This window comes from Fundidesulfovibrio agrisoli (assembly GCF_022808715.1).
Taxonomy (GTDB): domain Bacteria; phylum Desulfobacterota; class Desulfovibrionia; order Desulfovibrionales; family Desulfovibrionaceae; genus Fundidesulfovibrio; species Fundidesulfovibrio agrisoli.
Genome location: NZ_JAKZKX010000023.1, coordinates 1 through 56,001, shown reverse-complemented (window position 1 = coordinate 56,001; position 56,001 = coordinate 1). Strand labels below are relative to the sequence as shown.

Genomic DNA, 56,001 nt, shown 5'->3' with positions numbered 1-56,001 from the left:
GAGGCGTTCGTAGGTTTGGGCGATGTGCTGCCAGCGCGCCGGGTTCATGTGCCCCACTTCCACGAGCTCGGGCTGAATGAGGTCGCGCATGGCCGCCGCCTCATACAACAATTCATCGCGGGTGCGCTGAGTGGGGTAATTTTTCAGGATCACGTCCACCATCTCCTCGGGGTGGTCCATGGCGTAGCGCCACCCTTCGGAAACCGCGCGCAGGAAGGCCTCCACCCTGCGTGGGTGCTGGGCGATCTCCTCCTCGGAGGTGGTCAGGCAGTCGCCGTAGAAGTCCACGGCGTACTGGTTGGGGACGATGATCCCCGGCGTCACCCCCCGCCGCTCCATGGTGTAGGGCTCGTTGGTGATGTAGGCGCTCATGGCGTCCACCGTGCCGTTGATGAGCGGGTCTATGCTCCAGGTGTGGGGCACGGTGATGTAATCCTTGGCGTAGACGCCCTCGTTGGCGAGCATGGCCCTGCATTCGGGGTCCGTGGGATCGGTGAACATGATGCGCTTGCCCGCGAGGGACTGCGGGGTGGTCAAGCCGCTGTCGCGCCGGGTGAGCAGGATGTTCGGCGAGTGCTGGAAGATCGCGGCCAGGGCCACCACCTTCACGCCTTTCTGGCGCAGCAGCAGGATGGCGGTGGAGTCCACCGCGTAGTCGGCCTGGCCGGTGAACAGCCGCTCGGAGGGCGTGAGGCCGGGGACGCCTTCGACAAGCTGGACGTTCAGGCCCTCCTTGGCGAAGAAGCCTTTCGTCACGGCAGCATAGTAGCCCGCGAACTGGAACTGGTGCTTCCATTTGAGCTGGAGGCGCACATCGGTGAGCAGGCCCGGTGGTGAATTGGACGGTTCGGCGGCTAGGAGAGGGCTGGCCTGGAGCGGGAGGCTTGCGAACAGGACCGCGATAACCATCACGGCCCGGAGGATCAGGGCGGACAGGCCCGCGCCGGGCGATGCCCCCCAGCGGGCCAGGCTCGAACGCCGGGTGCGGGCAGGAATCGCGCCCGGGAACCCGGAGTGAGAATCGGAGGACGAAGCTGCGATGTCCATGCAGCCTAGTCGCAGTACCCGACTGTCGTTGTCAAGAACCGCTCCCCAGGCACGGGGGGAGCCGGTCAGGGGCGGATGGCGTAGCGGCCGTTCGACGCTTCCGCAGACTGCAGCGGGAAGCGGAGCGTGAACCGGGTGCCCCGCTTCGCTTCCACTCCGAACTCGCCGCGCAATTGCCCCGCGAGCAGCTTGACGATCTGAAGCCCCAGGGTTCCCGCCGCGAAAGGATCGAAGTCCTCGGGCAGCCCGACGCCGTCATCCTCGAACACAAGGGACAGGCTGCCGTCGCGCAGGGACACGTCCACGCGGACCACCCCCTTGTCACGGCCGTTGAAGGCGTGCTTCAGGGAATTGGTGGCCAGCTCGTTGACCAGCAGGCCGAACGGGATGGCCTGATCGATGTTCAGGCCCACGCCGGAGGCAGAAATCTCCACCCGTATGTCCCGGTTTCGGCTGAAGGAAGACACCAGGCGGGGCAACAGATCCCTGAGGTAGCCCTCCACCTCTATCCTGGAAAACGTATGCGTGCGGTAGAGCTGCTCGTGGATCAGGGCCATGGATGCCACCCGGCCCCGGCTTTCCGCCAGCACCTGCAAGGCGGCCTCGTCCTCCAGGTTCATCTCCTGGAGGCTCAACAGGCTGGAGACGATCTGGAGGTTGTTCTTCACCCTGTGGTGTATTTCGCGCAGCAGCAGCTCCTTGTCGCGCAGGGAGGCCTCGGTGGCCTCCTCGGCCATGAGCCGATCCAGCTCCCCGCTGGCGCGGACTGCGACCAGATGCAGGATGGACTCCGCCAGACTGATGTCTTCCAGGGGGCGTTGCCCGATAACCGCGATAAGCCCCGTCGCCTGCCCCGAAGCGTTGCGCAGCGTGATGCCGGCGTAGCTCTCGGCCTTTATTTCGCGGAGCACGGGATCGCCGGGGAACAGCTCGCACACGTTCTGCGGGAAGCAGCATACGTCCCGGTCCACCACTTCCGCGCAGGGGGTGTCCTTGAGGGCGTAGGTGATGTTGTCCTCGAAGACGCCCTGGTGGTAGACCGCCAGGGTGCGCGCATGCTGGGCGTCGCCGTGCAGCCTGTCGATGCAGACGAACTCCATCTCCAGGGTCTCGGAGAGGAACTCCGCCAAGGTTTCGAAAAATCCGCGCCCGCCGCCAGGCTCCGAACTGGTGGCCAGGAAGGTCAGGGCCTGCTCCATGACGCGGCGTTCGGTTATGTCGCGGAAGATGCCCATCAGGCAGGTCACCCCGCCAAGCTCCAGCTTGCTCACCCGGATTTTCACCAGGCGCACGCGGCCGCTGGCGGCGACAACACGGGTCTCAAGCGCCTCCTCCGGGTTCTGGACGTGCCTGACGAAGCCCCTGCTGAAGCCGCCCTGGACTTCGCTCTCGGGATGCAGGCTCCGCTGGTGGGAGCCGACGAGCTGCTCCCGAGGCCTGCCGAAGTAGGCCTCGGCGGCCTTGTTGCAGTCCACGATGATGCCGGAATGGGCTTCGGCCACAAGAACCGGGTCGGACATTTCGCTGAAAAGCGCCCTGTAGCGCTCCTCGTTCTGGCGCAGGGCTTCGTGCGTGTGGATCAGCTCAGCACTGCGGCTGTCCACCAGATGTTCGAGGTTCTGGCACAGGAAGTCGTTGTGCAGGATCATGCCCAGCAGGGATGCCGATGAATCCAGGCCGGCAAGCAGGCCGCCGAAGCGGTCCGGAGCCTCCACGCCGAACAGGAAGAGCGCGCCCATGCGCTCGCCCGCATAACACAAGGGGACGACCACCATGTTCGAGGCGCGCATCTCCCGCAGAAACACCGCCTCCTCGCCGCGCGCGTGCAGGATGTCGATGGCCGTGGACTGAAGGTAGTCATGCGAAAGCACGGCCAGCCCTTCCATGTCCTGATGCGTGGCGATCCATCCCGCCTGGAGCGGGATCGCGGCCGCGAGCCTGTGATGGTTCAGCCCGGAGTGTTCAAGGCATTCGATCAACAGGACGGCTTTCGCGCCGGTCAAATCCTGAATCGCCCGGGCGAGCTGGCCGCCGCACTCCCCGGGTCTGCCTGCCAGGGCCATGCCCTTGCCCACGACACTCAAAAAACGGTCCGAAAATGTCGCACTGCTCATAGAGATTCCATATACTGACGCCGCACGGGACGTAGCTGGATTGCGGCGGGCGGGGCTGGCCAACCGCGAGTGCTGAAAAGACCTCTCACCCATTATTACATCAAATCGTAACAATAAGCAATTGCCGGTCAGCATATATTGGTAATCAACCGATGGCGCCGCGTGATTGAAAGGAACCCGGAGCGGCATCGCGCGCGAATGGATTGCCCCGGCGGCGCCACGATAGTGTCGCGGAGAAGACCCCGCCCTGGACGAGGCGCGCCCTGCGGCCAGACGAGGCGGGCCCGGCGGGCGAGTGAGGCCGGGCCTTTTCTGGCGGGGTGAGATTGCCAGAACCATACTTCGCTTGTATGGATTGGCATGCCCGTCAACAACACCGAGCCCTTGTCCGTGTACGCCGCGGGGCCGGGCTACGCGCCCTGCCTGGCGGCCATGATCCTGGATTCCAGCCGCGCCCATCGGCTGCGCGGCTTCATCGAGCACATCCTGGACCTGCCCAAGCCCAAGGCGCTGCGCCTGCTGGCCCGGCTGGCGGCCCACCCGGCCCAGCTCTGCGGGCGCATCGGCAACGCTTACGTGGCCCTGGTGGACGGGGTGTGCTCCGGCATGGTCACGGTGCGCCCGGCCGGGCGCCTGGAGGAGTTCCCCTTCTCGCCCGAGGCCCTGGCCGAGGCCGGTGCCGCCGAACGCCTGGGCGGCGCATGGCTGGAGGGCGCGCTCAAACGCCAGCGGGCCTTCACCGGAGCGCTGGCCGGGGCGCGCGGCCCAGCCCCTGCGGGAACATGGTCCGTGGAATATCTGGCTGTACGCTACGAGAACCGCAGCGCGGGCGTAGCCAGGGCGCTGCTGGGCCGCGTGGCGGCCGAGGTGCGGGATGCGGGCGGAAACGCCCTGGAACTCTACTGCGAGGCCGGAAATCTGCGGGCCGAGGCCATGTGCTCGGCCCTGGGCTTCGAGCCGGCAGGCCCTCCCGGAAATCAGGAGGCCTGGAGCCTAAGACTGATGCGCAAGGCGCTCTGAGGGCTCAGCCCTCGCCGCCTGCTTCCTGTGCGTCGTCCTGTGCGGGTTTGCGGCGTTTGCGCTCCTTGTGGGCGTCACCGAAGGCGCGGCACTCCCAGGGGAAGATTTCGCGGGCCTTCTCCACGGCGATCCCCTCCACCGCATCGTACCATTGGCGGAATTTGTCCACCAGCAGCCTGCCCGCCGGGGTGAGGTTGTGCCCGCCCTTCTTGCTGCCCGCCTGCTCGATGAGCATCACGCCCAGCACCTTCTCCGAGGCGCGTATCTTGCCCCAGGCCGCCCGGTAGGACATGCCCAGCTCCTCGGCGGCCTTCTTGAGGGAGCCGTTGCGCTCCACGGCCTCCAGGAGCATGCCCCGGCCCGTGCCGAAGAACATGCCCTCCTCGGTCTCCAGCCAGAGGCGCAGGCGCACCACGGGCGGCTTGACGCCACCGAGGCTCATGCGCCGCTCCGGCGGCGGCCGGGACCGGACCGCGCTGCTGAAAAATCCCTGCTCATTGTGTTGATCCTAACATACATCCGCCCCGAAAAACAGATGGGCTCGAAGGGGAAATCCGGGCCGCGCGGCAGCCTGGACGCCGGCGGCCGCTTGACACCCGCCCCGCCCCGGGCAATGGGTCTTCAATGAGCGGTTCGCCGCGCCGGTGCGCGCGGCTCCCCGGTTTCCCTCACCTACACGGCAAAGGCAGGTTCCGATGCCCTCTACCCACGGCGCACCATTCGGCAGACGCCGGTTCATCGCGGCGGGGCTCGCGGCCATCTGCGGCTGTTGCCTGCCCCTGGCGGGCTGGGCTTCCCCGCCTGCCTATTGCCAGGCCAACCGGCAGCGTATGCTTGCCGAGTTCGCCGGGGTATGCGGCGAGGTGGGCCAACTCCTCGCGCCCAGCACGGACAGGTCCGGCGCCGTGGCCCGCGACGCCATGGAGGCCTTCGCGCCCATGATCGAGGCCATGCCCGAGATAGGCGGCGAGGCCAACCGCAACCAGCCCTACATCGTATACGCGGGCTGGCTCGCGGCCATATCCAAGGCCATGAAGGCCCAGGGCCTGACGGCTGCGGACGCCGGACGCCTGTATTACGACATCTGCCTGGAGAGCCTGCGCTCCATGCCCCCGTCAGCCCTCGCCGCCGCCGGGGAGGCCTTTTTCAGCCCGGAAGGCTACGCCGCCACGGCGGCCTGGGCGGAGTGGACCCACCTGCGCACCTACCCGGGGGACTGGGTCGCGACCGTGTGGCTGGGGGACGGCCGGGATTTCGACATCGGCCTGAACTACAGCGAGTGCGGCGCGCTCAAGTTCTTCCGCTCCCAAGGGGAAGAGGACGTCGCGCCCTACTTCTGCATCAACGACTTCCCCCGCTCCAGCCTCCAGGGCACGGGGCTTGCGCGCGAGAACACCCTGGCCCAGGGCGGCGCGGTCTGCGACTTCAGGTACAAGAAGGGACGCCCTGTGGCCCAAAGCTGGGAAACGGAGGCCCCAAAGCTCAAGGATCGCTTGAAGTCGGCCGGGTAGGCCGCCGGCCCTCGGCGACGGCCCTTCCCCCCCCCCAGACCCGAAGGCGGGGGCCGCTGCCTCCGCCGCCGCACAGCCCCGGTGGCGCGGCTGACCGCGTCCGCTTCCCGCCGCTCCATCATGGAGCGGCTACCGCCCTCATGGCCTTCCGTCCAGCCTGCCGGATGCCTTTGCCAAACTCCCTCTATCCCAAGGGTGGGGTTTCCCCCATTGCCCAGGGCCGATATGCCGTGACAAAATGATTCGTCGCGCCGGATCTCACGGGATGCGGGGCGCTATTTTTTTCGGGACGAGGCATCTGGCGGACAAGTCCGCATCCCTGCGTATCCAACACGTTTCCAGGTGTGAGTCATGATCGTCAAGTGTCCAATATCCAAGCTGAAACCTGGCATGTATATCGCCAACCCGGGCCTCTCGGGCCAGAGCAACCCCCACGTCTACCTCTGTGAAGGCCTCCTTGCCGACGAGGCGAGCCTCGAAAAATTAGCACAGCCCTATTGCGACGCGTACATAGACACCGAGCAAGGGTCGTATTTCGAGGAGCACCCTGAAGAGAAGGCCGACTTCGAGTCCCTATTCAACTCCATCGTCTTTTCCGGCGGCCGGGACGACAACGGCGAGCAAAGCCTGGACGACATCCTGGAAAACCTCAGGGCTGCGGACGCCAATTACACGGAGATGCTGGAGCAATACAAGGCCATCGCCAAGAGGATGCACGGTGCGCAGACTGTGGACGTGGCGGCCTGCGAGAAGCTGACGGAGTCGCTGGTGGTCTCGGAGGAGAAGATGCTCCTGGCCCTGCTGCTCGTATCGCGCATGCGCACCTCGGACCCCTACGCCTACACCCACAGCCTGAACGTCTCCATGCTCGGGGTGATGGCCGCCAGGGCCATGGGGTACGGCCAGGACACCCAACTGGTCTTCGGCATGTCGGGCATCTTCCATGACATAGGCAAGACCCTCATACCGGACAGGATACTCAAGAAATCCGGCAGGCTGACCACGGCGGAGTTTGAGGAGATCAAACGCCACCCCGTGTACGCCAGGAGACTGCTCTCCCAGCACCGGGACATGCCGGAGGATGTGGTGCACGTGGCCCATGAACATCACGAGCACCACGACGGCTCGGGCTACCCGCGAGGCATCAAGGGTGTCGAGATCAACCGGGTGGCCGCAGCCATCAGCGTGCTGGACACCTATGACGCGCTGCGCTCGGACCGTTACTACAAGGAGGCCGTCAGCTCGCACAAGGCCATCTGCGTGGTGTACAGCCTGCGCGGCAAGTCCTTCGACCCGCACCTGACGGACAAATTCATCAAGACGGTGGGCATATATCCCGTGGGCACCATCGTGGCGCTGGAATCCGGGATGAAGGGCATCGTCACCAGGCAGAACGGCGACAACCTGCTTCGCCCCCACATCAGGGTGATCCTTGACGGGAACAACCGCTATTGCGAACGGCGCGACGTCAACCTGCTCGACGAGGACACCAAGGGCCCCTACGCCATCAGGGACACGCTCACCAACAAGGAATGCCGGATACACGTCTCATCGCTCATGTGCTGATCGAGCGGACCGCGCCCGCGCCGAGGCCTTACCTGGCCGCTATGGCCGAGTCGAAGAACTTGCCCACCCCGTACTCCCGCCTGCGGAAGAACTTCTCCGGGTTGGGGCCGATGATCTGCATTTCCGGGTGGGTGCGCTGCATGTCCAGGGCGATGTGCATCTCCTTGGTGCAGCCGGTGGAGAAGGTTGCGTCCTTCCCGGCCCAGACCGGCGGCACGGGGCGGCCCATGAGCACGAAGGCCTGCTCGATGTCCTCGTAGGTCTGGAAGCGCCACACGTTTATCAGCCCTGAACGCTGCACCTTCTCCCACATGAACATGAGGTCGTCGGCGTCGAGGCCTTCCTCGAAGTGCTCGGCGGGGTTGATGACGTAAGTGCCCGCCAGGCGCGAGCGCAGGTGTTTGACGAAGGCGGTGAGGATGGCGATGGCCGTCTCGGTCTCGTGGGGCACGGAGCCCACGATGGCCGAATAGAACATGATGGTCTTGCCCGCGGCCCTCTCCGAGCGCATCCTGCTGATGATGGCCTCGGCCTTGGCCGTGATCTCCGGCTCGGTGAACACCCGCAGCGTGGCGGGCTTCATCTTGGCCTGCACCTTGAGCGCTCCCTGGTCGTCCTGGTGCACGCAGAGCACGTCGCGCGTGAACTCGGTGCGCGTGAGCATGAGCCGCCTGTGGTTCAGCACGCCCTTGGCGATCACCAGGTCGCACTCCTTCCATGCGCGGGCGAAGGTCACGCTGACCTTGTAGAGGTTGAGGCGCTCGCGGCTGCCGTCGGATATCACCAGGAGGGAGTTCTCCTTGATGGCCTGCAGCAGCGCGTTCTTGGTCATCTGGTTGCCGCTCCAGAACCGGGCCTCGGCGAGGCTCTGACTGAGCACCGGGTCCTCCTCGGCGTCCCAGACCGTGGGGGCGTCGAAGTAGAACCCCTCCTTGAGGGCCAGGATCACCCTGTGCCCCATGCTGATGAGCACCTTGACCACCCTGATGTCGAACATCAGCCCGCCCGCGTTCTCGGGCATGTAGAGGATCTTCATGGACTTCGGGCGGTTTGGGTTCAGCACGCGGCGAAGGTCGTCGAAGGAGCCCGCCGCCAGCATGTGCTTCTCCACCTCCTCGATGCCGGGCTCGAACTGGTCCTTCTCCCAGATGTCGGTCCACACCGAGAGCGCCAGCAGGCGCGAGATCTCCAGCATGTCCAGCTCGAAGCGCAGATCCTGGATGGAGCCGCAGCTGGCCACGAAGCCCGGGCAGGCGTTGAGCGCCGTCTGCATGGAGAGGGTGTCCATGAACTGGCGGGCGCGGCGGTTGAGGGTGCGCCTGCGCTCGCGGTAGGGGTCGTCCTGGCCGGACTGGGCCAGGAAGATGGTGGTCAGGCGCTTGAGCAGGCGCGAGGGGATCATCACCGGGGCGTTCACGGCCTGGCGGTACTTGTGGTCGCACAGCGCCAGGATCATCATCTTGTCGTACTGGTTGGAGCAGTGGGTCTCGATGAGGTCCATCACCTGCCGCCAGACCTTGGCGTAGGCCTCCAGCAGCGCGGGCTCCTGGGTTTTCTCCAACAAGGAGCGCAGCATCTCGTCCGAGCAGGGCACGTAGTTCTCGTCCGGCCCCAGGTGCACCATGAAGCGGATCTGCTCCGGAGAGGCGTTGCGCGTGGGGTCGATGCTGTACTCGATGTGGTTCTCGCTCATGAAGTGGATGAGCCAGGCGTCGAGCAGGGGGTCCTTGCCGTAGCGCAGGTCTGCGGGGGAACTGGTGGTGGGCAGATTGACCGGGCTCATGGCGTGCCTACCTTTCCCGGATGAATCCCTTGTCCAGGAGTTTGCGGAAATAAGAGTGGCGGCCCACGGCGGCCAGGCGCAGGGGCTTGGGGGCGCGGCGCACGCGCACCCAGTCGCCGGGCAGCAGGGGGAAGGCGGTCTGGCCGTCGCAGGTGAGCACTGCGTCGGCCGAGGCCTCCTCCACGTTGATGTCGAGGTACCTGTCGGTGGGCAGCACGATGGGCCTCAGATCGCACAGGAAGGGGCAGATGGGCGTGAGCGTCAGGGTGTGCAGGTCCGGGTGGACCAGCGGGCCGCCCGCGCTCATGGAGTAGGCCGTGGCCCCCGTGGGCGTGGAAACGACCATGCCGTCGGCCCGGAAGGTGCCCAGGCGCTCACCGCCGTAGCTGATGGTCACGCGGATCAGGCGGGCCATGGCCCCCCGGGCCACAACCACGTCGTTCACGGCCCCGCACTGGAACACCCGCCGGTTCTCGCGGGCCACCTCGCAGGAGAGCATCATCACCTTGTTGACGCCGAAGCCCTTGGAGACCACCTGGGCCAGGGGCTCTTCCCAGCCCTCGGCGCACAGTTGGGAGAGAAAGCCCAGCCGCCCCAGGTTGATGCCAAGCAGGGGCACCGCCTCGGACATGAGCTTGCGCGCCACGCTTATCATGGTGCCGTCGCCGCCGAGCACCACGGCCAGTTCGGGCACGCCCCCGCCCCCGGTCAGGGAGGCGGCGTCGGCGCAGCCGTCCACGTCGGTCTTGTTCAGGACGATGCGCGGGGAGGCCCCCAGGTCGGAAATGATATCCGCCACCTCGTGCGCGAGGCTCATCACGGATGGCTCGCCGGACTTGGCGACCACGAGGACATTGTGTACTGCTGGCTGCATGCCAGCGTTACTAGAGGAAAGCGCAGCCCGCTTCAAGCCGTATCGCGCCTTCCGGCCCATTCAGGACGCATTCGGCCCCAATTGCCCCGAGGGGAATTTTTTTTGCCCGAGGCCCTAAAGTATTCTGGGGCAATGGACGATAACTGCTGTGACGAGTGAGGAGAAAGAAATGTCCGCCAACCCCGCCCTGGTCAGGAACATGCTGCGCACATACGGGCGGCAGGCCACCACGGCGAGGCGGCTGGCGCGCTACAAGCGAACGCTGCGCGCCGCCGGGGCCGAGGACCAGGTGGCCATCTCCCGCGAGGCCAGAAGGCGCGAACTGGTGCACAAGGTCGCCGCGGAGATTGTTGAGAGCCTCATCGTCACCGGCTCGGAAAACCCCGTGGTGGAAGACATCAAGAGGGAATTGGAAAGAACCTTCAAGACCGCGTTCATATTCGCCTATCCCCCCGAGGATCAAGATTTGCAAATCTTCAAGGTCCTGGGCGAAAACAACGCGGTGGAAGCGACCGGAAACGAGCGCGTGAGGATTCTCGAGGCCCTGTGGCACATCGCGCTGGAGAAGGTCGACGAAACGATGATTTAGTCGGAGTAGCTCGTGCGGTCCGGGAGACCGCTGGCTTAGACGTTCCGCAGGCGGGCCGCCTTGGGAGACGGTCCCTGTCCAATCAGGAGACTGCGTGAACGCCTTGGCGGATCAGGACCGCCGGGGAGGGGATAATGGACATCAAGAAAATACTTGGAGGAGTAAGCCCGTACAGTCGAACCCAGGTGGACAAGGGTGACAGCACCTCCGCCTCTTCGAGGTTGGAGCGCGCGAAAGCCCGGGTCAGGAGTACTTCCGCCGAAGGAGACAAGGTATCCGTATCCTCGGATGCGCTGCTGGTGGCCGAGGCCGCCAAAGCCGCCGAGGAGTCGCCTGATGTGCGGGTGGATCGCGTGGAGGCCCTGCGCCAGCAGGTGCAGACAGGCACCTACACCCCCGATTCCCGCAAGATCGCCGAGAAGCTCGTGCAGAGCGATCTGGAGTTTTTGCGGAGTTGACGGGCCCGGCCCGTCGTTATTTGAATCAGCGCGTCCGTGGACCGTGTGAAGCGCGGTCCACGGGCGCTTTGTCGCGCCCTCGGAATGCGCGGGATGAAGGCCACCCTGCGGGCCGCCCCGCCGTTCCATGAAAAAACATCCACCAATCCCCCCTGCCTGCTGACACGCCCCCCCCGAGGTGATAGCTTATCGGCCCACTCCATGCCCCGGGCGGCTGTGCGTGCTGTTATCCCTCTGTCTCAAAAGGAGGTTGCATCATGACCAGAACAGTTCCCACTCTCCTGGAAAAGTGCGCCTTGCCCCCTGACGTGTCCGAGACGCTCGAAGGCGTCGTGATGATGACCGCCCTGCGGGTCAAGGAGATCCGCGAAAGGCAGCGCAAGGAGGGGCATTTCGACTGCTTCGGGCGGGCCGCCTCCGGATACTGCGACCAGCACCAGTGCATCTACCACGCGGAATGCACGAGCATCTCACTGGCCATGCCCGAACTGGCGGCCACCTGACGGCCCTCGCGCAAGGCTTGGCCGCGCCTGAACCACTGAGATCAAGGAGGAAGGCGATGTTCAAACCCATTCCGGGCCTGCCCCCCGACGTGCTGGCGATCGAAGCCATAGGCAAGGTCACCCACCAGGACTATCAGGAAGCGCTGATCCCGGCTGCGGAGGCGTTGATGGCCAAGGGGCCCATCCGGGTGCTCTTCGTCGCCGGGCCGGACTTCACGGGCTATGACCTCGAAGCGCTGTGGGACGACGCCGCATTCGGCTCCAAGCACTGGCGCGACTTCTCCCGCATGGCCATAGTGGCGGACGTGGGCTGGATGCGCGCCGCCGTGAGCATGTTCAAGCCTTTCTTCCGGGGCGAGGTCGGGCTGTTCAGGGTCTCGGAACTGGACGAAGCCAAGGGGTGGATCGTCGCGAGGGAGTGACCCAGGCGGCAAGGGGACTCCCCCCGCCCGGGTTGGACGCCGGGCCGGACGGCAGCAAGCGCCCGGCCTGCCGGTTCGCAAAAAGCCGCCGCCTCACAAGCGGATGCATCGGGACTTGGGGCACTGCCGGACAGAGCGGTCGGGGGATGACTCGGGAGATGATGGACTGGCGGACGCGCCGGCGAGGGCGTGCGCCCGCGCGAGCCCCGCGGAAGGGTTCGCGGCAGAATGGGAAGGCTGGGGCTGCTAGGGCGCGGTGTCTTCTTCGCCCTGTTCAGCTGCGCCCTGCTCCGCCGCCGGCGGAGCGTGCTCACTGGGGCAGTAGCGGCTGGGGTATTTGGCGTCGGTCTGGGGCACCTGAAGGCCCACGCGGCTCTGCATGTTCACGATGACCGGGCCGGTGAGGTTGAGCGTGGTGTCTTGCGGACGGCCCTGGGGGATGGTCACCGTGACCAGCACCATGACCTGGCGGATGTTCTCGATGCGCAGGATCTTGCGTTCGGCCTCGCCCACCACCACGTCGTATTCGCTGATGAAGCCGTAAGGGTCGGCCACGAGCAGGCCGAGCCTCGGGTCGTTCATGCTCTGGAGGATGAGGAAGGGGGAATCCTCGCGCACCTGCACCAGGGTGAACTCCCTCTCCTGCTCGAAGCCGATGAGGCCGCGGGGGAAATGGATCACCCTGTCCTGCGGGATGGTGAGCACCCCGATGCGGCTTTGGATCACCCGTTCTTGTTTTTTTGCCATAACGCCGCCGCCGCAAGAACGTCCTGTTGATCTGCTTCCAGAGCCATGCGGTTCTGCTCCAACACGCGCAGGTATACTTCTTCCCTGTATACCGGCATTTCCTGGGGCACTTCAAGGCCGATCTTGATCTGCTTGCCTTGCACCCCAAGTACGGTGATCTTGATTTTGTCGCCCAGGTGGATGGACTCCCCCGGCCGACGCGTCAGTATGAGCATTCCCGCCTCTTATACGCGACCATTCCCGCGCACCCTAGTGCGCCGCATCCGCCTTGTCAACGAATCATTCCAGCCCTTTGCCGTCACAGATAATTCATCAGGCTCAGGTTCATGATCATGGAGGTCGACTTCAGGACGGACTGATACGCGAGCTGCTGCTGCGCAAGCTTGGTCATCAGCGCGGAGATGTCCACATCCTCGATGTTGGAGAGCTGCTCGCTCTGGTTGTACTGCAGGTTGTCGAGCACGCTGGTGGCCACGGTGAGGCGGTTTTCGCGTCCGCCCACGTCGGCGGCGTAGTTCAGGATGTTCTGCTTGGAGGATCGAAGATCCGCCAGGCACTGCTGCACGCCCGACTGGTTGTTGGTCTCCAGGAAGGCGACCAGCTTGCCCGCCGTCTCGAAGAGGTTGGAGGCTCCCGACGACCCGGCCACCACCACGGGCGCGTAGTGGTTCGAGGAGGGGTCCTTGTAGAGGCCGCCGAAGATGTTCTTGCCGATGCCGTTGACCGCCACGGACTCCGTGGGGGAGATGTCCACGTAGATCTTGGCCTGGCGGGGGTGCACCACGAACATGTTGCCAGCCAGCAGCGTGTTGCCCGCGTTGGAGTGCAGGGTGAGCACGCCGCCGGGAAGGTTCAGGCTGGCGCTGCTGGCGAATGTGTCCGGCGTGGAGGTGTTGGACTGCACCCAGCTGGCCCCGCCGTCCAGGCTGTAGGAATAGTGCACGTCGCCCGCCAGGGTGCCGGCCTGGTCGATGCGCACGATCACGTTGCCCGTGAAGCTGCCGGAGGCCGTCCCGGTGATCTTGGTGCCCATGCCCTGCAGGGGGTCCACGCCGACGTAGTCCTCGTCGTCGCCCTTGTAGCGCGCCGAGGGCCTGATCCACATCCAGGTGCCCTTGGAGTCGTTGGTGTCCGTGGCGCTGGTGGCCACCACGGTGGTGCCCCGGTCTATGTCCATGGAGACGCCGCCCAGGTCCATGTGCAGCTTGCTGGAGGCCGGGCCGGGGTCGGTCACGGCGCCCTGCACCCAGGTCTTGCCGCCGTCGGTGGTGTAGCGGTAGCGGCTGCCCGCTGCCAGGGCGCCGCCGTCCAGGTATTGGACCAGCACGGTGCTCTGGCTGGAGCCGTTGATGGTGAAGCCGCCGTTGGAGACCACGCCCGCCTGGTTCACGGAGAGGGAGAGGGTCTCCTCGAAGGCCTCGGCGTTGGTCTTGTGCCCGGCGAAAATGGACTTGCCGTCGAACTGGGTGTTGGCCAGGCCCACAAGCTGCTCGAAGAGCTGGCGCGCCTCCGAGGCGATCTGCTGCCGGTTGTCCGCGCTGAGGGTGCCTGTGGAGCCCTGCTCGGCCAGCTCGGAGAGCCTGGTGAGCACGGTGCTTACCTGGCTCATGGTGCCGTCGGCCAGGGTCAGCCAGCCTTTGGCCGCGTTGATGTTGGTCTGGTACTGGTCGATGGCCGAGAGGCTGTTGCGGTAGCCCAGAATCCTGGTCATGCCCACGGGGTCGTCCGAGGGGCGGTTGACCTTCTTCTGGCTGGAGGCCTGGAGGTTGGACTCCATGAGCTGCCCCAGCGAGGAGTTCATGTAGGTCAGGCTGGCGGAGTAGATCTGCTGTTGAGCGACGCGCAGGGCCATGGCGTCCCCCCTTCTATTGCTTGAGGCCCAGCACGGTCTGCCACATCTGGTCGGCGGTGGAGATCATCTTCGCCGCTGCCTGATAGGAATGCTGGAACTTCACAAGGTTAGACATCTCTTCGTCGAGGTTCACGCCCGAGACGGCCAGTTGGCGGTTGTTGAGCTCCGTGGCCAGCGAGTTCTCAAAGTCGTAGTTGAACTTTGCCTTCTCGGTGTCCACGCCCACCACGCCTACCAGGCTGTTGTAGTAGTCCCCCAGGCTCTGGCTGGTGGGGGCGTCGAAGCTGGTGCGGATGGTCACGTTCTTGTTGGCCAGCTCCGCCAGGGCCTTGGCGGTGGTGTTGTCGCCGGGGTTGGACTCGCTGGCCCCGTTGATGTGCCCGGCGTTGACGAAGTTCGTGTTGGAGCCCACCAGCGGGTTGAGCGTCATGGTGTGGATGTCGGAGCCGTCGAAGAACGTGTTGACGCCCAGGGCTGCGTACAGCCCGGTGGAGTCGGTGCCGAAGCCGAAGGAGTACCCCGGCTTGGAGTCGATCTGCAGCTTGTTGTTGCTCACGCTGGCCGTGAGGAAGCTGCCGAAGGTGTTGTTGATGGCGTTCACCACGTCGTTCAGCGAATGCTTGGTGGGGTCGAAAAGCTGCGTGCCCGGCTGGGCGGGGTCGAAATCCAGGAAGCCGTTGGACACGCAGGCCCCGGTGGCCGAGTTGTACACGTAGAGCGTGGAGGCCCCGGCCGAGAGCTTGGAGCCGTAGGCCAGGCCCGAGGCGTCGGAGCCCAGGGCCAGGTTGGCGTTGCGGACCTGGTAGGTGCCCGTGGTGTCGTTGAACATGGTCAGGCCGGAGCCCTGGCTGTGGATCCTGTTTGTCTCCCAGATGAGGGAGTTGGCCAGTGATTCCAGGCGTTCCTTGTAGCGGCCGATGTTGTAGTCGCGCAGCTCGAACTCGCCCGCCAGGGAACCGCCGGTCAGGCGGCTCGTGTTGTCCTGCCCGTTGAAATAGGTCTGGGGCGTGATGTTCACCGGCGTGGAGGCCGACTGGTACCAGTACAGCGCGGTCTTGGGCACCACGGTGAAGGTGTCGCCCGCCTGGAGGGTGCCCGTGGGGGTCACGCCCGCGTTGGACTGGGCCCCGAAATAGATGGAGAGGTTGCCCACGCCCACGCTCTGGGCCTGGGGCCTGGCCGAGAAGGTCTTGATGGCCCCGGAGTCGCTGCGCAGCCAGGTCACGCCGCCGTCGAGCGACACCTGGAACTGGGCGGCCGGGTTGCCGTTGGAGACCACGCCGCCCTGCACCACCCGGATGGTGTACTCGAAGGAATCCGACCCGGAAAAGCCCACGGTGCCGTTGAAGTCGGAGCCGGGCAGGAGGTTGCGGGTGACCTTGCCGTTCTCGAGCTTGAGGTCGAAGGCGCTGCCGCCGTCCACCAGGGTGTGGCCCGCGCCGGTGAGCACCGTGAAGTTGCCGCCGCCGTTGTCGATGGTCTTGATGTCCATCAACTGGGCCAGGGCGCGCACCTTGATGGCCCGCTGGTCGTAGAGGCCGTTGGCGTTGTTGTTGCCGGGGTCGTCGTGCACGGCGATCTGCTGGTTGATGGCCGCGATGTCCTTGACGAGGTTGTTGGCGGCGGTGACGTCGTCGGCGATGCTGGCCTCGGTCTGCCGCTGCAGGTCGTCGAGGTCCGCCGCGGACTGGCGCAGGATGGACATCAGGTTCTGCGCGTCGGACAGGATGTTCTGCCGCTGGGGATAGTTGGACGGGTCCAGGCTGAGGTTCTGCCAGTCCTGGAAGAAGGAGGCCAGGCTCTTGGAGATGCCGTCGTTGGAGGATTCGTTGAAGGTCGTCTCCACGGACTGCATGTTCTGGTACAGCACGTTGTAGCGCTGGCTGGACGAGGAGCGCAGGTTGTAGGCCTGTTCGATGTACTGGTCGAACATCCTGACGATCTCGGACGCCTTGACGCCGGTGCCCATCTGGCCCGGCGAGGAGTCGATGTACATGTCGTCCTTGTAGACGACGCGCTGCCGGGAATAGCCGACCGTGTTGACGTTGGCTATGTTCTGGCCCGTCACCTCGATGCCTATCTGCGAGGCGTTCAGGGCCTTCATGCCCGTGTTGAGCAGCGAGGTGATGCCGGCCATTACAGGGCTCCCCTCAGCATGGCGGGCGCGGGCTTGGTGCTCTGGAAGGCCCCGCGCGGGCCGTAGCCGGGCTTATTGGCCGTGAAGGACTTCTTGAAGAGGTCCACGTAGCCGGTGGACTGGTCGAAGAGGGCCAGAGCCAGGCTGTAGCTCTTTTCGGCCTGCTTGGCGCTGGCCTGCTCCAGGGCGTCGATCCTGTCCAGGAGCTCCTGCACGCGGGGCCAGTCCTCCCCGAGGGAGCCCGCCACGTGGCGCAGGCGCTGGGCCTGCGGGTCGATGGCCTGGACCATGCGCTTTATCTCCAGGCGCTCGGCCATGAGCTGGCGCATGAGCTCCTGGATGGAGAACTCCACCGCGCCCACGGACTGGGGCCTGAACTCCTTGAGGTGGGCAAACTCTTCCTGCTGGAGCGTGCCGAGCACTCTCAGGGCCTGATGCTGCCGGGTAAGATTTTCCAGTATGCGCCGGTTCATGGTCGTCTCCGGTTAGAGGTCCGGGATGGGCACCCTTTGCGGCTCGGCCTGGGCGAGCGTTGCTCCGCCTGGGCTGCCGGGGTTCACCGCCACGCCGTCGCGCCTGATCTCGAAGTGCACGTGCGGCCCGGTGGCCCTTCCCGTCTGCCCGACCTGTGCAATAACCTGACCAGCCTTCACGCTCTGCCCTTCCACCACGCCGTTGGCCTTGTTGTGGCCGTAGATGCTCACGGTGCCGTCGGCGTGGCGCAGCTCCACCATGTTGCCGTAGCCCCCCCTGCCCCCGGCGAAGGACACTACGCCGTCGGCGCAGGCGCGCACCGGCGAGCCCTCGGGCGCGGCGATGTCCACGCCGCTGTGCCAGGCGCGCTGGCCCGTGAAGGGGTCGCGCCGCCAGCCGAAGCCGGAGGTCAGCTCCCCCTGCACCGGGGTGGTGAAGCCCGGGGCCAGGGCCAGGGCCTTGTCCGCGCCCTGGAGGTACTGCGCGCCGGGCAGGCCCAGGTGCTGGGAGGGAGTGCCGTCGAGGGTTCCGGGGGCTTGCGCGGCCTGGGCCCTGGCGCGGGCCTCGGCCTCGGCCGTGGCCTGGGCGGCCGCCTGCATGGGGTCCACGGTTTCCCGGGTTTCCCGTGCGAAAGATTTGTCGGCCCTGGGCGCGGGCGCCGCCGGGGCCTGGGCCTGCTCCTCGCCGCCGGAGGCTTGGTCGGGCCGGCCCATGCCGATTTTGTTGGAAAGGGGTGTGGCGGCGTGCTGGCCCATCCGCTTGCCGGCCTTCTTCTCCGCCGAAGGGGCCGAGAGCCTTTCCGTGCCCGACACGTGCAGACCCGGACGGTTCTGGGCGCCGTCCTTGGGGTCGGCGGTCTGGCCCTTGGCGGCGAGCTGCTGGCGCATGAAGTCGGCCAGGCCCATGCCGCCCTGCTTGGCCAGGGTCTTGGAGAGCTCCTCGTCGAACATGGCGACGTACTGGTCCTCGTGCTTGCCGTGGAGCAGGCCGTCCTTGGGGATGGAGTTGCGCATCTCCTTGAGCATCTGGCCGATGAACACCGCCTCGAAGCCCTCGCAGGCCTCGTTCAGCTTGGCGTCCTTGGCGGGCCCCGGGGTCACTCGCTTGCGCAGGGCGTCCATGGCCGTCTTCTTCTGGACGTCCAGGAGCTGCTCCGGCTTGAGCGACGTTTCCGGGGCCACGGCCATGCTAGATCACCTCGAGGTCCGCGTGCAGGGCGCCCGCCGACTTGAGCGTCTTGAGGATGCTTATCAGGTCGCGCGGGGTGGCGCGCAGCACGTTGAGGCCTTCCACCAGCTCCTGGAGGGTCGCGCCTTCGACCATGCGCAGCTTGCGGTTCTCCTCCTTGGTGTTGATGCTGGTCTCGGGGGTGGCCACGGTCTGCGCGCCGATGGGCGCGAAGGGCAGCGGCTGCGACACCTCGGCCGATTCCTGGATGAGTATCTGCAGGTTGCCGTGGGTCACGGCGGAGCGGGTCAGCTTGACGTTGAGGCCCACCACCACGGTGCCGGTCTTCTCGTCCACCACCACGCGGGCCTTGTTGTCCGGGGTGACCTCCAGGTTCTCGATGGTGGCCATCAGGGGAACGAGGTTGCCCTTGTACTGCTCGGGGATGTCGAGCTTGATGGTGGAGGCGTCGGTGGCGCGCGCGAAGCTGCCGCCGATGCTCTGGTTGATCTTCTTGGCGATGGCCATGGACGTGGAGAAGTCCGAGTAGCCCAGGTTGATGGTCAGGTCGTGCTGCTGGTTGAAATCGAAGGGGATGGCGCGCTCCACGTTGAGCCCGCCGGGGATGGAGGCCACGGTGGTCACGTTCTTGGTGGCCGTGGCCGCCGCGCCCGCGGCCTGGAAGCCGCCCACGGCCAGCGGCCCCTGGGCCAGGCCGTAGAGTTCGCCGTCCACGCCCTTCATGGGCGTCATGAGCAGCACGCCGCCCAGCAGGCTGGAGGAGTCGCCCAGCGACGAAACGGTGACGTCCAGCTTGGTGCCGGGCCGGGCAGTGGCGGGCATCTGGCAGGTGACCATGACCGCGGCCACGTTGGCCGGGCGCAGGGTCCGCTTGTCCACGCGCACGCCCATCTTGTCGAGCATGTTCCAGATGGACTGGATGGTGAAGTCCGACCCGCGCTTGTCGCCCGTGCCGGAAAGGCCCACCACAAGGCCGTAGCCCACGAGCTGGTTGGTGCGCACGCCCGAGAAGGACGCCACGTCCTTGATCCTGGCCGCGCGCCCCTCCCCAGAGAACAGCGCGGCCAGGACAAGGCCCGTCAAGAGCAGTGTGGTCATGCGATGCCTGAACATGTCGATACCTCTGTGACCGTTGTGCGGTCCGCTGACGTTCGCCCCCTCCCCCGAGGTTGCTGAAGCGTCGGCTTCAAAATCGCGTTCACGCGTTCTGCCGGCTCGCCGGGGAAAGCATTCCCCGGCCGCGCGCGGCTAGAACGGCCAGATGTTGTCCAGAATCCTCGAGAGCCAGCCGGGCTTCTGACGGTCCGCCAGCACGCCGGTGCCGAACATGTCGATCTGCGCCTCGGCCAGGGCCGTGGAGGGCACGGCGTTGTCCGGGCCCACGTCCATGGGCCGCAGGAGCCCGCGCACCACCATGATCTGGGTGTCGTCGTTGACGCGCACCTGGCGCGCGCCCTCCACCTGCATCACGCCGCCGGGCAGTATGTTCACGATGCGGCAGCCGATGGTGTAGGTCACGGTGGATTCGCGGCTTGTCTCGCCGTCGGAGTCGAACTGGTCGTTGCGGCTGGTGTTGACCATGGGGGTCGAACCGTTGACGCCCTTCATGCCTGCCAACGCGCCCAGGTCCACCCCGGTGGCGGAGCGCAGGGCCTTGGACCCGGGGAAGGGGTCCATGGTGGCGCTCTGGAAATAGTTGTTCACGCCGATGTCCATGGTGTTCTTGCCGTTGGACTTCGTCTTGGACTTGTTCTTGGCGTTGGACTTCTCCGTGACGTTGACCATCACCACGTCGCCGATGCGCCTGGCCCGGTTGTCCTCGTAGAGGTAGCTGGGCTGGGCGGCCTGCGAGTAGAGCGAGCCGGGGTTGTTCGCCGGGGAAGGCGCCTGCATAACCGGCGGGGTCAGCGAGCTCATGGGGCTCGGCTGCTTTTGCGCCGGAGGGGCGCAGGCCGCGCTCAGGGCCGCAAGGGCGCACACCGCCGCGCTCATGAATTTGTTGTTGGTCCGCATTGCCTTCTCCTCCCTGCTTGGCCTGTCAGGCCTATCTGGCCACCACGGTCTTGGAGTCCTGGACCCAGGCCGCCAGCTCCCTTCCGCTTTGCACGTTCCGTACCGTTATCTGGCAGCCCTTGGCCCCCTCGGTGACGGCGGTCACGGGCATGGCCAGGTGGATGCTCCTGCCGTTCCAGAGGCAGGTCACCTGCTCGCCCTTGAGGATGGCGGGCATGGGCTCGAGGTTGTCCATGGTCAGGGGAACGCCCTGGTTGAGCGAGGTCTTGGCGCGCATGGGCGTGGGGTTCTTGGCGTCCCAGGGCAGGCCCTTGATGTAGGCCAGGTTGCGCCGCTCGTAGGTAACCATTTCCCCGGCCACCACGCCGTCGCGCATGTTGAGCGGCCTGGCCGCCACCGGAATCACCTTCCAGAGGTTCACGAAGGCGCTGGCCGCGATCTGCCGGATGGGCTTGCCCTGCATGTCGGAGACGGTGAGCCGCAGGTTGACCCGTCCGGGCGTCATCTGGCCCACGGACTCCACGGAGAGCTTCTCGGTGTCGGGGTCGATGAAGAGCTGGCCGGGCAGGGAGATCTCCTTGACTTCCAGCTCGCCTTCCACGCCGGTCATGTTCTCCGTCAAATAGTCGACGATCATCTTGGTGACGTCGTTTCCGGCCACCGGCACTCCGCCGCCCTTCTTCAGCACCACCTGCTCGGGCACGATGAAGTTGCCCGCGGAGCGCGGGAAGAGCACGTCCAGGTCCTCCAGGATGCGTTTGCGAGTGAGCGTCAACTGGCCCTCGCGGCCCGGGAATGGCCACAGGGGCGTGGAGGACAGGATGCGCCAGGTGTCGGGGTCGATCTGGCCCACGGGCTCGGCGATGTCGCCCAGCATCACCCGCTCCCCGCCGATGGCGGCGGCCGGGGCGATGCGCACCTTCCAGGCCATGGGGTCCGCCCCGAAGACGGTGGCGGCGGCCAGCAGCGCCAGGACGGCGGCCATCACGGCCAGCGCGCGGGCGCGGTGCCTTTGCCGATCGGTGCGAGTGGTGTTCATGGCCTATCCCCCGGGCTAGCGTTTGATGTTCACGGCGGTCTGGAGCATGGAGTCCGCCGTGGTGATGGTCTTGGAGTTGGCCTCGTAGGCCCTCTGGCCCACGATGAGCCCCACCATTTCGTCCACCATCTGCACGTTGGAGCCTTCGATGAAGCCCTGCACCAGGGTGCCGGCGTTCTGGTCGCCGGGGGTGAGCTCCTGGGCGGCGCCCGAGGCCTCGGAGGTCTTGTAGACGTTGGAGCCCTGGGCCGTGAGGCCCGCCGGGTTGATGAACGTGTAGAGGGGGATGGTGCTCGACGTCAGCACGTTGCCCGCGGAGTCCGTGGCGCTCAGCACGCCGCGCTCGGTGATGACGATGTTCGTCGTCTGCTGCGGGATGGTGATGGTGGGCTGCAGGGTGTAGCCGTTGGCGTTGACGATGGTGCCGTCCTGGTTGAGCTTGAAGGAGCCCGAGCGGGTGTACACGTCGTTGCCAGCGGGGTCCTGCAGGCGGAAGAAGCCCTGGCCCGAGATGGCGATGTCCAGCGAGTTCCCGGTGTTCTGGAAGTCGCCCTGCTGGAAGAACTTGTGCACCGTGGTGGGGCGCACGCCCATGCCCACCTGCATGCCCGTGGGGATGCGGGAGCCGCCCTCGTTCTGGGTGCCCGCCACGTTGAGGGTCTGGTACATCAGATCCTCGAATTCGGCGCGGCTCTTCTTGAAGCCGATGGTGTTCACGTTGGCCAGGTTGTTGGCCATGGTGTCTATCTGGGTCTGCATGGCCACCATGCCGGTGGTGGCCGTATAGAGAGAGCGCATCATACGCCTGATCCCCCTTACCTGGTTTCGCCGACCTTGTTGGTGGCGTTCTGGTCCATGTCCTGCGTGCTGCTGATGATCTTGGCGTAGGCCTCGAAGGAGCGCTGGGCCTCGATCATGGCCACCATTTCGCCGACCACGTTGACGTTGGGCTTCTCGATGTAGCCCTGGTTGATGCCGGTCTTGCCCGTATCGATGGCCTGGGTGACGGGCTGGGAGTTGTTGGGGCCCGCGAACATGCTCTGGCCGTACTTCTTGAGCTGCTTGGGGTCGGCCACGTCCACGACGTCGATGGCCCCCACGATGTCGCCGTCCACCGAGACCTGGCCGTCGCGGGTGATGGTCACGGTCTTGCCTTCGCCCAGGGTCACCGGGCCGGACTGGCCCAGCACCGGGTAGCCCTGGTTGGTCACCAGCATGCCCTGGTTGTTGCGGTAGAACTGGCCGTTGCGGGTGAGGAACTGGCCTTCGGGGGTCTGCACCCGGAAGAAGCCCGGGCCGGTGATGGCCAGGTCGAGGGGGTTGCCGGTGGCCTCCAGCCCGCCCTGGGTCATGTCCAGGGTCTGCTCGGCCAGCCTGGGCTTGGCCACCAGGATGGGCCTGGGCAGGAGGTTCTTCTCCTGCAGGTCGTTGCGGGCGTCCGGGCTGAAGTCGGAGGCCATGCGCTGGAACACGTCCTGGAACGAGACCTTGTCGGCCTTGTACCCGGCTGTGTTCGCGTTCGCCAAATTGTTGGCGATCAGGTTGAGGCGCGTTTCGTTGCTCAAGGCCCCGAACAGCGCGCTGATTGTGCTTTGTTGCATGGCGGCGGTCCTCCTCGGGCGATTGGACAGCATGAAGCGTGCCATTCGCTCAGGGCGAAGCCCGCCACCGGGCATGAAAGGCCCGATTGTGCGTTGCTGGCGGGGAGCTAACCGGCTATTCTCCGGCCCAGGCATCCCTCCGGCGCATCCTCAACCTTCAGGCGGTCCCCCACGTGATCCAATCGTTTCTCGCCAAGAACAGGCAGTTCATCGTCACCTGCATGCTCCTGGGCGTGCTCGTGGGCGGGGGCCACCTCCCCCCCAGGTGGGACAGCCTCCTCTTCTACTGCATCGTCTTCTCGGTGGCGCTCATCGGCTTCGCCCGCAACGTCTTCCTCAACGGGCTGCTGGCGGTGAGCTCCTGCTTCTTCCTGCTGGCCTGGTTCAGGGCCTTCCACGACGTGCAGTACGACATCCTGTTCTGCGCCTCGGGCCTGATGTGCCTGCTCTACGGCATCTCCACCACGGTGCGCTTCGTGCTGACCTCCAAGGAGGTGGCCCGGCCCGAGATATTCGCCCTGGTGAACTGCTACCTGGCACTGGGCTATTTCTGGGCCCTGCTCTACACGCTGGTGGAGGGCATCACCCCCGGCTCCTACAACATCCCGCTCCAGTACGAGCGGCTCATGGACGCCATGATCTATTTCAGCTTCGCCACCATGACCACCGTGGGCTACGGCGACATGTCGCCCCACACCATGCTGGCCCAGCGCCTGGCTGTGACCCAGGCCATCATGGGGCAGTTCTACTTCGCCCTGGTGGTGGCCTACCTGCTCAACCGCCTGTTCCAGGAAAAGCGGGACGTGACCGAGTGATTCCGCGCGCTATCCGCCTGAACCTGCCCGATTTTGCTTGACAGACCGCCCCTAACGCATAATATGTCGTCTTTGCGAGCGGGTGTAGCTCAGTTGGTAGAGTACAAGCTTCCCAAGCTTGGTGTCGCGAGTTCGAATCTCGTCGCCCGCTCCAAATAAATCCTCATGACGCTTGGGCCGGAAGGCCCCCGCGATTACAGGGGTGGGCCATTCGGTTCGGTCCACTTTTTTTTTGCTATGAACACAGACAACACCAAAGTGCTCTCCAGAATTAAGGAATTGGCCGATCCCTTCGTGGAAAGCCTGGGCCTTTCCCTCTGGGGCATGGAGTTCGCCGGGGGCGAAGGCCGCCCCACCCTGCGCCTGTTCATCGACGGGCCGGACGGCGTCGACGTGGAGCACTGCGCCTCCGTGAGCCGCCAGCTGGGCGCGGCCCTCGAAGTGGAAGACCTCATCCCCGGGGCCTACCACCTCGAGGTCTCGTCCCCGGGGCTCGGCAGGCGCTTTTTCGAACTTTCCCAGCTGCCGCCCTACATCGGGCAGGAGCTGGACATCACCCTGGCCGCCCCCCACGGGGGCCGCAAACGCTACAAGGGGACCTTCGACTCCCTTGACGGCGACGTCCTCCACATGACGTGCGAGGGCGCGCCCGTCTCCTTCCCCTGGAGCGCGGTCACCAAAGCCAAGCTGGTCTACACGTTCGAGACCCCCGAAGAAAGCAAGGCCAGGGCAAAAAAGACTTCCAAGGCAGACAAAGCCGCCGAGCGCCGCTAGGCGCCGGGGCACCGGAGGACCGTACATGGGCATGGAGCTTCGCAAGGCCATCGACCAGATCAGCAAGGACCGCGGCATCGACCGCGATCTGCTCATCGACACTCTCGAGGAAGCCGTACGTTCCTCGGTCGCCCGCAAGTTCGGCGACCACATGGATATCGAGGTCAGCTACAACGACGAGGCCGGCGAGATCGAGGTGTTCCAGTTCAAGATCGTCGTCGACGAGGTGGAAGACCCCCTCTCCGAGATCGACCTGGAGGCCGCGCGCGAGGTGGACCCCAACGTCCAGATGGACGACGAGCTGGGCTTCAAGCTCAAAGTGGAAGACCTGGGGCGCATCGCGGCCCAGTCCGCCAAGCAGGTCATCATCCAGCGCATGCGCGACGCCGAGCAGGAAATCATCTACGAGGAATACAAGGACCGCAAGGGCGAGATCGTCTCCGGCATCGTGCAGCGGCGCGACCGCGGCGGCTGGATCATCAACCTCGGCCGCACCGAGGCCATGCTCCCCAAGGAGGAGCAGATCCCGCGCGAGCGCTACAAGCGCGGCGACCGGGTCCAGGCCTTCATCATCGAAGTTCTGCCCAGCGGACGCGGACCCCAGATCATCATTTCCCGCACCCACCCGGACTACATGGCCGCGCTGTTCAAGCGCGAGGTGCCCGAAGTCTCCGACGGCACGGTGCGCATCCTGGGCGTGGCGCGCGACCCCGGCTCCCGGGCCAAGGTGGCCGTCTCCTCCAAGGACCGCGACGTGGATCCGGTGGGCGCTTGCGTCGGCGTGCGCGGCTCGCGCATCCAGAACATCGTGCAGGAGCTGCACGGCGAGCGTATCGACATCGTGGTCTGGCACCCCGAAATCGCCACCTACGCGGCCAACGCCCTCTCTCCGGCGCGCATCACCCGCATCATGGTGGACGAGGACGAGAAGACCCTCGAGGTGGTGGTGCCCGACGACCAGCTCACCCTGGCCATCGGCCGCAAGGGCCAGAACGTCAAGCTGGCCGCCAAGCTGCTGGGCTGGAAGATCGACATCTTCACCGACTCCCGCTACGCGGAGCTCAACGTGGCGCGCAAGGGCATGGAGCAGCTTGCCAGCGTGGCCGAGATGAGCATGGAGAATTTCCTCTCCGCGGGCTTCGACACCGTGGCCATGCTGGCCGAAGCCGCCGACGAGGAGCTGGATCGTATCGAGGGGATGACCCCCACCAAGCGCGACCACCTGCGCGCCGCCATCAGGCTCCTGCTGCCCGCGCAGCCCAAGCCTGAAGAGGCGGAGGACGGCGGCCCCGAGGGCGAAGAGATGCCCCGGGAAACGGCGGAATCTGCCGGGAATGACGAACAGAACGACTGATGCCATACGGGGGCCCGTGCGCACGTGCATCGTGTGCCGTGGGCGCTTCCCGAAGAAAGAGCTCACCCGCCACGTGTGGCGAGGTGATTGGACGCCCGACGAGGCGTATATCCAGCCCGGAAGGGGCTACTACTGTTGCGCCGGGGAAGCCTGCAAGGCGAAATTCCCCAAGCGCGCCGCCGCCGTGAGAAAAGGCAAGGGGGAAGGCAAACGTGACGAAGCTTAGGGTCCGCGACCTCGCCAAGGAGCTGAGGGTCAGCAACAAGGACATCTATCAAGCCCTGAGGGAGCTCGACATCCGGGCGGCCAGCGACATGGCCACCCTGGAGGACGACCAGGTCGCCCTTGTGCGCTCCAAGATCAAGCATGGCCTCGCCAAGTCGGAGGTGGTCCAGAGCCAGTCCCAGCCGGGAGTGGTCGTTCGCCGCCGCCGCGCCAGCGCGCACGGCAGCGAGGAAGCCCACGCCGAAGCCCCCGCCGCCAAGACCGCAGCCGCGCCCGAACCGCAAGCCGAAGCGCCCGCCCAGGCGGCTCCCGCCGCCGAGGCCCCGGCCGCCGAGACCGTGGAGGAAGCCGCCCCCAGGCAGCCCCGCGAGCCCCGGCCCCGCCGCCGCCTGAGCGAGACCCCCCCGGCCAGGATCATCTCCCAGCCCGAGGCCGAGCCCGAGCCGGAAGAAATGCCCGTGGTGCACGAGCACGAATTCGCCAAGCCCGAGGCGCCCGCAGCCCACGAGCCCGTGGCCCAGGCGCCTGCGGCTCCGGCCGAGCCCGAAGCCGCCCCTGTGGCCGCCGCTCCCGAAGCCGAGGCCCCCAAGGCCGAGGAGCCCGTGGCCCAGGAACCCTCCGGCGAGGAGCCTGTGGCTGCCGCGCCTGAAGCCGAGGCCCCCAAGGCCGAGGAGGGCCAGGCCCCCGATCAGGAAAAGAAGGTCAAGAAGCCCAAGCGCGAAGTGCCCATCGGCCCGCAGGTGCGCATCATTTCCATGCCCGAGCCCCGCGCTCCCGAACCGCAGCGGCCCTCTGGCCCCGGCGGCTACCAGCAGCAGCGCCCCGGCGGCCCCGGCGGCTATCAGCCCCGTCCCGGCGGTCCCGGCGGCCCTGGCGGCCCCGGCCGTCCTGCCGGTCCCGGCGGCCCTGGCCGTCCCGGTGGTCCCGGCGGCCCCGGCCGTCCCGGTGGCCCTGGCGGCCCCGGCGGTCCCCGCCCGCCCTTCGGCGCGCGCCCCGGCATGCCCGGCGCCGACGCCAAGCCCGCTCCCCCGACCGATGCCGAAGGTCGTGACTCCAAGCGCCGCAAGGACAAGCGCGTGGTCGAGTTCGGCACCGGCGGCGGTGAGGACGGACGCGGCGGACGCGGCGGCAAGAAGCGCATGGGCGACATTCAAGACCGCACCGGACGCGGCGGCAAGAATCCCAAGAAGAAGAAGGGCGTCGATCAGATCGCGCAGATCATGGCCGCCCAGGCCCAGGCCCAGCCGCAGAAGGCCGTCAAGCGCAAGATCCGCATGGAGGAGGCCATCCGCGTCTCCGAGATGGCGCGCCAGATGAACCTCAAGGCGCAGGACCTCATGAAGGTGCTGCTCTCCATGGGCATGATGGCCACCATCAACCAGTCGCTGGACTTCGAGACCGCCGTGCTGGTGGCCGCCGAGTTCGCCTACGAGGTGGAAAAGGTCGGCTTCGACGAGGAGCAGTTCCTGGTGACCGAGGGCGCCGACGCCCCCGAGACCCTCAAGGCCAGGCCCCCCGTCGTGACCATCATGGGCCACGTCGACCACGGCAAGACCTCGCTGCTGGACGCCATCCGCTCCACCAACGTGGTCATGGGCGAGGCCGGCGGCATCACGCAGCACATCGGCGCCTACCACGTGAGCACCCCCAAGGGCGACGTGGTCTTCCTGGACACCCCCGGCCACGAAGCCTTCACCGCCATGCGCGCCCGCGGCGCCAAGGTGACGGACATCGTTGTCCTGGTCGTGGCCGCGGACGACGGCGTCATGGACCAGACCCGCGAGGCCATTAACCACTCCAAGGCCGCAGGCGTGCCCATCGTGGTGGCCGTGAACAAGATCGACAAGCCCGGCGCCGAACCCGACCGCGTCAAGCGCGAGCTGGCCGAGTTCAACCTGGTTCCCGAGGAATGGGGCGGCGACACCATCTTCGCCTACGTCTCGGCCAAGCAGCGCACCGGCCTGGACGAACTGCTGGAGATGATCCTCTTGCAGGCCGAAGTGCTGGAGCTCAAGGCCAACCCGGACAAGCGCGCCAAGGGCCACATCATCGAGGCCAAGCTGGACAAGGGCCGCGGCCCCGTGGCCACCGTGCTCATCGAGGAAGGCACCCTGCACCAGGGCGACGCCTTCGTCTGCGGCCTCTTCTCCGGCCGCGTGCGCGCCATGTTCGACGACCAGGGCCGCAAGATCAAGGAAGCCGGACCGGCCATGCCGGTCGAGGTCCAGGGCTTCGAGGGCGTGCCCGAGGCCGGCGAGATGTTCACCTGCCTCGAGGACGAGAAGGTCGCCCGCCGCATCGCGGAGGACCGCCTGGCCAAGCAGCGCGAGCGCGAGCTGGGCAAGGCCACCAAGATCACCCTGGAGACCTTCCTGGCTTCCCGCAACGAAGCCGAGGCCCAGGAGCTCAAGCTGGTGCTCAAGGCCGACGTGCAGGGCTCCCAGGAGGCCATCTCCGAGGCGCTCACCAAGCTCTCGGGCGACAAGGTCAAGATCCGCATCATCCACGCGGGCACCGGCGCCATCACCGAGTCCGACGTGCTCCTGGCGGCGGCCTCCGAAGCCATCATCATCGGCTTCAACCTGCGCCCCTCGGTGAAGGTCAAGGAACTGGCCGAGCGCGAGAACGTGGATCTGCGCTTCTACGACATCATCTACAAGCTGGTGGACGAGATCAAGGCGGCCATGTCCGGCATGCTGGCCCCCGTGCTCAAGGAGCAGTACCTGGGCCAGGCCGAGGTCCGCGAGACCTTCAGCGTGCCCAAGGTGGGCATCGTCGCGGGCTGCGGCGTGCTGGACGGCAAGATCACCCGCAACGCCCAGATCCGCCTGCTGCGCGACAGCGTGGTGGTCTACACCGGCAAGCTCGCCAGCCTGAAGCGCTTCAAGGACGACGTGAAGGAAGTGACCAAGGGCTACGAGTGCGGCATGGGCCTCGAGAACTTCAACGACATCAAGGTCGGCGACGTGATCGAAGCCTTCGAGACCGTGGAAGAAGCCGACACCCTGGATTAAGACTCCGTACAGCCGCCCCGCCCGCGCCTGCGGACGGGGCGGCTTTTAGCGGGCCAAGCATGATTATCGGCGTCCTGAGCCTGGAGTTCCGCCTGCACGGCAACGACTCCCTGAAAGGCAAACGCTCCGTGGCCCAGAAGCTCAAGGCCAAGCTGCGCAACAAGTTCAACGTGGCCGTGAGTGAAGTGGCCCACCACGACAGCCACGAGTCCCTCGTGCTGGCGGCGGTGACCGTCAGTCCGGACGCCAAGCACGCCCAGGGCCTGTTGCAGAAAGCCCTGAACATGGTGGTTGCCGCCGACGAAGCGGAACTTATATACGACGACATCGAGCTGATCGGACAATAAGCCCCCCGACGATCGCTTCGCGACCGCCCGCCCGGCTTCAATCCACGGCGACACACGACTCGGGATTCCAAAGGGCGCAACAGGACTTCGTCCTTTGGCCGCCGGAGGCTCCCCCCGGCCAGATTTCGGTCCCCCCACGAGGCCGGACCAACTTTAGCGAGATTGACGGGCCATCAGGCCGGACGAAGTTTCAACCTGACGTCCCGCCCGCCCGCACAGGATATTTCATGACGACTAAAGAAGAAGGCCCTTCCCGGCGTTCCATCCGCATGGCCGACCAGATCATGCGCGAGATCGCCATCATGCTCACCGAGGAAATGCAGGACCCCCGCCTGGAGCTCGTGACCATCAGCGGCGTGCGCATGAACTCGGACATGAGCGTAGCCACCGTGCTCTTCACTATGCACGGCGACGCCGCCCGCATCAAAGCCGCCAAGGACGCCTTCTACCAGGCCAAGGGTTTCCTGCGCTCCAACATCGGCAGGCGCATCAAGAGCAAGTTCGTCCCGGACCTGCGCTTCGAGCTGGACCAGTTCCTGGAAACCATGGTCTACGGCCAGCCCCATGCATGACGTGCTGCGCGCCCTGCAGTCGGGCAATCGTTTCCTGGTCGCCTCCCACGCCGCCCCGGACGGGGACGCCATAGGCTCCATGGCCGCCATGGGGCATCTGCTCCTGGCCTTGGGCAAGCAGGTGGCCCTCTACGACATTTCGGGCCTGCCGCGCGGGCTCTCCTGGGTGAAGCTGCCGGGTGAGATCGCCACGGAGCTGCCGCCCCTGGACGATTTCGACTTCATCGTGGCCCTGGACTGCGGCGATTCGCGCCGCGGCGGCCCGGCCTTGCAGCAGGCCATGGCCCAGCACCCCACCATCGTCGTCGACCACCATGTGAACAACCCCCAATGGGGCGCGCACAACTGGGTGGAGGTCACCCGCTCCTCCACCTGCGAGATGGTGGCCGAGCTGGCGCTGACCCTGGGCGTGCCCCTCACCGGGGCGCTTGGCGAGGCGGTCTACCTGGGCATCGTCACTGACACCGGCCACTTCAGTTTCGACAACACCTCCCCCCACTGCATGGAGCTGGTGGCGCAGATCATGCGCCAGGGCCTCAAGCCCGCGCCCATCAACGAGCTGATCCAGAACCAGTGGTCCCTGCCCCGGTTCAGGCTCTGGGGCGAGGTGCTGGGCGCGGCCAATCTCTATTTCGGTGGACAGCTGGGCGTTATCCGCATAACGAGGGAGCAGCTGGAGAGGCTGGGAGCCGACGCGGAGGACTGCGACGGCCTGGCCAACTTCCTGCTGCGCGTGAAAGGCTGCCGCGTGGTGCAGTCCCTGCGCGAGGACGAGGCCGGCGGGCTCAAGCTCAGCCTGCGTTCCGTTTCCGAGCTGAACATCCAGCCCGTCGCGGCCGCTTTCGGCGGCGGCGGGCATCGCTGCGCCGCCGGGGCCAGCATCAAGGGCGCACTGGACGAAGTGGAGCCGCGCCTGATAGAGGCCCTTGGCCAGGTTCTGGGGGCCTAGTGGCGAAGCAGCCCCCCAGGTATCCGCAGCAGCACGGCGTGCTGGCGCTGAACAAGCCCGGCGGCCCCACTTCGGCCCGCTGCCTGGAGATCATCAAGCGCCAGCTGGACCAGCGCAAGATCGGCCACGCCGGCACGCTGGACCCCATGGCCACCGGCGTGCTCGTGGTGCTGCTGGGCGAGGGCACCAAGCTGGCGGGGTTTCTCACCGAGGGCGAGAAGGTCTATTCCGGGCGGCTGCGCCTGGGCCAGACCACCGACACCTTCGACGCCGAAGGCACGGTGACCGCCGAGGCCCCCTGGGAGCACATCACCCCGGAGCAGGCCCGCGAAGCCGTGGCCGCCTGGACCGAGATGGCCACGCAGGAGATACCGCCCTACTCCGCCGTTAAGGTGGGCGGGCAGCCTCTCTACAAGAAGGCCCGCCGCGGGGAGGAAGTCCCCGTGGTGGTGAAACCGATAAAAGTTTTCGATGCGGATGTGCTCGACATGGAGCTGCCGCAGATACATTTCCGGGTGAGAGTGAGTTCCGGCGCCTATGTACGCTCCCTGGTCCACAGCCTGGGGACGCGACTTGGGTGCGGAGCACACTTGACTGAACTCATCCGGGAGCGCAGCCATCCTTTCGGGTTGGAGCAGGCCGTCGACCTCGACGAGCTTGTGGACCACCCCGAGCGGTTGGCCGAACGGGTCGTCCCTCTGGAGCGCGCCCTGCCGCACTGGCCCGCCCTGGCCCTGACCCAGGACCAGGTGAAGAAGGTGCGGGACGGCAAATGGCTCACCCTGGAGGAACTCCCCGGACCGGACACGCGGGCCATGCTCGTGGAGCCGGACGGCCTGCCCGTGGCCCTGGCCGAACCCCAGGACAAGGACGGCGCCAGGCGATGGGCGATCCTGCGTGGGCTCAACCCCCGCCAGGACGCACCGGGCAATCCTGCCTGAACCCGATGAAACGGAGGATACCGCTGTGGTCATGACCCCTGAAAGCAAGCTCAAGGTAATCGAGGAGTACAAGACCAAGGAGGGAGACACCGGCTCCCCCGAGGTGCAAATCGCGCTGCTGACCAGCCGCATCGTCTACCTGACCGAACACTTCAAGACCCACGCCAAGGATTACCACTCCCGCACGGGCCTGCTGAAGCTGGTCGGCCAGCGCCGCAAGCTGCTCAACTACCTCAAGAGCAAGGACATCAACCGCTACCGCACCCTGATCGCGCGGCTCGGCATCCGCAAGTAACGAGTGCCCTCCGGCCGACCCGGCTTCCTCGCGGGGCCGGCCGGTTTCCATTTCCGGGGGCCCGCCTGTGGGCGGGCCTTCCGCTCACGCTTGGAGCGACGCGCTCCGGGCGGCATCGCGCGCCAGGCGCGCGACGGCTGATGCAAGCCGACCCCGAACGTTATCCGCGCCCGAGCCCGGGAACACAGGTTTCCCGGCCTCCGGCGCGAATAACACGTTCCGGGAAGGCTTTCACCCAACCCTCAACACGAGGTACACATTATGGGTCTTCTCGATAAGGCTGTACGCCTTGAACGCATGGTGGGCGACAACCCCATCATCATCGAAACCGGACGCCTGGCCAACCAGGCCGACGGCGCCATCTGGGTCCAGAGCGGCGGCACCGTGGTTCTGGTCACCGTCTGCTCCCAGGTTCTGGAATTCGACAAGGGCTTCTTCCCCCTCACCGTCGAATACCGCGAAATGTCCTACGCCGCGGGCCGCATCCCCGGCTCCTACTTCCGCCGCGAGATCGGCCGCCCCTCCGAGCGCGAGGTGCTCACCTGCCGCCTGATCGACCGCCCGCACCGCCCGCTGTTCCCCAAGGGCTACCGCGACGAGGTGCAGATCATCGCCACGGTGCTCTCCTTCGACGGCGTCAACGACGCGGACATCCTGGCCGTCACCGGCGCTTCCGCCGCCCTGCACATCTCCAGCATCCCCTTCCTGGGCCCCATCGCCGGCGGCCGTGTGGGCTACATCGACGGCAAGTTCGTGCTCAACCCGCCCCTGACCGCCCTCAAGGGCGAGTCCTCCCTGAACCTGGTGTTCGCGGCCACCCGCGACGCCGTGGTGATGGTCGAGGGCGGCGGCAACTTCATCTCTGAGGATCTGCTGGCCGACGCCCTGGATTGGGGCCACAAGCAGGTTCTGCCGCTCATCGACCTCCAGGAGGAGATGCGCAAAAAGGCTGGCAAGCCCAAGTCCGTGTTCACGCCCCCGGTGGAGAACGCCGAGCTCAAGGCCGTGGTGGAGAACGCCGTGGCCTCCGAGATCGTCGGCGCGCTGACCATCGTGGAAAAGATGCCCCGCCGCGACGCCCGCAAGGCCCTGAAGCTCAAGGCCGTGGAGGCCGCCAAGGCCGCCTTCCCCGAGGAGGACGGCATCGGCTCCAAGGCCGCCGAGATCTTCGAAGGCCTCGAGAAGAAGGCCATGCGCGCCTACATCAAGGAAACCGGCACCCGCATCGATACCCGCGACACCAAGACCGTGCGCCCCATCGAGATCGAGGTGGGCGTGCTGCCGCGCACCCACGGCTCCTGCCTGTTCGCCCGCGGCGAGACCAAGGCCCTCTGCGTGGCCACCCTGGGCTCCACCGGCGACGAGCAGCGCATCGAGACCCTGGCGGGCGAGAACTCCAAGCGCTTCATGCTGCACTACAACTTCCCCCCCTACTGCGTGGGCGAAGTCAAGCCCGTGCGCGGCCCCTCCCGCCGCGACATCGGCCACGGCGCGCTCGCCGAGCGCTCCATCCTGCCCGTTCTGCCCGAGCCGGGCGAGTTCCCCTTCACCCTGCGCGTGGTCTCCGAAGTGATGGAGTCCAACGGTTCCTCCTCCATGGCCTCGGTGTGCGGCGCGTCCCTCTCCCTGATGGACGCGGGCGCTCCCATCAAGGCCCCGGTGGCGGGCATCGCCATGGGCCTCATCAAGGAGAACGACGAGTACCTGGTGCTCACCGACATCCTGGGTGACGAGGACGCCATGGGCGACATGGACTTCAAGGTCGCCGGCACCGCCGAAGGCATCACCGGCATCCAGATGGACATCAAGATCACCGGCATCCCGCAGGAGGTCATGCGCCGCGCCCTGCACCAGGCGCGCGACGCCCGCCTGGGCATCCTGGCTAAGATGAACGCCGTGCTGGACGCCCCGCGCACCGAGCTCTCCCCCTACGCTCCCCAGCTGACCGTGGTGGAGATCAACCCGGAGAAGATCCGCGAGGTGATCGGACCCGGAGGCAAGGTCATCAAGGCCATCACCGCCGCCACCGGAGCCTCCATCGACATCGACGACTCCGGCAAGATCTCCATCTTCGCTCCCACCCAGGAGTCCATGGAGCGCGCCAAGGAGATGGTCCTCTTCTACGACCAGAAGGCCGACGTGGGCCGCAACTACCACGGCAAGGTCAAGAAGCTCATCGACTGCGGCGCTGTGGTCGAGATCCTGCCCGGGCTCGAAGGCCTGGTGCACGTCTCCCAGCTGGACATCGGCCGCGTGGAGAACGTCTCCGACGCCGTGGCCATGGGCCAGGACCTGGAAGTGAAGGTCATCGCGGTTGAGCCCAACGGCCGGGTGCGCCTCTCCCGCAAGGCCGTGCTGCTCGAGGAGCAGGGCGAGACCATCGACCTGGCCGACTTCGCGGCCCCCTCCCGCCCGCGCGGCGACCGCCCCGGCGGCGACCGCGACCGGCGCGGCGGCGGACGCGGCGGCGATCGCGGCGGACGCAGGTAGCCCGAGCGCAACCGAACAACAGAAGCCCCTTCCGGCCATGCCGGAAGGGGCTTCTTTTTTGTGCGGCCGCGCGCTGCCGGTTGTCGATATCCTATTCCAGAAGACTGGCCACACGGGCCTTGGCGGCCTCCAGCCAGCCCTGCTGAAGCTGCGCCCCCTTGACGGCCTCCACGCCCTGGACCAGCACGAACCGGGCCTCGGCCGCGTGGGACAGCACGACCAGGGCCAGGAAGGCGATCAGCCCTCTGAGGATCAAGCGCATGGAGACCTCCCGGGAACAGCTTGCCTGCTCCGTATCATACCGAGGAAGTTTTGGCTAGGTGCTGCGCTTTTTTCTATGGCGGTTGATGAGCGCGGGGATGATGACCAGGGCCCCCGCCCCGGCCAGCACCGCGATGAGGCGCGGGTCCACCACCTGTTCGGCGGAGGCCAGCTCGTGCAGCTTGCTGCCGGACACGGCGTAGATCATGGAGCTGGGCAGCACGCCCAGGAGGGTGCCCAGCACGAACTTGCGCTTGCGCAGGCAGGAGAGCCCGGCCAGCACGTTGACCACGAAGAACGGGGTGGCGATCACCAGGCGGGAGCAGAGCACGTACCAGAAGCCGTTGCGGGCCACTTCCAGGTCGATGCGCGCCAGTTGGTGGCCGTAGCGCTGGTGGAAGGCCCGGTGGAAGAAGTGGCGGGCCAGCACGAAGCCGAACAGCCCCCCGAACACGGAGGCCCCCACGTTGAGCACGAACCCGGCCTGAATCCCGAAGATGAAGCCGGACATGAGCTTGAGCAGCGCGGCCACCGGGATTGGCAGGTTGATGATGAGCACGCACAGCAGGAGCATAGCCAGCCAGCAGGCATGGAAATGCCCCTGCACGAAATCATGGGAGGCCAGGGCCCAATGCCGGGCCAGATCGAGGATCTCCGACGCGTGCGCGTACCAGAAGACGATCAGGGCCAGCAGCGCGGCGCCCGCCAGAATCAGGGCAGCTTTCTTCATGCTCCGTCGCTTCGCGGAAGAAGTCGGCGCGGCCTCGCCGGTCCGCAGCCCGTTGGCTAACCCGGCGGCGGTGACGGGGCCGTTACGATTTCCCTGCTCCACGCCCTATTCCACCAGCACGCCCGCATAACCAACCACGCTGGAGTCGTCCCCGGTGGCGTCGCCCGAGGTGGCGTAGGCCGCCAGGCGCGCGGTGGTGGCCCCCAGCTCCAGGGCGATCATCAGCCCCAGGGTCATGGGAAGCACGCCGCACATGCTGATGCCCGCCTCCCGCACAATGGAATAGAGGCCCACGGGGTCCAGCCGCAGGATCGCCTCGATGGCCATGTTGTCGCGCTCGCGGGCCTGCTCCGCCGTGACGTAGTGGCTCATGTCCGAGCTGACCACGATGGAGACCTTGCCCCCCTGCGCCTTGAACACCCCCGCCATGGAGGCCGCGACGCCGGAGAGGGCCGCCAGCCCGTGTTCGGCCACGGCTATGGGCACGCCGGAGAAGTCGCCCTTGAGCACGTTCAGGAAAGGGATGACCACCTCCAGGGAGTGTTCCCTGACGTGGCCCAGGTGGTCGGCCAGCAGGCGGTTGTCGCTGCGCAGCAGGGCCAGGGCCAGGACGGAGTCGATGCGCATGGTGCCGATGGGGGTCTGCCAGGCCCCCTCGTGCCACACGGAGAAGGGCGTGCCCATGCCAGTGTGGTTGGGGCCGAGCAGCAGGATGGTGTCGGCCAGGTCGGCCTGGCCCAGGGTGATGCCCGCCACGCGGCCCGAATAGACGTACCCGGCGTGGGGCACCATGGCCAGCAGCGTGGAGCCGGCGGCGGGTTCCGTGCGCCTGGGGGCCTGGGCGAGATACGTGCGGACCTCGTGCTCCAGTTCGGACGGCGAGCCCGGATAGAACTGCCCTGCGACGATGGGGCGGCGGATCATGGCGGAACCTCCCGGAGGTTGAGCTGATGGCACACACATAGGCCCGGGAAGGCGCGGATGCAAGCGGGTGGGCCGGGAAACCGGGGCTCAGGGCATGCCTGTCAGCTTGCCCGCGCGCTCCTGCAGGCCGCGCCCGGCCAGCTCGGAGGCGGCCATCCGGCCCGCCAGGGAGTCGCGCTGGCCATCGCGCAGGGCTTCAAGAGTCTTGCGCCAGTTGTCCAGGTCTCCGGAGAGGCGGTACAACGTGGCGATGCGCAGCTGGTTGGTTCCCCACTCGGCCCCGCCCTCGGGGGCCTCCTTGGCGAACTCGGCGCACAGGTTCAGGGCTTCGGGGTAGCGCCCGGCCGCCTGGTTGGCCTCGATCATCAACCGCAGGGCGTCGCGGGCCTTGCCGTCGTCCTTGGCGGCCTCCTTGAAGAGCGTGCGCGAGTCCATGGCCCAGACCACGGCCCGGTCGTAGTCCTTGCGCTCATAGGCGGTGCGGGCCTGGTAGTACACGGCGTAGGCGCGCTTGGCCGGGTCCAGCTGGTCGTCCGCAGCCAGCCTGGCCCAGAGCAGGCGCGACTTGGCGAAATCCCCGGTGTGCTCCAGGGCCATGGCCTGGGCGAACTCCAGGGCGCGGCGGGGGTTGTCCGCCACCTTCCAGGAGGAGACCTTGCGCAGGGTGTCCAGCACGGACTGCCAGTCCTGGTTTTCGCGGTAGATGGTCAGCGTCAGGGAGAGGGCCTTCTGGCCCTCGGGGCTGGGGCCCTTGTCCAGGTAGGGCGCCACCAGGGCCAGGGCTTCCTTGGGCATTCCCTGGTAGTACATGGCAAGTGCGACGCCCAGGCGCTCGCGGTCGGGCATCTGCTCCGCCTGGCCCGACAGGAAGGGATAGCGGTTCCAAAGGTCGATGATGCTCTTGTAGTTCATGGCGTCCACGTGGCCCGCGAGCATCTTGATGAAGGCCTGGGTGCCCACGTCGAGCACCTGTTTTTCCAGGTCGTCGCCGGGGTAGGCCTTGCGGAACTTCTCCACCAGTTGGAGCGCTTCGGGGTTCTCGTTCTTGTAGAGCCGCCACATGGCCAGCTTGAGCAGGGCCAGGGGGGCAAGGGGGCTCTTGGGATACTGCTCGGTGATGATCTCGTAGATCTTGTCGGGCTTGATGTCGCTGGGGTCGGCGAAGGCCTTGAACATCTCCTGCATGGTGGGGGCGTCGTGCACGCCCTGCTCGGCCATGCGCATCATGGACATCAGCGCGCCGTAGCTGCCCGGGTAGGTGCGGATGGCCATGTCGTAGAATTCGCGGGCGGCCTCCCGCTTGCCCAGGCGCATGTTCACGTCGCCCAGGCGGGCCAGCACGAGGTCGTTGGCGGCGTCGCCGGGAACCAGGTTGTAGAACCAGAGGTAGTCGTCCTTGGCCTTCTCGAAGTCGCCGAGCTTGTAGGCGATATCCGCAGCCACGCGCCGCATGGAGGGGTTCTCCACGTAGTAGCGTGGCCAGCGCTTGTCGATGTAGTCCACCACCTTGCTGGCCTCGGTGTACTGCTGCAGCTCCAGCTGCGTCTTGGAGAGCCCCAGCGCGGCGTCGCGGGCGAAGCGGCTCTCCGGGTACTTCTGCAGCACCTCCCTGAAGGACTGCCCCGCCCGGGCGAAGTTGGCCCGGGTGTCGCCCTTCTTGGCCATCTCAAGATAATGTTCGCCCCAGTAGACGTCGATGAGGGGGACCTCCTCGTCCAGGGGGTACTTGGTGCGCAGCAGGTTGAAGTAGGCGCGGGCCTCGGGCAGGTTGCCCCGCTTGAGGTTGATGTAGCCCAGCTTGATGAGCGCGCGGGGCAGTCGCCAGGAGGTGGTGTTGTAGTTGAGGGCCTGCTGGATGGTGTCGTTGGTCTCCAGGTAGGTTTCGGCCAGCTTGTCCTTGTTCTTGGCGAAGACGGCTTCGGCTTGGAGGTACAGCGCATCCTCGCGCAGCTCCTTGGTGATGTCGGGCTTTTCCAGCAGCCCCCGGGCCAGCCCGAGGGCTTTCTCGTAATCACCGCGCACCAAGGCCTGTTCAGCGTTTATGCTTGTGGCCTTGTCCTCCATGCTGTCCTTGAGCTTGGGCTCGCCAGGTTTCGGAGCTTCGGTCTCCGCGCCCGCCGGAGGGGCGCCCTGGGCGACGGTGGCCCCCTGGATTGGAGACTGGGCCGGAGCCTGCCCCGGAGCCTGTGCCGGAGACTGGGCGGGCGCTTCCTGCTGCGAGGGCGGCGCGGGTTGGGTGGACGGCGCGGGGGTGTCCACGGGGACGGGCTTCTCCATGTTCAGGGAGACGCGGACTTCACCCGACGCCGGACTCGACGCGGGGCCAGGGACTGGGCCGGGAGCCGAAACGGCGGGCTTGCCCTCGGCCGGTGCGGGTTGTGTCGCTTCAGCCTCGGGGGGAGCCGGAGCCTGGATGAGGGCCTTGACCGCTGCCGGGGCCTGGGCCGGAGTCGGGGCCGGAGTCGGGGCCGGAGCCTGAATAGGAGCCTGGGCCTGCTGCTGCGCCGCAGAAGCATTGGGTTCGGCCGGTGCCTGACCCGGGGCCTGGATCGGGGCCTTGATCGAAGTTTGTGTCCGGGGCTGGGCCGCAGCAGTGGGAGCCGCCTCAGGCTGCGCCTGGACCGGAGCCGTGACCGCACTCCGGGGTGGAGCCGAAGCCTCGGGCTGGGCCTGGGCGGCGGGCTGCATCAGGCTCTGGCGCACCACCCCGCCTGAGTCCGGCTTGTTGGGCGCGCCCTGCTGCAACGGCTGGGGCTGCGCCGGCTGGCTCGGGACAGGCTGATTCTGGGCAGGCTGGCCCTGGACGGCCTGGGGCTTGGCCGCGTCCTGGGCCTGCTGTCCTCCCTGTCGGAGAGGTTCATTCTGGGAGGAGCCCCCCTCGGGCCTAATGACCGCCCGTACCTGGTTGGAAGGCTGTGCGGGCGTGGAAGGCTGTGCGGGCTCGGGGTTCTGCGCCTGAGGATTGGAGGTTTCCGCCGCCTGCTGGGGGGCGGGCTGGGGCTGGGCTGCCTGCTGGGAGCCCTCGGCGGGTTTCCAGCGCGCTCCGGCCGGGTCAGGGAAAACCTGCAGTTGGATCGCCTTGTCGCCCTTGGGCGAACTCACGAACCCGAAGGCCTCGGTGTTGGTGAGCACCACCAGCACGTTGTCCGCCGCCTCCACCGAGGCGACCTGCTTGCCCCCCACACCCCCCGCGCCAGCGCCCTTGAACGAGGTTCCCGCCGGGAAGAGCAACTCGATGCGCTTGCCGCCCGTGCGCAGCACCATGGGATGGGGGGCCTTCTTCGGAAAATTGACGGTGAGCACGTCCGCGGAGGGGCCCACGGCGAGCGAATAGCTTTGCCCCCAGGCCGAGGCCGGAAGCATGGCAAGGATGCACAGGCAGAGGAGCCAGGAAACCCTGGCAAGGGATCGCGCCGTCACGGCGCTCAACATAGCAAGAAGCGTGCTATGTTTCACAGTGCGGGCCTTGTCAGTTCAGCATGTTCTTTTTCTTGAGCTTTTCGATGAGCGTCGTGCGCTTGATGCCTAGTATCTCGGCGGCCTGGTTCTTCACGTTCCCGGCCTGGGCCAGGGCCTCGGCGAGCAGCCTGTCCTCGATCTCGTCCAGGAACTCCTTGAGCCCCAGGTTCTTGTCCGCCAGGTCCTTGAGCACCGGCCAGACGAAGCCCTTCGGGCTCGGGGCCGGGGCCGCCTCCTTGGGGGGGACGGCCTTGCCCACGGCGTCCCAGATCTTGCGGGGCAGGTCCTCCGGGAGGATTTGGTCGTGCTCGCAGAGGATGGAGAGGCGCTCCATGAAGTTCTCCAGCTCCCGCACGTTGCCGGGCCAGGGGTAGCGCAGGAACATGTCCCGCGTTTCTGGGGGGATGCCGAGCGTCTTGCGCTCCTTGTGTTCGCAGAAGCGCTTCAGGAAGGCGTCGGCCAGCAGCAGGATGTCGTCCCCGCGCTCGCGCAGGGGCGGCAGGTGCAGGGGGATGACGTTGAGGCGGTAGAACAGGTCCTCGCGGAAGCGGCCCGCAGCAACTTCGGCCTCCAGGTCGCGGTTGGTGGCGGCCACGATGCGCACGTCCACCTTCATGGTCTTGGTGGCGCCCACGCGCTCGAACTCCTTTTCCTGGAGCACGCGCAGGATCTTGACCTGCAGGGAGAGGTCCATCTCGCCGATCTCGTCGAGGAAGATGGTGCCCCCGTCGGCCAGCTCGAAGCGCCCGGCCCGGCTGCGGATGGCGTGGGTGAAGGCCCCCTTCTCATGCCCGAAGAGCTCCGATTCCAGCAGTTCCTTGGGGATGGCCCCGCAGTTGACGGGCACGAAGGGCTTGCCCGTGCGGCGGCTGTTGGCGTGCAGGGCGCGCACCAGCAGCTCCTTGCCGGTGCCGGACTCTCCGGTGACGAGCACGGTGGAGTCCGTGGGCGCGACCTTGGCGAGCATGGCGAACACGCCCGCCAGAACCTGGCTTTTGCCTATGATGCCGCAGGTATCCAAATCCATGACTCCCTCCGCGTCGAACCCGTAGTCACAGGGCGAAGCTGTCAATCAAATGACGCGAAGTCAAGCCAAGAAATGGGGGAAAAGCCGCCGTATGCGCGGTATTTCAGGCGATGAGCCTCAGGATGGCCCCGGTGCTCTGCTCGATGGTGCGCATGGCCTCCACCCGCGCCCGCAGTTCAAGCTCCATGCGGGCCGTGGCGGCCATGCCGCGCTCCACGGAGACGTCCCTGGCGTGGGCGGCGGTGCGCCAGGCCTGGTCGATGAGCTTGTGGTCGTAGGCGGCCTCGGCGGGGATGAGGCCGGTGGTCTCGCCGAAGGCGGCGGTGTCGGGCCGGGCCGATTCCACGAAGGCGTCGGTGCCGGGGGGGTCGAGGCGCTGGGGGATGTGGTTGGCGACCGATGAGGGCGCGACGTTGCGCGCGGGGGTGTCCACCGCGTAGGTCAGGGCCCCGATGGCCTGCATGTTCACATCCACCCTGCCGATCATGGCCGTGCGCTCCTGCGATACAGGTGGGCCTTCATGGCCGCCGTGTCAAGCCCGGGCGCCTCTCCACATGCGAATAGCTCTAAAACATTGACAATTTATTGATAAATGTTAGGGTCGCGAAACGCGAAAAACAGCTCGGAGGCCCAATGCGTATCGGTTGCCGCTTACATGACGACGCTGTGGACGGACAACCCCGCAGCCCCGCTTCCCGCTACAGGCTGGCTACGCGCCGGGCACTCCTGGCCGTACTGGCCCTCTTGCTCCTTGCGGTAATTCTGCCGCCCCGATCGCAGGCTTTCATCCTCCCAGAAGGCAACGGCGTGGTCTTCGCCTTTGAGGACAACGGCGACGGCACCATCACCGACCTCAACACCGGGCTGACCTGGCAACAGGCCGACGACGGCGTGACCCGAGGTTGGGCGGCAGCCTGCACCTACTGCACGCAATTGAGGCTCAACGGATACACGGACTGGCGCGCGCCCTCCCCCTTGGAGTTGGCCACCACCCGCAGCTATTTCGGCTCGCCCATCCCGGCGCACTTCTTTCCCACCACCAAGTCGAGCGGCTACTGGACCGACGCCAAGTCCTACGTCATAGGGCGGGACAACTTCTCCTATTACCTGAACACCGCCACCAACGCCATCGACGACGCGGTCTACAACGATGCCCTCTTCTACATCCGTTGCGTGCGCGGGCCGGCGCTCACCCCCCAGTTCTCCGGCTACACCGACTCCGCCACGGGGCTCTCCTGGAACATCCCGAGTCCGGCCTATTCGTACAACAACGCCGTCAGCGCGTGGAACACCTATTATTCCAGCCAGTGGCGTATGCCCACGCCGCACCAACTGCTGACGCTGCGCGCATTGAGCCTCACGAGCGACCTGAGCGGAGGATATTGGGCAAATACAACATACAATGGCCAGCCCTGGTCCTTCGTCCCCAAGAAAGGGCACCTCTTGTACCAGAACTCCAACACCAGCATCTACACGGACAGCGTGTACGCCTACCTGGCCATGGTTCAGGGCGGCCCATCCTGCTCATTCGCGCTCTCGAAGAACAGCCAGGCGGCAGGAGCAGGCAGCGGGGATTACAGCGTCTTCATCACCAGCGGCGGGGCCGGCACCTGCAACTGGTCCGCCTACAGCGACAGCGCCTGGGCCAGGATAGACGCCGGAACGACAGGGACCGGCTCCGGCCAGGTGCTGGTCCACGTGGACGCCAACGCTTCCGCCAATCCCCGCTCCGCCAGCTTCAACATCGCCGGGAAGACATACACGCTCAACCAGTCCGGCTATGTCCCGGCCAGTCTCGCCGTGGCCATCACCCCTGCGGCTGCCGTCACGGCCGGAGCGCGCTGGCGCATGGACGGCGGAGCCTGGCAGACGAGCGGGACGATGTTCGGCAGCGTGGCCGACGGGGAACACACCATCGAGTTCAATCAGGTGGGCAGCTGGACCACGCCCCAGAGCCAGACCATCACGGCCACCCCAGGGCAGGCGTTCCAGCTCACGGGTGACTACGCCGCTCAGTTGGCGGTGAATATACTGCCGCAGGCAGCGGCGACGGCCGGAGCAAAATGGCGGGTGGACGGGGGGAGCTGGCAGCAGCCCGGCGCGTATGTCTCGGCGCTGAGCGCCGGGCAGCACACGCTGGAGTTCTCGGCCGTGCCCGGCTGGAAAACGCCCGCTGCGCAGGCCGTCACCTTCCAGGCCGGCCAGCCGCAGACGCTTGCGGGAACATACAGGAAGATCGTACCGAACCTCGGACTATTGCAGCTGCTGCTGAACAACTAGCGGGCCGGGGAGGCGGGGATCAGATCAGGCGTTGTAGACCACCCCGCCCTGCTCCTTGTAGCGCTTGAGCACGGCCTCGGCCTCCTTGCAGAGCACGCCCTCCACCACCTCGATGCCCGCGCGGCGCAGGTAGGCCCAGGATTCGGGGAACACCGGCCCCTCGTCGAAGCCGATGGCCCGGGCCGCGTCGCAGCAGGCCCCGCAGACCACCCGCTTCACGCCGGACCAGAGCACCGCGCCCAGGCACATGGCGCAGGGCTCGCTGGAGGTGACCAGCTCGTGCCCGCCGTCCGTGTTCAGGTCGTAGCGGCCCAGGCGCGCCTGGGCCGCGCTCAAGGTCGTGACCTCGGCATGGAAGCAGCTCAGGCCGGACTGCAGCACCAGGTTCACCCCGCCGGATACCAGCCTGCCGCTGGGCCGGTGGAACACCACGGCCCCGAACGGGCCGCCGCCCCTGCTCACGTTCTCGGCGGCCAGGGCCACGGCGATGGCCATCTTCTCCTCGTCGGAGGCGCACACGGTTCCGGGGCGGGCCACGGCGTCCACCCAGTCCGGGAGGGTCACGCAAATCTTCATCGAATCTCTCCTGCTTGTTGCCTGCCGGTTCGCGGCGGGCTAGAAAATCCTCATGCGAAGCACCCTGCTCCCCAGGCTCCTGGCCGCGCTTCTGGCCGTACTCCCGGTGCTCTGGGCCTGTTCGCCGGAGCCGCCCCCGGCCTTCAAGGGCTATGAGAGCAAGGCCGAGGGGCTGCGCTTCCAGCCCGCGCCGGGCTGGAGCGTCGCCGAAAAACAGATCGAGGGCTGCCGCTTCGCCGTGGAGGCCAGCTCGGGCCAGGACGTTCGCTTCCAGATCTGCGTGAGCCCTCCCCGGCAGGAGATGCTCCTGACCCAGAACGCCTTCGTGGCCTGCGAAAACGTGAAGCAATACATCCAGGAGGCGCTCAAGGGCCTCGGGCCCACGTGCGGCCCGGGCAAGGTGGGCAACACCCGCGCCTACGACACGCTTTACTACAGGCTGGTGGCCGACGAAGGCGGCAAGGTGCGCGTGCAGTTCGTGAACCAGCTCTTCGCGCCCCTGCCGGGCAGGCTGGTGCAGGTGCTGGCCTACACCATGGGCGACAACGAGAAGGCCGCGCGCGAGCTCTTCGAGGCCAACCGGGACGCGCTCTTCGCCATGATGGCCAGCGTCTGGCTGCGGTAGCAGCCTGCCCAAGAATCCTCGCTGGCGGCGTTGCTTCAAAAAAGCCAAACCCTCACGTAGGAGAACTACGCATCGGGCTTGGCTTTTTCTTGCGCCTTGCCCGCGAGTTCCTTGAACAGGCTGCGAGAATCGCCTGTACCAACAGCTGCTAGCCCTTGGTCCGCTCGATCCCGGCCACGGCGCAGTGGTTGTGGATGGACTCGAAGCTCTCCACGTCCACGCTGTACCAGGTCACTCGGGGGTGCTCCTCCAGGGCCTTGGCCACGCCGCGCACCACGTCCTCCACGAAGCAGGGGTTGGCGAAGGCCGCCTCGGTGACGTGCTTCTCGTCCTCGCGCTTGAGCAGCGAGTACACCGGGGATGATCCGGCCCCCTCGGCCATGGCGATGAGCTCCTCCAGCCACATGAAGCCCTTGAAGCGGCAGCGTGCGCGCACCACGGTGCGCTGGCTGTGCGCGCCCTGGTCGCTGATGGCCAGGGAGCAGGGGCACACGGTCATCACCGGCACCTCCACGCCCAGGGTCATGCTGAAGCGCTGGCCCACCAGGTCGCCCTGCACGGTGCAGGCGTAGTCCATGTTGGAGACAGCCCCGCTGGCCGGGGAGGAGCGGCGCATGAAGTAGGGAAAGCGCATGGTCACGTGGGCGTTCTGGGCCTCCAGGCGCTCACGCACGTCGGCCACCAGCTCCTTGAAGCCCTGGTAGTCCAGCCCGGCCTTCCAGCCCTCGAGGGCCTCCACGAAGCGCGACATGTGCGTGCCCTTGAACTGGGCGGGCAGGTCCACGGCCAGGTCCACCTCGGCCACGGTGTGCTGGCTGCCGTGTTCGCGGTCCTTCACGGTGAGGGGCAGGCGCAGGGACTTGATGCCCACGCGGTCGATGGCGATGGAGACGTCTGCGGGTGATGATTGGATGTCTTTCATTGAAATTCTGTTGGTTAGGCCAGCCCCTGCCCGGTGGTGGTCAGGGTGAGCTTGCCGTGCTTGACGCCCTTGGTGGAGATGAGCCTGTCGGAGAGCCTGCGGATGGCCTCGCCACCGCCCTTGAGGATGAGCACCTCCAGGCAGTTGTGGTGGTCCAGGTGCACGTGCATGGTGGTCAGGATTACGTCGTGCTCGTCGTGCTGTATCTCCACCAGGCGCTGGGCCAGGTCGGAGAAGTGGTGGTCGTAGACGAGGCTCAGCACTCCCGCGATCTCGCGGTCCCCCGCCTGCTGCTCCTTCTCCACCAGGACGCTCCTTATCAGGTCGCGGATGGCCTCGGAGCGGTTGGGGTAGCTGCGCTCCTCGCAGAGGGAGTCAAACTGCTCCAGCAGGTCGGAGTTGAGCGACACGCCGAAGCGTATGGTCTTGCCCATGATGCCTCCTCTAGTCCGGCAGGGTCATTTCCCAGAGGTTGACCGTGACGTGGTAGCCCTCCACGGGCACGGGCTCGGTGAAGAGCTTGCGCACGTTGAAGCCGTCCCCGGCAAGGCGCTCCCACACCGGGGCGGACACGCTGCGCTTGGGTTCGGCCAGCCAGATGCGGCCCCCGGGGGCCAGGTATTCCCTGAACAGTCTGGTCAGGGGATGGTAGAAGCGGGTTTCGTAGACGATGTCCCCGCCCCACATGAAGTCGAAACAGCGGGGCTTGAAGGCCGGGGCGCACCAGTCCATCTGGACCCACATGGGCTGCTCCACGCCGTTGAGCTCCGCGTTCTCCCTGCTGAAGTACACCGCGGGCCACTGGTGGTCCATGCCCACCACCCTGGCTCCGAGCCAGGTGCCCACGATGCCCGTGAGCCCCAATCCGCAGCCCACGTCCAGGCAGATGCGCCCGGAGATGGCCTCCTTGTTGCGGGCGAGCCAGCGGCACAGGAGCGTGCTGGCGGGCCAGAGCTCCGCCCAGTAGGGCATGCGCTCGTCCTCGCCGAACTCCTCGCGGCTCATGTTCTCCCAGATGGCCTCCAGGTCGCCGGTGCGGTTGAGCTGCCAGGCGCGGCCCAGCTCCTCGACCACAAGGCGCTGGCGCGGCCCCACGGTGTAGTCCGGCAGGGATTTGGGGGCCTGTTCCGGGGTTGTTTCGGTATGCATGAACGTCTCCTCCGAAGGGCAGCAGATACCCGCATCCAGGGCCGCGCGCAAGTGCGCCGGAGCAAGGAAACCCTTGCCCCGTGGGGCGCTCGCGGATACTATCCCCCCGCCTCGCGCCGAGGACGAAAACGCACGGACCGCACGGGCGCAACCCGCACCCCGACGGCCGATCCCCACAAGGAGCCACGCATGTTCCCAACCGACCTTCTGTACACCCCCTCCCATGAATGGGCCAAGATCGAGGGCGACACCGCCACCGTCGGCATCACCTCCTTCGCCCAGGAGCAGCTCGGAGACATCACCTTCGTGGATCTGCCCGCCATCGGCGCCACCGTCACCCAGGGCAAGGAGTTCGGCTCCATCGAGTCCGTGAAGGCCGCCAGCGAGCTGTACTCCCCTGTCAGCGGCGAGGTGGTGGAGGTCAACGCCGACCTGGACGGCGCGCCCGAGCTCGTCAACCAGGAGCCCTTCGCGGGCGGTTGGATGATAAAGGTGAAGCTCTCCGCCAAGCCCGAGGGCCTGCTGGACGCCGCCGCCTACGAAGAAAACGCCAAGTCCTGCCACTAGGCGAGGAGCCCACATGCCCTACGTTCCCCACACCCCGGAGGACACCCGGGCCATGCTGGGGGCAATCGGCGCGGGCTCCGTGGAGGAGCTGTTCGCCGAGATCCCCCTGGCCCTGCGCCCCAAGAGCTTCGACCTGCCGGAGGGCCTCTCCGAGATGGCCACCCGCCAGCGCATCGAAGACCTGGCCGCGCGCAACTCCAACGGCATGGTCAGCTTCCTCGGCGCAGGCTTCTACGACCACTACGTGCCCTCGGCCGTGGACGCGCTCATCAGCCGCGGCGAGTTCTACACCGCCTACACGCCCTACCAGCCCGAGGCCAGCCAGGGCACCCTGCAGGCCATCTTCGAATACCAGACCGCCGTGGCCCGGCTCATGGGCATGGAGTGCGCCAACGCCAGCGTCTACGACGGCGGCACCGCGCTCTACGAGGCCATGATGATGGCCGTGCGCCAGACCAAGCGGGTCAAGGTGATCGTCTCCGAGACGGTGAGCCCCATCTACCGCATCCTCCTGGACACCTACACCCGCAACCTCAAGCTCACGCTGGTCACGGTGCCCCAAGCCAAGGGCGCCACGGACTTCGCCGCCATGCAGGCCGCGCTGGACGACGCCACCGCCTGCGTGGTGGTGCAGAACCCCAACTTCTTCGGTTGCGTGGAAGACGCTTCGGCCCTGTTCGCGGCGGCCAAGGCCAAGGGCGCGCTGGCCATCGTCAGCGCCTACCCGGTGCTGCAGAGCGTGCTCAAGACCCCCTCCGCCATGGGCGCGGACATCGCCGTGGCCGAGGGCCAGAGCCTTGGGCTGCCCCTCTCCTTCGGCGGGCCGTACCTGGGCATCATGACCAGCACCAAGCCCCTGGTGCGCCAGATGCCAGGGCGCATCGTGGGCCGCACCCAGGACGGCCAGGGCCGCACCGGCTACGTGCTCACCCTGCAGGCCCGCGAGCAGCACATCCGCCGCCAGAAGGCCACCTCCAACATCTGCTCCAACCAGGCGCTGTGCGCGCTGCGCTCGCTGATCCACCTCTCCCTGCTGGGCGAGGAGGGGCTTGCCCGCACCGCCCGCGTGAGCATGGAGAACGCCCGTTACGCCGCCAAGAAGCTCACGGCCATCAAGGGCGTGGAACTGCTGAACGGCGCGCCCTTCGGCAACGAGTTCGCCATCACCCTGCCCCGCTCCGCGCAGGACGTGTGCCTGACGCTCATCGAAAAGGGTTTCGTGCCGGGCTTCCCCCTGGGCCGCTACTACCAGGGCATGGACAACGCCCTGCTGGTCTGCTGCACCGAGAAAAACTCCCGCCGCGACATCGACATCCTGGCCGCCTGGATGGAGGACGCCATATGAGCACGCTGTTCAAGAAATCCTCCCCCGGCCGCGAAGGCGTCTGGCCCCAGGCCCCCTCGCAGGATCTGGGCGAGCTGCTGCCCGAAGGCCTGCTGCGCGGTGCGCCCGCGGGAATGCCCTCGCTCTCCGAGCTGGACGTGGTGCGCCACTTCAGCCTGCTCTCCCGCAAGAACTTCGGGGTGGACTCCAACTTCTACCCCCTCGGCTCCTGCACCATGAAGTACAACCCCAAGTTCTGCGAGGACATCGCCGGGCTGCCGGGGTTCGCCCGCCTGCACCCCCTGCTGCCCCAGCTGCCGCGCGGCGACGAGCTGACCCAGGGCGCGCTCGAGGTGATGTACGAGACGGAGCGCTGGCTCTGCGAGATCCTGGGCATGTCCGAGTTCACGCTGCACCCCATGGCGGGCGCGCACGGCGAACTGACGGGCGTGCTGACCATCGCCGCCTACCACGCGGACAAGGGCAACAAGAAGACCAAGATCATCTGCCCGGACTCCGCCCACGGCACCAACCCGGCCTCGGCGGCCATCGCCGGGTACGAGGTGGTCTCCATCGCCTCCAAGGACGGCATCGTGGACCCCGACGCCCTGGCCGAGGTGCTCGACGACGAAGTTGCCGCCATGATGATGACCTGCCCCAACACCCTGGGCCTGTTCGAGAAGAACCTGCCCAAGATCGTGGAGATGCTGCGCTCCGTCGACGCGCTGCTCTACTACGACGGGGCCAACCTGAACGCCATCATGGGCAAGATGCGCGTGGGCGACGCGGGCTTCGACGTGGTGCACGTGAACCTGCACAAGACCTTCGGCACCCCCCACGGCGGCGGCGGCCCCGGCTCCGGCCCGGTGGGCGTGTGCGAGAAGCTCGTGCCCTACCTGCCAGTCTCCCGCGTGGTGAAGGACCCGTCCGGCCGCTTCCACCTGCGCTACGACTACCCCAAGTCCATCGGCTACGTGGCGCCCTTCTACGGCAACTTCGGCGTGGTGCTCAAAGCCTACGCCTACATGCTGCGCCTGGGCCGCGAAGGGCTCATCAAGGTCAGCGAGAACGCCGTGCTGGCCGCCAACTACCTGCGCAAGACGCTCGACGACGTGCTGGAGGTGCCCTACGACAGGGTCTGCATGCACGAGTTCGTGGCCTCGGCGGACAAGCAGTCCCAGAAGGGCGTGCGCGCGCTGGACATTGCCAAGGCGCTCCTGGACAAGGGCTACCACGCCCCCACGATCTACTTCCCGCTGATCGTGAAGGAATGCCTGATGTTCGAGCCCACGGAGACCGAATCCAAGGAGACCATGGACCAGTTCGTGGCCGACCTGCGGGATATCCTGGCCCTGGCCGAGAGCGACCCGGCGGCGGTGCAGGCCGCGCCCGTGACCACCCCGGTGGGGAGGTTGGACGAGACGCGGGCCGCGAGGAACATGGAGATTACGGACGATATGTAGCCTAGGGCTACACGAAACAAGAAACCGGCGGACGCCTTGCGCCCGCCGGTTTTCGATATCGGGCCTGCCAGCCCCTCGAAAAGCCGCCGCGCCAGGATGATTCCGGGCGCGGCGGTTTTGCTGTCACAAACCTATCAATATTATTAGCAAGGTCAAACACAGGCTCACATCATCTCACGACACCTTCACAAACACTTGCAAAGTTCAAGGACACGGTAGATAATACGAAAAAGCTACGGATGTGAATCGCACAAACAAATATTGGCTGGCAACCTCCCAAACATTCGACGTAGCAAGGGCTACCTTAACCAGCCTCTCATCGCTAACGTCTTGTACCTAACGACTATATTTTCAGCAATTACACAAAACAATATAACTTGGAGGAAGTCAGCATGATTGTTGCTGGAATTTTCCTTACGGGCCACACAGCACGGATCTGCACTCTTAGCGGCAACAGACAGAATCACTCTTTAATCGCTGAAAAATTTCACAAAATTGACCTAAATAAAAACCCAACACAGGAAGATGTTGAGGTATTTTCGATGGCATTCAGAGCATTTTGTACGGATCATTCAGTCGACTATGTCTGCATCAACAGACGAGCTACAAGTGGCCAAGGTCTTGGTGGTGCCGGAACATTTTTACTTGAAGGAATATTGCTAGCGAAATGCCCAGTTCCTATGATTTTTGTGCACAGTGCAACGGTGACTGCAACTAACAGAAGACATCAAGCGCAGAAAACAAAAAAGCCCACAACGGTTGACCTTGGCAAGGCATATGATTTGGCATTTGAAAAACTGGGATAGCAAAATGAGCATAGACACTTCTCAACTTCCTGAAGAAGTCATTTGCGCCTTAAAGCAGTATCCCGACTTCGAACCCTTAGAATGCAACACATCCGGGGCGAATGGATATGTCCTTATAGGCAAGCACAACATTTTAGGAACTAATGTTGCGATCAAAATATATTACCACGAAGCCGATGAGATTGACCAAGAACCTACATATATTTCTAAAATTACACATGACAATGTCTTGAGGGTCCATGACGCAAGGAAGATAGACACCAATTGTTCATGCTTTCTCACATCAGCCGCAAACTATGGCGACCTTGCAAAATATCTAGCTGATTACAACGTGAGTCTACCGTTAGCGCATGCGCTGTTATGCCAACTATTGTCAGGCATCTCAGCACTACATGGAAAGCCGAATCTTCTTGTGCATCGCGACTTAAAACCAGAAAACCTACTAATTCACGACGACAAAATTGTTATAGCAGATTTTGGGTCAGTAAGGCGCATCAATGAAACCACTCAAAAGGCACCCGCCTCTAGGCACAGCGTGCTTTACCGGCCACTTGAAGCATTCGGCCCTGAGCCATTTTATAATTTTTCATCTGACGTCTATCAGGCTGGACTAATTGGATTCCTCCTATTTGGCGGCAAATTAAGCAACGACCTCACCACGTACATGACAAGGGCAGAGAAATCACATCTATCCACGATATCTGACGTTGTTGAACAGTCGCGCTTTGTAGACTCTTGTATTTACAATAGAATCAGGGCTAAAAAATTAATTAACTGGGACAGTCTGCCATTTTACATTCCTGGCAACATCAAAAAAATTTTAAAGACAGCAACATCCACAATAGGCAAGCGATACACCAACGTGAGTGACTTTCTACGCGAACTCTCACATGTAAAATACAACATGCCTGACTGGATAGTTAACAACGAAGGTTATGAACTTCGCAACTGGAATGGAGCCTATTACTTTATTCGCTCAGAGGACAACACACTTCTAAAGAAAAAAAAGAGTAAAGACTACCGAGTCGACAATCAGTTTAGTGGCGAAAGCCCATCGGCCATATTTGAGCAACTTAAAGCGCGGATAGGGCTGCCGTAGATTCAGGCTGGTGATTGTCCCAATCTACCTACTTCATCCATGCCTCTGACATCTTCAGCAAAGAATATCTAACCGCCGCACCGGGAATCACTCCCCGGCGCGGCGGTTTTCTTAATCTCTCGCTATTTCAGTCTACTTCTTGAACAGCTTCAAATACTGCCCATACCCTTCCTTCTCCAAGTCCTCCACGGGGATGAACTTCAGCGCGGCGGAGTTCATGCAATACCTTAACCCTGTGGGCTTGGGGCCGTCGTCGAACACGTGCCCGAGGTGCGAGTCCGCGTGCTTGGACCTCACTTCCACCCGGGTGGTGAAGAGCCTTCTATCCTCCCTGGTCACGATGTTCCCCGGCTCCAGCGGCTTGGTGAAGCTGGGCCAGCCCGTCCCGGAATCGTACTTGTCCAGCGAGGAGAACAGCGGCTCGCCCGAGACGATATCCACGTAGATGCCCGCCTTGTGGTTATCCGCATAAGCGTTGTTGAAGGGCGGCTCGGTGCCCTCCTGCTGCGTCACCTTGAACTGCATGGGCGTGAGCATCTTGCGCAGCTCGGCCTCGCTGGGCTTCACGTAGGTGCCGTCCACGGCCTTGGGGCCTGCAGGGGCCTTGGGCTGCTCCTTCACGGGCGCGGCGGGTTGCACCACGGACTGGGTCGAGGGCCCGGCCTGTTTGTCGCCCCAGACCTTCTTCAGGAACTGGTCGCGCCCGGAGCCGTAGCGGTAGTAGTTGTACCGCAGCGGGTTGTTGGTGTGGTAGTCCTGGTGGTAGTCTTCCGCCGGGTAGAAGGCGGTGAATGGCTCGATGAGCGTGACGATGGGCTTTTCCTCGAACACGCCGGACGCGGCCAGCTTGTCGCGCGCGGCCTCGGCGATCCGGCGCTCCTCGTCGGTGCGGTAGAAGATGGCCGCGCGGTACTGCTTGCCCCTGTCCACGAACTGGCCGCCCGCGTCGGTGGGGTCGATGTGGTGGAAGAGGTAGTCCACCAGCATGGCGTAATCCACGGCGCGCGGATCGTAGTACACCTGGATGGACTCCAGGTGCCCGGTGAGCCCGGCCGAGACCTGCTTGTAGGTGGGGTTGGGCTCCTTGCCGCCGGAGTAGCCCGAGATGACCCGGGTGACGCCCGGCACCATCTCGAAATCGGACTCCGTGCACCAGAAACAGCCGCCCGCGAAGGTGGCCACGGCCTCGCCGGGCTTGAGCTCAAGCTCCTCGGGCGTCACGGCCCCGGCGGTGTGGTCCAGCGGCCAGATGCAGCCCACGGCCATCAATGCGAAAAACCAGCCGAAAGTGCGGGAAGAGTGCTTCATTGTCGCCTCGCTTGCGTCAGCGGATTTCTCCCGGATCGCTGGGGATCACGCCCCATGGAGGCTTCGCCTCAAGGCGGCCTCCCGCACGACGCCAGGATTCCCACACATATAGCATGGAATCCAATAGAGGGAAGCGGTTTCGTCGATGGGTGCGGGCGGGTGCCCAACGCGGGGAAAGAATCGGGCCGGTCGGGTCGGCTGCGGCTAGGGCTTGCCCCGTCCACCGCCATGGCGGCCGCCGCGCCTGCCGCCTGGCTGGCCTGCCCCCGCCTTGCGCGGCGCTGCGGGGGAGCTTTTCCCCCTGCCCTCGGGATGAAGGTTACCATCCCTGCCGGGCTCGCCGGATCTGCGGCCGGGGCGCGCGCCCGCATTGGCACCGCGCGGGGAGTGTTCCCCGGTGCGCCCTCCAGGCCGCCCCGCTCCCTTGCCGCCCGCACCCCTGCCGCTGGGGCGAGACTCGCCCTCCCGGCCCAGGATGGCGTGCTGGCGCAGGCGCTCGGCGTCGGTGTCGGCCACGTGCAGGGGGTTGCCGTCAAGGTCCGTCCCGGCGAAATACATGGCGGCCGCCGCCGTGCCGGGCAGGGGGATGAAGCACTGCACCTGGCTGGGCCGCCAGCCCCGGTCCGCGAACCAGTCGGCCATGTCGTGCATGTCCTGCTCGGTGCAGCCGGGGAAGGCGCTCATCAGGTAGGGCACCACGTACTGCTCCTTGCCGGCCTTGCCGGATTCGCGCCCGAAGAACTCCACGAACTCCTCGAACACGCTGAACGCGGGCTTGCGCATGAGCCTGAGCACCTTGGGGTTCAGGTGCTCAGGGGCCACCTTGGCCTGCCCCCCGGTGAACTCGCGGATCATGCGCGCCAGAGCGGGCTTGTCCGCCAGGCCCAGGTCCATGCGCCAGCCGCTGGCCACGCGCACGTGGCGCACCCCGGGCACGCGGGCGACCTGGCGCAGCAGATCCACGAACGCGCCCTGATCCACCTTGAAATGCTTGCATATTTTCGGCGTGAGGCAGCTTGCGCGCTGACAGGAGGCCATGTCGCCCTCGCAGCGCGCGCCCCACATGTTGGCGCTGGGGCCGCCCACGTCGCTGACGCTGCCGGTGAAGCCCTTCACGCCAGCCAGCCCCTTGGCCTCGTCCAGGGCGGATTTCGCGCTGCGGGAGCGAATCCTGCGCCCTTGATGCAGGGCCAGGGTGCAGAAGGAGCAGCCTCCGGCGCACCCTCTGTGGATGTTCAGGCTGCCCCGGATCATCTCCTCGGCGGGGATGGGCTCCTTGTAGGAGGGATGCGCCGAGCGGCTGAAGGGCAGGGCGTAGAGCGCGTCCAGGGCCTCGCCCTCCAGGCCGGGGCCGGGCGGGTTGAGAACGGCCATGCGGTCGCCGCTTTGCTGCACCGCCACCTGCCTGTCCTGATGGACATGGCGCTCAAGCAGGCGCGTGGCCTTGAGCAGCAGTGTGTGGTCCGCCGCGATGGCCTCGTGGGAGGGCAACTCCAGCACGTCCTCGGCGTTCACCCCTTCCGGCAGGTCACCGGCCTTTCGGGCATAGACCGCGCCTGGGATGCGCTCCCAGACGGAGGCGACATCACCGCCCTCCTCGGCCAGGCGGTCCAGCTCCTCGGCCACGGCCAGCAGGGAGTGCTCGGCCATGCCGTAGAGCACGGCGCTGGCCTTGGAGTCGAACAGGATGGAGCGGCGCAGCCCCTGGGACCAGAAATCGTAGTGGCTGGCCCGGCGCAGGGATGCCTCCACGCCGCCAAGGACAACGGGAAGGCCGGGGAAGGCCCGGCGCACCAGGTTGGTGTAGACGATGGAGGCGCGGTTGGGGCGGCTGCCCGCGCGCCCGCCGGGGGTGTAGGCGTCGTCGGAGCGCTTTTTGCGGAAGGCGGTGTAATGGGCCAGCATGGAGTCGAGGGCTCCGGCCGTGACGCCCGCGAACAGACGCGGGCGGCCCATGGCCTCCACGTCGCCGGGTTCGCCCGCGGCCAGCTCCCAGCGCGGCTGGGCCACGAGGCCGGTGCGGTAGCCGTTGGCCACGAGCCAGCGGCCCAGGAGCGGCGCACCGAAAGAGGGATGGTCCACGTAGGCGTCGCCGGTGACGAGCAGGACGTCAAGCTCGGCCCAGCCGAGACGGTCCATCTCGGCCCGGGTCATGGGGAGGAAGGAGGGTTGGTCGAGGGGAGTGCGGGGCATTTGGGGATTATGGCCATTGGGGCGGGGGGTGTCCAGTTCGACAGCAGCACTTTCACCTTTTAACATATATCCAAAGCTAACCCGGCTGTACCGAGCACCAACTAGATACCAAGCAATCTCCCAATATACGGACTGACCAGATTAACAATAACAGGCAGCACAAATATTGATAGCACTACAATGATACAGCGCCTTCTTTTGCCCATCAATTTAGTATGTGCAGGCCCGAAATCAAATTCAATACGTGGCCAGGCCGAATAAATCCATTTATAGAGGAGCATTGCAGGAAACACCCCTATTAAAAAGTTAAACATGCCTGAAAGCAGGGGGCCAACAACCTTACTATCCCTGAAAAATCTTACCACTTCTCTTATCAAAGGATTGACTTGTGCTGGATCGATCGGTTTAATATCATTTAGCACAAATACATCAAGAGACTTGTTGTATGGTAATCCTCCCCTTTTTAGGCTGTCTGAAAAGTAGGGCTATGCAGCCGTTCTCAGTTTCTGCCTCGGAGTGATGCCGCCGATGCCCATGTTGGGCCGTTCGTTGTTGTAAGTCCAGAGCCACTTGG

53 protein-coding genes and 1 tRNA gene (1 of these 54 only partly in view) are annotated in these 56,001 nt (G+C 65.8%); 26 read left to right on the top strand and 28 right to left on the bottom strand.

All coding sequences use genetic code 11. The annotated features are described in order from the left end of the window. Together MLE27_RS14755 and MLE27_RS14750 are read right to left on the bottom strand one after the other, a co-directional pair. A protein-coding gene (locus MLE27_RS14755; protein ID WP_243312857.1) for an ABC transporter substrate-binding protein crosses the window boundary here: on the bottom strand, nt 1-1,047 show its 5' portion. It extends 1,398 nt beyond the left edge of the window; 1,047 of the gene's 2,445 nt are visible here — the first part of the coding sequence; its start codon is at nt 1,045-1,047; the stop codon falls past the left edge of the window. 65 nt (nt 1,048-1,112) lie between these two features. Next, nucleotides 1,113-3,161 carry a sensor histidine kinase gene (locus MLE27_RS14750; protein ID WP_243312856.1) on the bottom strand — a complete coding sequence of 683 codons (2,049 nt, stop codon included), beginning with the start codon at nt 3,159-3,161 and terminating at the stop codon, nt 1,113-1,115. A gap of 360 nt (nt 3,162-3,521) precedes the next feature. On the opposite strand from MLE27_RS14750, the gene MLE27_RS14745 reads away from it, so the two are divergent. Further along, a complete protein-coding gene (locus tag MLE27_RS14745) occupies nt 3,522-4,181 on the top strand; it encodes a GNAT family N-acetyltransferase (RefSeq protein ID WP_243312855.1) in 660 nt (219 codons plus the stop codon). Nucleotides 4,182-4,185: 4 nt separating this feature from the next. On the opposite strand, the gene MLE27_RS14740 is transcribed toward MLE27_RS14745, so the two are convergent. Further along, the gene (locus tag MLE27_RS14740; RefSeq protein ID WP_243312854.1) at nt 4,186-4,623 is read right to left on the bottom strand and encodes a winged helix-turn-helix domain-containing protein; all 438 of its coding nucleotides are present in this window, start codon (nt 4,621-4,623) and stop codon (nt 4,186-4,188) included. A gap of 253 nt (nt 4,624-4,876) precedes the next feature. On the opposite strand from MLE27_RS14740, the gene MLE27_RS14735 reads away from it, so the two are divergent. Continuing rightward, entirely contained in the window at nt 4,877-5,692 is an 816-nt protein-coding gene (locus MLE27_RS14735) for an L-2-amino-thiazoline-4-carboxylic acid hydrolase (RefSeq protein WP_243312853.1), read from the top strand. Nucleotides 5,693-6,082: 390 nt separating this feature from the next. Further along, nucleotides 6,083-7,258 carry an HD-GYP domain-containing protein gene (locus tag MLE27_RS14730; RefSeq protein ID WP_243312852.1) on the top strand — a complete coding sequence of 392 codons (1,176 nt, stop codon included), beginning with the start codon at nt 6,083-6,085 and terminating at the stop codon, nt 7,256-7,258. Between the two features lie 28 nt (nt 7,259-7,286). Here MLE27_RS14730 and MLE27_RS14725 read toward each other — a convergent pair whose 3' ends face one another. Beyond that, complete coding sequence (locus MLE27_RS14725; RefSeq protein ID WP_243312851.1) at nt 7,287-9,041, bottom strand: ARMT1-like domain-containing protein; 1,755 nt, start codon at nt 9,039-9,041, stop codon at nt 7,287-7,289. A gap of 7 nt (nt 9,042-9,048) precedes the next feature. After that, entirely contained in the window at nt 9,049-9,915 is an 867-nt protein-coding gene (locus MLE27_RS14720; RefSeq protein ID WP_243312850.1) for an NAD(+)/NADH kinase, read from the bottom strand. A 169-nt stretch (nt 9,916-10,084) separates the two neighbouring features. Here MLE27_RS14720 and MLE27_RS14715 point away from each other — a divergent pair, with 169 nt between their 5' ends. The 4 genes from MLE27_RS14715 (at nt 10,085) to MLE27_RS14700 (ending at nt 11,887) form a co-directional block, all read left to right on the top strand. Continuing rightward, a complete protein-coding gene (locus MLE27_RS14715) occupies nt 10,085-10,504 on the top strand; it encodes a DVU0524 family FlgM-associated protein (RefSeq protein WP_243312849.1) in 420 nt (139 codons plus the stop codon). Nucleotides 10,505-10,638: 134 nt separating this feature from the next. Beyond that, entirely contained in the window at nt 10,639-10,962 is a 324-nt protein-coding gene (gene flgM, locus MLE27_RS14710; protein ID WP_243312848.1) for a flagellar biosynthesis anti-sigma factor FlgM, read from the top strand. A gap of 257 nt (nt 10,963-11,219) precedes the next feature. Next, nucleotides 11,220-11,465: a hypothetical protein gene (locus tag MLE27_RS14705; protein WP_243312847.1), complete on the top strand. Its 246-nt coding sequence runs from the start codon at nt 11,220-11,222 to the stop codon at nt 11,463-11,465. Between the two features lie 56 nt (nt 11,466-11,521). Next, nucleotides 11,522-11,887: a SpoIIAA family protein gene (locus MLE27_RS14700; protein WP_243312846.1), complete on the top strand. Its 366-nt coding sequence runs from the start codon at nt 11,522-11,524 to the stop codon at nt 11,885-11,887. A gap of 246 nt (nt 11,888-12,133) precedes the next feature. Here the strand turns inward: MLE27_RS14700 and fliW are convergent, their stop codons facing one another. The 11 genes from fliW to flgF all read right to left on the bottom strand — a co-directional run bounded on the left by fliW (nt 12,134) and on the right by flgF (nt 22,938). Next, nucleotides 12,134-12,634 (bottom strand): flagellar assembly protein FliW, encoded by a 501-nt coding sequence (gene fliW, locus MLE27_RS14695; RefSeq protein WP_243312845.1) that lies wholly within the window; start codon nt 12,632-12,634, stop codon nt 12,134-12,136. Continuing rightward, nucleotides 12,610-12,849, bottom strand: coding sequence for a carbon storage regulator CsrA (gene csrA / locus MLE27_RS14690; protein WP_243312844.1), 240 nt, complete (start codon nt 12,847-12,849; stop codon nt 12,610-12,612). Before csrA ends, fliW begins: the two co-directional genes overlap by 25 nt. Before the next feature lie 83 nt (nt 12,850-12,932). Continuing rightward, the gene (flgL, locus tag MLE27_RS14685; protein WP_243312843.1) at nt 12,933-14,486 is read right to left on the bottom strand and encodes a flagellar hook-associated protein FlgL; all 1,554 of its coding nucleotides are present in this window, start codon (nt 14,484-14,486) and stop codon (nt 12,933-12,935) included. Nucleotides 14,487-14,499: 13 nt separating this feature from the next. After that, nucleotides 14,500-16,623, bottom strand: coding sequence for a flagellar hook-associated protein FlgK (gene flgK / locus MLE27_RS14680; protein WP_243312842.1), 2,124 nt, complete (start codon nt 16,621-16,623; stop codon nt 14,500-14,502). Continuing rightward, on the bottom strand, nt 16,623-17,096 hold the full coding sequence (flgN, locus tag MLE27_RS14675) for a flagellar export chaperone FlgN (RefSeq protein ID WP_243312841.1): 474 nt from the start codon (nt 17,094-17,096) through the stop codon (nt 16,623-16,625). The genes flgK and flgN overlap by 1 nt, the downstream gene beginning before the upstream one ends. Nucleotides 17,097-17,108: 12 nt before the next feature. After that, on the bottom strand, nt 17,109-18,284 hold the full coding sequence (locus MLE27_RS14670; protein WP_243312840.1) for a peptidoglycan DD-metalloendopeptidase family protein: 1,176 nt from the start codon (nt 18,282-18,284) through the stop codon (nt 17,109-17,111). A 1-nt stretch (nt 18,285) separates the two neighbouring features. Then, entirely contained in the window at nt 18,286-19,398 is a 1,113-nt protein-coding gene (locus MLE27_RS14665) for a flagellar basal body P-ring protein FlgI (protein WP_423747987.1), read from the bottom strand. A gap of 135 nt (nt 19,399-19,533) precedes the next feature. After that, complete coding sequence (locus MLE27_RS14660) at nt 19,534-20,298, bottom strand: flagellar basal body L-ring protein FlgH (RefSeq protein WP_243312839.1); 765 nt, start codon at nt 20,296-20,298, stop codon at nt 19,534-19,536. A 31-nt stretch (nt 20,299-20,329) separates the two neighbouring features. Beyond that, nucleotides 20,330-21,337 (bottom strand): flagellar basal body P-ring formation chaperone FlgA, encoded by a 1,008-nt coding sequence (gene flgA, locus MLE27_RS14655; protein ID WP_243312838.1) that lies wholly within the window; start codon nt 21,335-21,337, stop codon nt 20,330-20,332. A gap of 15 nt (nt 21,338-21,352) precedes the next feature. Further along, nucleotides 21,353-22,138, bottom strand: a complete 786-nt coding sequence (flgG, locus tag MLE27_RS14650; RefSeq protein WP_243312837.1) for a flagellar basal-body rod protein FlgG — start codon at nt 22,136-22,138, stop codon at nt 21,353-21,355. A gap of 14 nt (nt 22,139-22,152) precedes the next feature. After that, nucleotides 22,153-22,938 carry a flagellar basal-body rod protein FlgF gene (gene flgF / locus MLE27_RS14645; protein WP_243312836.1) on the bottom strand — a complete coding sequence of 262 codons (786 nt, stop codon included), beginning with the start codon at nt 22,936-22,938 and terminating at the stop codon, nt 22,153-22,155. A gap of 173 nt (nt 22,939-23,111) precedes the next feature. Here flgF and MLE27_RS18210 point away from each other — a divergent pair, with 173 nt between their 5' ends. From MLE27_RS18210 to pnp, 12 genes are all read left to right on the top strand, one after another. Further along, entirely contained in the window at nt 23,112-23,753 is a 642-nt protein-coding gene (locus tag MLE27_RS18210) for an ion channel (RefSeq protein WP_243312835.1), read from the top strand. A 78-nt stretch (nt 23,754-23,831) separates the two neighbouring features. Continuing rightward, a tRNA-Gly gene (locus MLE27_RS14635) sits at nt 23,832-23,907 on the top strand. A gap of 83 nt (nt 23,908-23,990) precedes the next feature. After that, nucleotides 23,991-24,527 (top strand): ribosome maturation factor RimP, encoded by a 537-nt coding sequence (locus MLE27_RS14630; RefSeq protein WP_243312834.1) that lies wholly within the window; start codon nt 23,991-23,993, stop codon nt 24,525-24,527. Between the two features lie 25 nt (nt 24,528-24,552). Then, nucleotides 24,553-25,881, top strand: coding sequence for a transcription termination factor NusA (nusA, locus tag MLE27_RS14625; RefSeq protein ID WP_243312833.1), 1,329 nt, complete (start codon nt 24,553-24,555; stop codon nt 25,879-25,881). Further along, nucleotides 25,862-26,107, top strand: a complete 246-nt coding sequence (locus tag MLE27_RS14620; protein ID WP_243312832.1) for a YlxR family protein — start codon at nt 25,862-25,864, stop codon at nt 26,105-26,107. The genes nusA and MLE27_RS14620 overlap by 20 nt, the downstream gene beginning before the upstream one ends. Continuing rightward, nucleotides 26,094-29,120: a translation initiation factor IF-2 gene (gene infB, locus MLE27_RS14615; RefSeq protein WP_243312831.1), complete on the top strand. Its 3,027-nt coding sequence runs from the start codon at nt 26,094-26,096 to the stop codon at nt 29,118-29,120. Before MLE27_RS14620 ends, infB begins: the two co-directional genes overlap by 14 nt. A gap of 59 nt (nt 29,121-29,179) precedes the next feature. After that, nucleotides 29,180-29,467 carry a DUF503 domain-containing protein gene (locus tag MLE27_RS14610; protein ID WP_243312830.1) on the top strand — a complete coding sequence of 96 codons (288 nt, stop codon included), beginning with the start codon at nt 29,180-29,182 and terminating at the stop codon, nt 29,465-29,467. 227 nt (nt 29,468-29,694) lie between these two features. Then, on the top strand, nt 29,695-30,039 hold the full coding sequence (rbfA, locus tag MLE27_RS14605; protein WP_243312829.1) for a 30S ribosome-binding factor RbfA: 345 nt from the start codon (nt 29,695-29,697) through the stop codon (nt 30,037-30,039). Then, nucleotides 30,032-30,988, top strand: a complete 957-nt coding sequence (locus MLE27_RS14600; protein WP_243312828.1) for a DHH family phosphoesterase — start codon at nt 30,032-30,034, stop codon at nt 30,986-30,988. The genes rbfA and MLE27_RS14600 overlap by 8 nt, the downstream gene beginning before the upstream one ends. After that, on the top strand, nt 30,988-31,929 hold the full coding sequence (gene truB / locus MLE27_RS14595; protein ID WP_243312827.1) for a tRNA pseudouridine(55) synthase TruB: 942 nt from the start codon (nt 30,988-30,990) through the stop codon (nt 31,927-31,929). The genes MLE27_RS14600 and truB overlap by 1 nt, the downstream gene beginning before the upstream one ends. Before the next feature lie 25 nt (nt 31,930-31,954). After that, nucleotides 31,955-32,224: a 30S ribosomal protein S15 gene (gene rpsO / locus MLE27_RS14590; RefSeq protein WP_243312826.1), complete on the top strand. Its 270-nt coding sequence runs from the start codon at nt 31,955-31,957 to the stop codon at nt 32,222-32,224. Nucleotides 32,225-32,485: 261 nt separating this feature from the next. Beyond that, nucleotides 32,486-34,714, top strand: a complete 2,229-nt coding sequence (pnp, locus tag MLE27_RS14585; RefSeq protein WP_243312825.1) for a polyribonucleotide nucleotidyltransferase — start codon at nt 32,486-32,488, stop codon at nt 34,712-34,714. A 91-nt stretch (nt 34,715-34,805) separates the two neighbouring features. On the opposite strand, the gene MLE27_RS14580 is transcribed toward pnp, so the two are convergent. From MLE27_RS14580 to MLE27_RS14555, 6 genes are all read right to left on the bottom strand, one after another. Next, nucleotides 34,806-34,976, bottom strand: a complete 171-nt coding sequence (locus MLE27_RS14580) for a hypothetical protein (protein WP_243312824.1) — start codon at nt 34,974-34,976, stop codon at nt 34,806-34,808. 54 nt (nt 34,977-35,030) lie between these two features. Next, nucleotides 35,031-35,705, bottom strand: a complete 675-nt coding sequence (locus MLE27_RS14575; RefSeq protein ID WP_243312823.1) for a TVP38/TMEM64 family protein — start codon at nt 35,703-35,705, stop codon at nt 35,031-35,033. A 105-nt stretch (nt 35,706-35,810) separates the two neighbouring features. After that, complete coding sequence (gene amrB / locus MLE27_RS14570; protein ID WP_243312822.1) at nt 35,811-36,629, bottom strand: AmmeMemoRadiSam system protein B; 819 nt, start codon at nt 36,627-36,629, stop codon at nt 35,811-35,813. A gap of 87 nt (nt 36,630-36,716) precedes the next feature. Continuing rightward, nucleotides 36,717-39,992 (bottom strand): tetratricopeptide repeat protein, encoded by a 3,276-nt coding sequence (locus MLE27_RS14565; RefSeq protein WP_243312821.1) that lies wholly within the window; start codon nt 39,990-39,992, stop codon nt 36,717-36,719. Between the two features lie 106 nt (nt 39,993-40,098). Beyond that, a complete protein-coding gene (locus tag MLE27_RS14560) occupies nt 40,099-41,115 on the bottom strand; it encodes a sigma-54 interaction domain-containing protein (RefSeq protein ID WP_243312820.1) in 1,017 nt (338 codons plus the stop codon). A 103-nt stretch (nt 41,116-41,218) separates the two neighbouring features. Beyond that, nucleotides 41,219-41,602: a hypothetical protein gene (locus tag MLE27_RS14555; protein ID WP_243312819.1), complete on the bottom strand. Its 384-nt coding sequence runs from the start codon at nt 41,600-41,602 to the stop codon at nt 41,219-41,221. 320 nt (nt 41,603-41,922) lie between these two features. Between MLE27_RS14555 and MLE27_RS14550 the strand changes: the two genes are divergently transcribed. Further along, a complete protein-coding gene (locus tag MLE27_RS14550) occupies nt 41,923-43,395 on the top strand; it encodes an Lcl domain-containing protein (protein ID WP_243312818.1) in 1,473 nt (490 codons plus the stop codon). Between the two features lie 24 nt (nt 43,396-43,419). Here the strand turns inward: MLE27_RS14550 and MLE27_RS14545 are convergent, their stop codons facing one another. Further along, nucleotides 43,420-43,971: a nucleoside deaminase gene (locus MLE27_RS14545; protein ID WP_243312817.1), complete on the bottom strand. Its 552-nt coding sequence runs from the start codon at nt 43,969-43,971 to the stop codon at nt 43,420-43,422. A 52-nt stretch (nt 43,972-44,023) separates the two neighbouring features. Here MLE27_RS14545 and MLE27_RS14540 point away from each other — a divergent pair, with 52 nt between their 5' ends. After that, nucleotides 44,024-44,596, top strand: a complete 573-nt coding sequence (locus tag MLE27_RS14540; protein ID WP_243312816.1) for a hypothetical protein — start codon at nt 44,024-44,026, stop codon at nt 44,594-44,596. A 148-nt stretch (nt 44,597-44,744) separates the two neighbouring features. Here the strand turns inward: MLE27_RS14540 and folE2 are convergent, their stop codons facing one another. Genes folE2 through MLE27_RS14525 form a run of 3 tightly spaced genes read right to left on the bottom strand, consistent with a single transcriptional unit; the run spans nt 44,745 to nt 46,667 of the window. After that, nucleotides 44,745-45,518 (bottom strand): GTP cyclohydrolase FolE2, encoded by a 774-nt coding sequence (gene folE2, locus MLE27_RS14535; RefSeq protein ID WP_243312815.1) that lies wholly within the window; start codon nt 45,516-45,518, stop codon nt 44,745-44,747. Nucleotides 45,519-45,532: 14 nt separating this feature from the next. Then, the gene (nikR, locus tag MLE27_RS14530; RefSeq protein ID WP_243312814.1) at nt 45,533-45,952 is read right to left on the bottom strand and encodes a nickel-responsive transcriptional regulator NikR; all 420 of its coding nucleotides are present in this window, start codon (nt 45,950-45,952) and stop codon (nt 45,533-45,535) included. 10 nt (nt 45,953-45,962) lie between these two features. After that, nucleotides 45,963-46,667, bottom strand: coding sequence for a class I SAM-dependent methyltransferase (locus MLE27_RS14525; protein ID WP_243312813.1), 705 nt, complete (start codon nt 46,665-46,667; stop codon nt 45,963-45,965). Between the two features lie 189 nt (nt 46,668-46,856). On the opposite strand from MLE27_RS14525, the gene gcvH reads away from it, so the two are divergent. The 5 genes from gcvH to MLE27_RS14500 all read left to right on the top strand — a co-directional run bounded on the left by gcvH (nt 46,857) and on the right by MLE27_RS14500 (nt 51,926). Continuing rightward, a complete protein-coding gene (gene gcvH, locus MLE27_RS14520) occupies nt 46,857-47,234 on the top strand; it encodes a glycine cleavage system protein GcvH (protein WP_243312812.1) in 378 nt (125 codons plus the stop codon). A 13-nt stretch (nt 47,235-47,247) separates the two neighbouring features. Then, complete coding sequence (gene gcvPA / locus MLE27_RS14515) at nt 47,248-48,579, top strand: aminomethyl-transferring glycine dehydrogenase subunit GcvPA (RefSeq protein ID WP_243312811.1); 1,332 nt, start codon at nt 47,248-47,250, stop codon at nt 48,577-48,579. Continuing rightward, nucleotides 48,576-50,021 (top strand): aminomethyl-transferring glycine dehydrogenase subunit GcvPB, encoded by a 1,446-nt coding sequence (gene gcvPB / locus MLE27_RS14510; RefSeq protein ID WP_243312810.1) that lies wholly within the window; start codon nt 48,576-48,578, stop codon nt 50,019-50,021. Before gcvPA ends, gcvPB begins: the two co-directional genes overlap by 4 nt. Nucleotides 50,022-50,413: 392 nt before the next feature. After that, nucleotides 50,414-50,827 (top strand): DUF3010 family protein, encoded by a 414-nt coding sequence (locus MLE27_RS14505; RefSeq protein WP_243312809.1) that lies wholly within the window; start codon nt 50,414-50,416, stop codon nt 50,825-50,827. 4 nt (nt 50,828-50,831) lie between these two features. Continuing rightward, a complete protein-coding gene (locus MLE27_RS14500) occupies nt 50,832-51,926 on the top strand; it encodes a protein kinase family protein (RefSeq protein ID WP_243312808.1) in 1,095 nt (364 codons plus the stop codon). Nucleotides 51,927-52,058: 132 nt separating this feature from the next. Here the strand turns inward: MLE27_RS14500 and msrB are convergent, their stop codons facing one another. Together msrB and MLE27_RS14490 are read right to left on the bottom strand one after the other, a co-directional pair. Continuing rightward, a complete protein-coding gene (gene msrB / locus MLE27_RS14495; RefSeq protein WP_423747986.1) occupies nt 52,059-53,234 on the bottom strand; it encodes a peptide-methionine (R)-S-oxide reductase MsrB in 1,176 nt (391 codons plus the stop codon). Nucleotides 53,235-53,438: 204 nt separating this feature from the next. Next, nucleotides 53,439-55,427, bottom strand: coding sequence for a YgiQ family radical SAM protein (locus MLE27_RS14490; protein WP_243312807.1), 1,989 nt, complete (start codon nt 55,425-55,427; stop codon nt 53,439-53,441). Nucleotides 55,428-56,001 lie beyond the last annotated feature (574 nt).

Coding starts and splice junctions, on each gene's coding strand:
- MLE27_RS14750 (WP_243312856.1), bottom strand. CDS start 3,161: ATGAGCAGTGCGACATTTTCGGACCGTTTTTTGAGTGTCGTGGGCAAG.
- MLE27_RS14745 (WP_243312855.1), top strand. CDS start 3,522: ATGCCCGTCAACAACACCGAGCCCTTGTCCGTGTACGCCGCGGGGCCG.
- MLE27_RS14740 (WP_243312854.1), bottom strand. CDS start 4,623: ATGAGCCTCGGTGGCGTCAAGCCGCCCGTGGTGCGCCTGCGCCTCTGG.
- MLE27_RS14735 (WP_243312853.1), top strand. CDS start 4,877: ATGCCCTCTACCCACGGCGCACCATTCGGCAGACGCCGGTTCATCGCG.
- MLE27_RS14730 (WP_243312852.1), top strand. CDS start 6,083: ATGTATATCGCCAACCCGGGCCTCTCGGGCCAGAGCAACCCCCACGTC.
- MLE27_RS14725 (WP_243312851.1), bottom strand. CDS start 9,041: ATGAGCCCGGTCAATCTGCCCACCACCAGTTCCCCCGCAGACCTGCGC.
- MLE27_RS14720 (WP_243312850.1), bottom strand. CDS start 9,915: ATGCAGCCAGCAGTACACAATGTCCTCGTGGTCGCCAAGTCCGGCGAG.
- MLE27_RS14715 (WP_243312849.1), top strand. CDS start 10,085: ATGTCCGCCAACCCCGCCCTGGTCAGGAACATGCTGCGCACATACGGG.
- flgM (WP_243312848.1), top strand. CDS start 10,639: ATGGACATCAAGAAAATACTTGGAGGAGTAAGCCCGTACAGTCGAACC.
- MLE27_RS14705 (WP_243312847.1), top strand. CDS start 11,220: ATGACCAGAACAGTTCCCACTCTCCTGGAAAAGTGCGCCTTGCCCCCT.
- MLE27_RS14700 (WP_243312846.1), top strand. CDS start 11,522: ATGTTCAAACCCATTCCGGGCCTGCCCCCCGACGTGCTGGCGATCGAA.
- fliW (WP_243312845.1), bottom strand. CDS start 12,634: ATGGCAAAAAAACAAGAACGGGTGATCCAAAGCCGCATCGGGGTGCTC.
- csrA (WP_243312844.1), bottom strand. CDS start 12,849: ATGCTCATACTGACGCGTCGGCCGGGGGAGTCCATCCACCTGGGCGAC.
- flgL (WP_243312843.1), bottom strand. CDS start 14,486: ATGGCCCTGCGCGTCGCTCAACAGCAGATCTACTCCGCCAGCCTGACC.
- flgK (WP_243312842.1), bottom strand. CDS start 16,623: ATGGCCGGCATCACCTCGCTGCTCAACACGGGCATGAAGGCCCTGAAC.
- flgN (WP_243312841.1), bottom strand. CDS start 17,096: ATGAACCGGCGCATACTGGAAAATCTTACCCGGCAGCATCAGGCCCTG.
- MLE27_RS14670 (WP_243312840.1), bottom strand. CDS start 18,284: ATGGCCGTGGCCCCGGAAACGTCGCTCAAGCCGGAGCAGCTCCTGGAC.
- MLE27_RS14665 (WP_423747987.1), bottom strand. CDS start 19,398: ATGTTCAGGCATCGCATGACCACACTGCTCTTGACGGGCCTTGTCCTG.
- MLE27_RS14660 (WP_243312839.1), bottom strand. CDS start 20,298: ATGCGGACCAACAACAAATTCATGAGCGCGGCGGTGTGCGCCCTTGCG.
- flgA (WP_243312838.1), bottom strand. CDS start 21,337: ATGAACACCACTCGCACCGATCGGCAAAGGCACCGCGCCCGCGCGCTG.
- flgG (WP_243312837.1), bottom strand. CDS start 22,138: ATGATGCGCTCTCTCTATACGGCCACCACCGGCATGGTGGCCATGCAG.
- flgF (WP_243312836.1), bottom strand. CDS start 22,938: ATGCAACAAAGCACAATCAGCGCGCTGTTCGGGGCCTTGAGCAACGAA.
- MLE27_RS14630 (WP_243312834.1), top strand. CDS start 23,991: ATGAACACAGACAACACCAAAGTGCTCTCCAGAATTAAGGAATTGGCC.
- nusA (WP_243312833.1), top strand. CDS start 24,553: ATGGGCATGGAGCTTCGCAAGGCCATCGACCAGATCAGCAAGGACCGC.
- MLE27_RS14620 (WP_243312832.1), top strand. CDS start 25,862: ATGACGAACAGAACGACTGATGCCATACGGGGGCCCGTGCGCACGTGC.
- MLE27_RS14610 (WP_243312830.1), top strand. CDS start 29,180: ATGATTATCGGCGTCCTGAGCCTGGAGTTCCGCCTGCACGGCAACGAC.
- rbfA (WP_243312829.1), top strand. CDS start 29,695: ATGACGACTAAAGAAGAAGGCCCTTCCCGGCGTTCCATCCGCATGGCC.
- MLE27_RS14600 (WP_243312828.1), top strand. CDS start 30,032: ATGCATGACGTGCTGCGCGCCCTGCAGTCGGGCAATCGTTTCCTGGTC.
- pnp (WP_243312825.1), top strand. CDS start 32,486: ATGGGTCTTCTCGATAAGGCTGTACGCCTTGAACGCATGGTGGGCGAC.
- MLE27_RS14580 (WP_243312824.1), bottom strand. CDS start 34,976: ATGCGCTTGATCCTCAGAGGGCTGATCGCCTTCCTGGCCCTGGTCGTG.
- MLE27_RS14575 (WP_243312823.1), bottom strand. CDS start 35,705: ATGAAGAAAGCTGCCCTGATTCTGGCGGGCGCCGCGCTGCTGGCCCTG.
- amrB (WP_243312822.1), bottom strand. CDS start 36,629: ATGATCCGCCGCCCCATCGTCGCAGGGCAGTTCTATCCGGGCTCGCCG.
- MLE27_RS14565 (WP_243312821.1), bottom strand. CDS start 39,992: ATGCTTCCGGCCTCGGCCTGGGGGCAAAGCTATTCGCTCGCCGTGGGC.
- MLE27_RS14560 (WP_243312820.1), bottom strand. CDS start 41,115: ATGGATTTGGATACCTGCGGCATCATAGGCAAAAGCCAGGTTCTGGCG.
- MLE27_RS14555 (WP_243312819.1), bottom strand. CDS start 41,602: ATGATCGGCAGGGTGGATGTGAACATGCAGGCCATCGGGGCCCTGACC.
- MLE27_RS14545 (WP_243312817.1), bottom strand. CDS start 43,971: ATGAAGATTTGCGTGACCCTCCCGGACTGGGTGGACGCCGTGGCCCGC.
- MLE27_RS14540 (WP_243312816.1), top strand. CDS start 44,024: ATGCGAAGCACCCTGCTCCCCAGGCTCCTGGCCGCGCTTCTGGCCGTA.
- folE2 (WP_243312815.1), bottom strand. CDS start 45,518: ATGAAAGACATCCAATCATCACCCGCAGACGTCTCCATCGCCATCGAC.
- nikR (WP_243312814.1), bottom strand. CDS start 45,952: ATGGGCAAGACCATACGCTTCGGCGTGTCGCTCAACTCCGACCTGCTG.
- MLE27_RS14525 (WP_243312813.1), bottom strand. CDS start 46,667: ATGCATACCGAAACAACCCCGGAACAGGCCCCCAAATCCCTGCCGGAC.
- gcvH (WP_243312812.1), top strand. CDS start 46,857: ATGTTCCCAACCGACCTTCTGTACACCCCCTCCCATGAATGGGCCAAG.
- gcvPA (WP_243312811.1), top strand. CDS start 47,248: ATGCCCTACGTTCCCCACACCCCGGAGGACACCCGGGCCATGCTGGGG.
- gcvPB (WP_243312810.1), top strand. CDS start 48,576: ATGAGCACGCTGTTCAAGAAATCCTCCCCCGGCCGCGAAGGCGTCTGG.
- MLE27_RS14505 (WP_243312809.1), top strand. CDS start 50,414: ATGATTGTTGCTGGAATTTTCCTTACGGGCCACACAGCACGGATCTGC.
- MLE27_RS14500 (WP_243312808.1), top strand. CDS start 50,832: ATGAGCATAGACACTTCTCAACTTCCTGAAGAAGTCATTTGCGCCTTA.
- msrB (WP_423747986.1), bottom strand. CDS start 53,234: ATGAAGCACTCTTCCCGCACTTTCGGCTGGTTTTTCGCATTGATGGCC.
- MLE27_RS14490 (WP_243312807.1), bottom strand. CDS start 55,427: ATGCCCCGCACTCCCCTCGACCAACCCTCCTTCCTCCCCATGACCCGG.